This window comes from Streptomyces sp. NPDC088124, assembly GCF_040685895.1.
Lineage (GTDB): Bacteria > Actinomycetota > Actinomycetes > Streptomycetales > Streptomycetaceae > Streptomyces.
Window position 1 is genome coordinate 1 of sequence record NZ_JBFBJB010000052.1, and the last position, 57,671, is coordinate 57,671.

The 57,671-nt window shown below is 69.8% G+C and carries 43 protein-coding genes, 1 tRNA gene and 4 pseudogenes (1 of these 48 running past the window's edge); 20 read left to right on the forward strand and 28 right to left on the reverse strand.

The window, feature by feature from the left end; all coding sequences use genetic code 11:
* Positions 1-165 precede the first annotated feature (165 nt).
* From AB0P17_RS32755 to AB0P17_RS32780, 6 genes are all read right to left on the reverse strand, one after another.
* Positions 166-891 (reverse strand): TIM barrel protein, encoded by a 726-nt coding sequence (locus tag AB0P17_RS32755; protein WP_365816757.1) that lies wholly within the window; start codon positions 889-891, stop codon positions 166-168.
* A gap of 267 nt (positions 892-1,158) precedes the next feature.
* Positions 1,159-4,620, reverse strand: coding sequence for a ThuA domain-containing protein (locus AB0P17_RS32760; RefSeq protein ID WP_365816661.1), 3,462 nt, complete (start codon positions 4,618-4,620; stop codon positions 1,159-1,161).
* Positions 4,621-4,826: 206 nt separating this feature from the next.
* The gene (locus AB0P17_RS32765; RefSeq protein ID WP_365816663.1) at positions 4,827-5,684 is read right to left on the reverse strand and encodes an aldo/keto reductase; all 858 of its coding nucleotides are present in this window, start codon (positions 5,682-5,684) and stop codon (positions 4,827-4,829) included.
* Between the two features lie 165 nt (positions 5,685-5,849).
* Complete coding sequence (locus AB0P17_RS32770; RefSeq protein ID WP_365816665.1) at positions 5,850-6,377, reverse strand: DUF664 domain-containing protein; 528 nt, start codon at positions 6,375-6,377, stop codon at positions 5,850-5,852.
* An 83-nt stretch (positions 6,378-6,460) separates the two neighbouring features.
* The gene (locus AB0P17_RS32775) at positions 6,461-7,360 is read right to left on the reverse strand and encodes a transketolase (RefSeq protein ID WP_365816667.1); all 900 of its coding nucleotides are present in this window, start codon (positions 7,358-7,360) and stop codon (positions 6,461-6,463) included.
* Between the two features lie 62 nt (positions 7,361-7,422).
* Entirely contained in the window at positions 7,423-8,070 is a 648-nt protein-coding gene (locus AB0P17_RS32780) for a transketolase (protein WP_365816759.1), read from the reverse strand.
* Between the two features lie 231 nt (positions 8,071-8,301).
* Here AB0P17_RS32780 and AB0P17_RS32785 point away from each other — a divergent pair.
* Both AB0P17_RS32785 and AB0P17_RS32790 read left to right on the forward strand, forming a co-directional pair.
* Positions 8,302-8,375, forward strand: a tRNA-Pro gene (locus AB0P17_RS32785).
* Between the two features lie 314 nt (positions 8,376-8,689).
* A pseudogene (locus AB0P17_RS32790) lies at positions 8,690-8,858 on the forward strand (IS1380 family transposase); the annotation flags it as partial.
* Between the two features lie 224 nt (positions 8,859-9,082).
* On the opposite strand, the pseudogene AB0P17_RS32795 reads toward AB0P17_RS32790, so the two are convergent.
* The 4 genes and pseudogenes from AB0P17_RS32795 to AB0P17_RS32810 all read right to left on the reverse strand — a co-directional run.
* A pseudogene (locus AB0P17_RS32795) lies at positions 9,083-9,414 on the reverse strand (hypothetical protein); the annotation flags it as partial.
* A gap of 61 nt (positions 9,415-9,475) precedes the next feature.
* The gene (locus AB0P17_RS32800; protein WP_365816669.1) at positions 9,476-10,378 is read right to left on the reverse strand and encodes an SMP-30/gluconolactonase/LRE family protein; all 903 of its coding nucleotides are present in this window, start codon (positions 10,376-10,378) and stop codon (positions 9,476-9,478) included.
* A 130-nt stretch (positions 10,379-10,508) separates the two neighbouring features.
* The gene (locus AB0P17_RS32805; protein WP_365816671.1) at positions 10,509-11,042 is read right to left on the reverse strand and encodes a PfkB family carbohydrate kinase; all 534 of its coding nucleotides are present in this window, start codon (positions 11,040-11,042) and stop codon (positions 10,509-10,511) included.
* Positions 11,043-11,278: 236 nt separating this feature from the next.
* Positions 11,279-12,055: an SDR family NAD(P)-dependent oxidoreductase gene (locus tag AB0P17_RS32810; protein ID WP_365816673.1), complete on the reverse strand. Its 777-nt coding sequence runs from the start codon at positions 12,053-12,055 to the stop codon at positions 11,279-11,281.
* Between the two features lie 334 nt (positions 12,056-12,389).
* Here AB0P17_RS32810 and AB0P17_RS32815 point away from each other — a divergent pair, with 334 nt between their 5' ends.
* Both AB0P17_RS32815 and AB0P17_RS32820 read left to right on the forward strand, forming a co-directional pair.
* Positions 12,390-14,771, forward strand: coding sequence for a beta-galactosidase (locus AB0P17_RS32815; protein ID WP_365816675.1), 2,382 nt, complete (start codon positions 12,390-12,392; stop codon positions 14,769-14,771).
* 134 nt (positions 14,772-14,905) lie between these two features.
* Positions 14,906-16,189, forward strand: a complete 1,284-nt coding sequence (locus AB0P17_RS32820; RefSeq protein ID WP_365816677.1) for a cellulase-like family protein — start codon at positions 14,906-14,908, stop codon at positions 16,187-16,189.
* A gap of 443 nt (positions 16,190-16,632) precedes the next feature.
* Here the strand turns inward: AB0P17_RS32820 and AB0P17_RS32825 are convergent, their stop codons facing one another.
* Both AB0P17_RS32825 and AB0P17_RS32830 read right to left on the reverse strand, forming a co-directional pair.
* On the reverse strand, positions 16,633-18,024 hold the full coding sequence (locus AB0P17_RS32825; RefSeq protein ID WP_365816679.1) for an MFS transporter: 1,392 nt from the start codon (positions 18,022-18,024) through the stop codon (positions 16,633-16,635).
* Between the two features lie 62 nt (positions 18,025-18,086).
* Positions 18,087-18,233, reverse strand: a complete 147-nt coding sequence (locus AB0P17_RS32830) for a hypothetical protein (RefSeq protein ID WP_365816681.1) — start codon at positions 18,231-18,233, stop codon at positions 18,087-18,089.
* Between the two features lie 82 nt (positions 18,234-18,315).
* On the opposite strand from AB0P17_RS32830, the gene AB0P17_RS32835 reads away from it, so the two are divergent.
* The 5 genes and pseudogenes from AB0P17_RS32835 (at position 18,316) to AB0P17_RS32855 (ending at position 22,801) form a co-directional block, all read left to right on the forward strand.
* Positions 18,316-19,326, forward strand: coding sequence for a LacI family DNA-binding transcriptional regulator (locus tag AB0P17_RS32835; RefSeq protein ID WP_365816683.1), 1,011 nt, complete (start codon positions 18,316-18,318; stop codon positions 19,324-19,326).
* Positions 19,327-19,469: 143 nt separating this feature from the next.
* Positions 19,470-20,594 (forward strand): annotated as a pseudogene (locus AB0P17_RS32840) (CoA transferase); the annotation flags it as partial.
* On the forward strand, positions 20,581-21,237 hold the full coding sequence (locus tag AB0P17_RS32845; RefSeq protein WP_365816685.1) for an enoyl-CoA hydratase/isomerase family protein: 657 nt from the start codon (positions 20,581-20,583) through the stop codon (positions 21,235-21,237). The pseudogene AB0P17_RS32840 and the gene AB0P17_RS32845, both read left to right, overlap by 14 nt.
* A 26-nt stretch (positions 21,238-21,263) precedes the next feature.
* Entirely contained in the window at positions 21,264-21,413 is a 150-nt protein-coding gene (locus tag AB0P17_RS32850) for a hypothetical protein (protein WP_365816687.1), read from the forward strand.
* Between the two features lie 14 nt (positions 21,414-21,427).
* Complete coding sequence (locus AB0P17_RS32855; RefSeq protein ID WP_365816689.1) at positions 21,428-22,801, forward strand: FAD-dependent oxidoreductase; 1,374 nt, start codon at positions 21,428-21,430, stop codon at positions 22,799-22,801.
* Positions 22,802-23,011: 210 nt separating this feature from the next.
* On the opposite strand, the gene AB0P17_RS32860 is transcribed toward AB0P17_RS32855, so the two are convergent.
* From AB0P17_RS32860 to AB0P17_RS32870, 3 genes are all read right to left on the reverse strand, one after another.
* Entirely contained in the window at positions 23,012-25,969 is a 2,958-nt protein-coding gene (locus AB0P17_RS32860; RefSeq protein ID WP_365816691.1) for a SpoIIE family protein phosphatase, read from the reverse strand.
* A 416-nt stretch (positions 25,970-26,385) separates the two neighbouring features.
* Positions 26,386-26,751 carry a DUF1801 domain-containing protein gene (locus AB0P17_RS32865; protein ID WP_365816693.1) on the reverse strand — a complete coding sequence of 122 codons (366 nt, stop codon included), beginning with the start codon at positions 26,749-26,751 and terminating at the stop codon, positions 26,386-26,388.
* Positions 26,752-26,856: 105 nt separating this feature from the next.
* Positions 26,857-27,240 (reverse strand): VOC family protein, encoded by a 384-nt coding sequence (locus AB0P17_RS32870; protein ID WP_365816695.1) that lies wholly within the window; start codon positions 27,238-27,240, stop codon positions 26,857-26,859.
* Between the two features lie 681 nt (positions 27,241-27,921).
* On the opposite strand from AB0P17_RS32870, the gene AB0P17_RS32875 reads away from it, so the two are divergent.
* The 3 genes from AB0P17_RS32875 to AB0P17_RS32885 all read left to right on the forward strand — a co-directional run bounded on the left by AB0P17_RS32875 (position 27,922) and on the right by AB0P17_RS32885 (position 31,292).
* Positions 27,922-28,929: a lytic polysaccharide monooxygenase gene (locus AB0P17_RS32875; protein WP_365816697.1), complete on the forward strand. Its 1,008-nt coding sequence runs from the start codon at positions 27,922-27,924 to the stop codon at positions 28,927-28,929.
* Positions 28,930-28,977: 48 nt separating this feature from the next.
* The gene (locus AB0P17_RS32880) at positions 28,978-30,225 is read left to right on the forward strand and encodes a histidinol-phosphate transaminase (RefSeq protein WP_365816699.1); all 1,248 of its coding nucleotides are present in this window, start codon (positions 28,978-28,980) and stop codon (positions 30,223-30,225) included.
* Between the two features lie 170 nt (positions 30,226-30,395).
* Entirely contained in the window at positions 30,396-31,292 is an 897-nt protein-coding gene (locus tag AB0P17_RS32885) for an LLM class F420-dependent oxidoreductase (RefSeq protein WP_365816701.1), read from the forward strand.
* Positions 31,293-31,374: 82 nt separating this feature from the next.
* Here the strand turns inward: AB0P17_RS32885 and AB0P17_RS32890 are convergent, their stop codons facing one another.
* From AB0P17_RS32890 to AB0P17_RS32900, 3 genes are all read right to left on the reverse strand, one after another.
* Positions 31,375-32,283 carry a YceI family protein gene (locus AB0P17_RS32890; RefSeq protein ID WP_365816703.1) on the reverse strand — a complete coding sequence of 303 codons (909 nt, stop codon included), beginning with the start codon at positions 32,281-32,283 and terminating at the stop codon, positions 31,375-31,377.
* Positions 32,284-32,630: 347 nt separating this feature from the next.
* Positions 32,631-33,056: a cation transporting ATPase C-terminal domain-containing protein gene (locus tag AB0P17_RS32895; RefSeq protein ID WP_365816705.1), complete on the reverse strand. Its 426-nt coding sequence runs from the start codon at positions 33,054-33,056 to the stop codon at positions 32,631-32,633.
* A 29-nt stretch (positions 33,057-33,085) separates the two neighbouring features.
* Positions 33,086-34,072, reverse strand: a complete 987-nt coding sequence (locus AB0P17_RS32900) for a polyphosphate kinase 2 family protein (RefSeq protein ID WP_365816707.1) — start codon at positions 34,070-34,072, stop codon at positions 33,086-33,088.
* A gap of 180 nt (positions 34,073-34,252) precedes the next feature.
* Between AB0P17_RS32900 and AB0P17_RS32905 the strand changes: the two genes are divergently transcribed.
* Positions 34,253-35,674 carry a DUF2252 domain-containing protein gene (locus AB0P17_RS32905; RefSeq protein ID WP_365816709.1) on the forward strand — a complete coding sequence of 474 codons (1,422 nt, stop codon included), beginning with the start codon at positions 34,253-34,255 and terminating at the stop codon, positions 35,672-35,674.
* Positions 35,675-35,764: 90 nt separating this feature from the next.
* Here AB0P17_RS32905 and AB0P17_RS32910 read toward each other — a convergent pair whose 3' ends face one another.
* From AB0P17_RS32910 to AB0P17_RS32930, 5 genes and pseudogenes are all read right to left on the reverse strand, one after another.
* Entirely contained in the window at positions 35,765-37,039 is a 1,275-nt protein-coding gene (locus AB0P17_RS32910) for a cation:proton antiporter (protein WP_365816711.1), read from the reverse strand.
* 177 nt (positions 37,040-37,216) lie between these two features.
* Positions 37,217-38,259: pseudogene (locus AB0P17_RS32915) on the reverse strand (LacI family DNA-binding transcriptional regulator).
* Between the two features lie 109 nt (positions 38,260-38,368).
* Positions 38,369-39,238, reverse strand: a complete 870-nt coding sequence (locus tag AB0P17_RS32920; protein ID WP_365816713.1) for a carbohydrate ABC transporter permease — start codon at positions 39,236-39,238, stop codon at positions 38,369-38,371.
* Positions 39,228-40,247: a sugar ABC transporter permease gene (locus tag AB0P17_RS32925; protein WP_365816715.1), complete on the reverse strand. Its 1,020-nt coding sequence runs from the start codon at positions 40,245-40,247 to the stop codon at positions 39,228-39,230. The genes AB0P17_RS32920 and AB0P17_RS32925 overlap by 11 nt, the downstream gene beginning before the upstream one ends.
* 1 nt (position 40,248) lies before the next feature.
* Entirely contained in the window at positions 40,249-41,535 is a 1,287-nt protein-coding gene (locus AB0P17_RS32930) for an extracellular solute-binding protein (RefSeq protein WP_365816717.1), read from the reverse strand.
* 580 nt (positions 41,536-42,115) lie between these two features.
* On the opposite strand from AB0P17_RS32930, the gene AB0P17_RS32935 reads away from it, so the two are divergent.
* Entirely contained in the window at positions 42,116-43,237 is a 1,122-nt protein-coding gene (locus AB0P17_RS32935; protein WP_365816719.1) for a peptidoglycan recognition family protein, read from the forward strand.
* A 119-nt stretch (positions 43,238-43,356) separates the two neighbouring features.
* Complete coding sequence (locus tag AB0P17_RS32940; protein WP_365816721.1) at positions 43,357-44,568, forward strand: cytochrome P450; 1,212 nt, start codon at positions 43,357-43,359, stop codon at positions 44,566-44,568.
* Between the two features lie 9 nt (positions 44,569-44,577).
* Here AB0P17_RS32940 and AB0P17_RS32945 read toward each other — a convergent pair whose 3' ends face one another.
* The 5 genes from AB0P17_RS32945 to AB0P17_RS32965 form a co-directional block, all read right to left on the reverse strand.
* Positions 44,578-46,893, reverse strand: a complete 2,316-nt coding sequence (locus AB0P17_RS32945) for an FdhF/YdeP family oxidoreductase (protein WP_365816723.1) — start codon at positions 46,891-46,893, stop codon at positions 44,578-44,580.
* Between the two features lie 44 nt (positions 46,894-46,937).
* Positions 46,938-47,450: an SRPBCC family protein gene (locus AB0P17_RS32950; RefSeq protein ID WP_365816725.1), complete on the reverse strand. Its 513-nt coding sequence runs from the start codon at positions 47,448-47,450 to the stop codon at positions 46,938-46,940.
* A 324-nt stretch (positions 47,451-47,774) separates the two neighbouring features.
* Positions 47,775-48,578 (reverse strand): ABC transporter ATP-binding protein, encoded by an 804-nt coding sequence (locus AB0P17_RS32955; RefSeq protein ID WP_365816727.1) that lies wholly within the window; start codon positions 48,576-48,578, stop codon positions 47,775-47,777.
* Positions 48,575-49,642, reverse strand: coding sequence for an iron chelate uptake ABC transporter family permease subunit (locus AB0P17_RS32960; protein WP_365816729.1), 1,068 nt, complete (start codon positions 49,640-49,642; stop codon positions 48,575-48,577). The genes AB0P17_RS32955 and AB0P17_RS32960 overlap by 4 nt, the downstream gene beginning before the upstream one ends.
* Positions 49,639-50,694: an iron chelate uptake ABC transporter family permease subunit gene (locus AB0P17_RS32965; RefSeq protein WP_365816731.1), complete on the reverse strand. Its 1,056-nt coding sequence runs from the start codon at positions 50,692-50,694 to the stop codon at positions 49,639-49,641. The genes AB0P17_RS32960 and AB0P17_RS32965 overlap by 4 nt, the downstream gene beginning before the upstream one ends.
* Before the next feature lie 136 nt (positions 50,695-50,830).
* Here AB0P17_RS32965 and AB0P17_RS32970 point away from each other — a divergent pair, with 136 nt between their 5' ends.
* The 5 genes from AB0P17_RS32970 to AB0P17_RS32990 all read left to right on the forward strand — a co-directional run.
* Positions 50,831-51,808, forward strand: coding sequence for an iron-siderophore ABC transporter substrate-binding protein (locus AB0P17_RS32970; RefSeq protein ID WP_365816733.1), 978 nt, complete (start codon positions 50,831-50,833; stop codon positions 51,806-51,808).
* 295 nt (positions 51,809-52,103) lie between these two features.
* The gene (sbnA, locus tag AB0P17_RS32975) at positions 52,104-53,096 is read left to right on the forward strand and encodes a 2,3-diaminopropionate biosynthesis protein SbnA (protein ID WP_365816735.1); all 993 of its coding nucleotides are present in this window, start codon (positions 52,104-52,106) and stop codon (positions 53,094-53,096) included.
* A gap of 99 nt (positions 53,097-53,195) precedes the next feature.
* Positions 53,196-54,998: an IucA/IucC family protein gene (locus AB0P17_RS32980; RefSeq protein WP_365816737.1), complete on the forward strand. Its 1,803-nt coding sequence runs from the start codon at positions 53,196-53,198 to the stop codon at positions 54,996-54,998.
* Complete coding sequence (locus AB0P17_RS32985) at positions 54,995-56,293, forward strand: MFS transporter (RefSeq protein ID WP_365816739.1); 1,299 nt, start codon at positions 54,995-54,997, stop codon at positions 56,291-56,293. The genes AB0P17_RS32980 and AB0P17_RS32985 overlap by 4 nt, the downstream gene beginning before the upstream one ends.
* A 41-nt stretch (positions 56,294-56,334) precedes the next feature.
* Positions 56,335-57,671 carry the 5' portion of an IucA/IucC family protein gene (locus tag AB0P17_RS32990; RefSeq protein ID WP_365816741.1) on the forward strand. The gene runs 394 nt beyond the window's last position, so 1,337 of the gene's 1,731 nt are visible here — the first part of the coding sequence; it begins with the start codon at positions 56,335-56,337; its stop codon lies beyond the right edge, outside the window.

A 57,671-nucleotide genomic window follows, 5' to 3' on the forward strand; every position in this document is an offset into this window, starting at 1 on the left:
CCCCTGCCCCCCGGCCCCCGGCGGGGGGGCGCGGGCCCGTCCCCCCGCACGGCCCCCGGCTCCCGCCGTGTTGAGCACCGCCCGTCGGGCCCTCGTCCCGCTGACCGGCCCCACACATGGGTGAGCCGCGCGCCCCGACCGGCGCGCGGCTCACCCCTGCGCGGCTCAGTAGCGCAGCCGCGCCAGATACCGGTAGCTGCGCAGCGCCGTCAGGAACGGGTCGGCCGGTGTGTCGTGCTCCACCAGCCACTGCCGTACGCCCCCGGACCGCGCCGTGTCGAACATCGCCGGGAAGTCCAGCACACCGGAGCCGACGTCCTCGAACCCGCCTTCCGGCGTCATGTCCTTGACGTGCAGCGCGGGGAACCGGCCGGGGTGGGTCACGAACAGCCGGCGTGGATCGTCACCGCCCTTCGACGCCCAGTACACGTCCAGTTCGAAACCCACCAGCTCCGGATCGGTCTCCTTGAGCAGGATGCCGTACAGGCTCTCCCCGTCGACGGTGGCGTGGTCGCCGTCGTGATTGTGGAAGAGCACCCGGAGCCCGGCGCGGCGCGCGAGCAGCCCCGCCGCGTTGAACTGCCGTGCCGCCTCGCGGTATCCGGCCGGTGAGTGCATCGTGGTGGGCAGGCTCGGCACCACGATCCACCGGCCGCCGAGCACCCGGACATCCTCGATCGCCTGCGGCAGGCCACTGCCGGTGACCGTGGGGTAGGCGACGTGTTCGAGCACCGCCCGCAGCCCGGTGGCGTCCAGCATCGCGCGGATGGCCGCCGCGCTGTGTCCGTGCCGGCCGCTGACCCCGACCGTGGCGTAGCCGATCCGGGACAGGCGCTCCAGCGTTCCGCCGAAGTCCGAGGCCAGCGGGGTGCGCATGGTGTACAGATGCATACCGATCGCGGACGGCGGGATCCGCCGGTGGAGCCGCCCGGGGCCGGTGGCGCTCGCGCTCCCCGCGCCGCTCAGCGCGACGGCCGTCCCCGCCGCCGCGCCGAGGAACGCCCGTCTGCCGGTGACGGCGCCGCCTATGGCGTCGTGGAGGCTCGTGCGACCCCCCTGACTTCCTTGGGTTCCCAGGCTCCCCTGGGTCGCGCGACTCCCACGGCTCCTGTGGCTCTCGCGGTTCCTGTGGCTCTCGTGGCTCATCCCACTCCCCTCTCAGCGTGCGTCGACACGGACCGCGCCCGTCGTCGTGTCGCCCCGGTCGTCGGTGACGGTCAGCCGCGCCGTGTACGCGCCCGCCCGGGCGTACGTGTGTGTCGCGCTCGGGCCCTCCGGACCGGCCGGCGTGGTGTTGTCGCCGTAGTCCCAGTGGTACGAGGCGATGGTGCGCCCGGCCAACGGCTTGACCTTCGAGATGAGTTGGAAGGCGCGCGGCGTCGATCCGTCCGCCGTCGCCCCGACCGTCACCTTCGTGGCCGGTTTCTTCTCGACACCGGTGCCGTTGAAGTGCAGCCAGTCCACCGCGAGCAGATCCGGACCCTGCTCGGTCCAGGCGGGGTTGGTGAAGGCGGCGTACAGCTTCACCGTGCGCCCGGGATCGACGAGATCGGTGGTGGGGGAGACGATATTGCCGTAGCCGCCGGTGACGGGGATGGTCACCTTGCCCAGCAGCGGGCCGGTGGGGGAGTCCGCGCGGAACTCGATGTCCCCGCCGATGCCGCCCGAGGAGGCGCCGACCGTCACCGAACCGATGCCCTTCAGCGATACCGGGTCGAAGGCGATCCAGTCGCCGTCCTCGATCTCACCGAGCCGCTTGCCGCCGGAGGAGTCGGCCCGGTCCACGGTCTGGGCCCCGCCGTGCGCGCCGCCGGTCGACGTGCGGTGCTCCGCCTCGCGGAAGGCGGTGCGCAGGGTCCCCGAGGCCGAACCGGTCAGGGCGGGCACGCCGTCCGCGCCGCCCTTGTCCTCGTAGCGCGCGGTGATCCCGTAGTACAGGTTCTGCCCGGGACCGTGACTGTCCCCGGCGTCGGTGACGATCTCCCCCGTGCAGCCGGTGTAGTTGTCCAGCGGATGGAGGTGGCTGTCGTGGCCGAGCTGGGACTGGACGACCACCCGTGAGCAGTCGATCCTGCCGCCCGGACCGGTCTTCCCGTCCTCCCGGTCCGTCACCTTCACGGTGAACGGGATGGTGTCACCGAAGCGGAAGATCCCGCCGTCCGGGGGCTGTTGGATCGTCACCACCGGACGTGTGTTGCCGACGGTGATCTCCTGGACCGAGAGCCCGGTCAGCCCGCCCGGTCCGGTGACGGTGAGCCGGGCGGTGAACCGGCCCTTCTCCCGGTAGACATGGGACGGGTTGGGCTCCGTCGAGTCGGTTGTCCCGTCACCGTCGAAGTCCCAGGCGTAGCGGACCGGCTGGTTGTCGGGCAGTCCGGAGCCCGCGCTGGAGAACGCGACGGTGAGCGGCGCGGCCCCGGTGTCCGGGGTCGCCGTGGTCTTGGCCTCGGGCAGCCGGTTGTCCCCGACATGGTCGATCCGGTAGATGCCGGAGCCCTCGTTGCTGCCGCCGCGGCCGGTGCCGCTGCCGAGCCCGAAGTCGATGACGTACAGGGCGCCGTCGGGTCCGAAGTCCGCGTCGAAGGGCTGGTTCCACGACATGTCGCCGAACACACCGTTGATGGACTGGAGGTCACCGGCCTTCACCGGTGGGAACCGCGGATCGGTGAACGTCTGGTCCTTCTCCTGGAACGAGAAGGTCTTGAACCACTTCCTGGTCAGCTCGTAGACCAGCCACTTCCCCTCGAAGTACTCCGGGAACTTGGACGGGTAGGCGTTGTCCGGGTCGTAGTCGTAGACCGGGCCGCTCATCGGCGCGCCGCCGCCCGTGCCCAGTTCGGGGAAGTCGGCCGAGGCCGAGTAGGCGTACCAGACCGTCGCCGGTACGGCGGGCGGCAGTTCGCGCAGGCCGGTGTTGTTCGGCGAGTCGTTGACCAGGTTCGCGCAGTCGAACTTCGCGCCCGGGGTGCCGGTGGCGAAGTCGTAGTCGTTGAACGGGGTGTTGGCGCCGACACAGTACGGCCAGCCGTAGTTCCCGGCCTTGGTGATCCGGTTGTACTCGACCGTGCCCTCGGGCCCCCGGTTGGCGACGGCGGCGCGCGCGTCGGGTCCGTAGTCGCCCACCAGCAGTGCCCCGCTCCGCGGGTCGGTGGTGATGCGGAACGGGTTGCGCAGGCCCATCGCGTAGATCTCGGGGCGGGTGAGTTCCGTACCCGGGGCGAAGAGGTTGCCTTCGGGAACGGTGTACGTTCCGTCGTCCCGCGGTGTGATCCGCAGGACCTTGCCGCGCAGGTCGTTGGTGTTGCCGGCCGTCCCCTGGGCGTCCCAGGCGCGGCGCCCCGCGCGCTCGTCGATCGGGGTGAACCCGTCGGAGGCGAACGGATCGGTGTTGTCGCCGGTCGCGATGTACAGGTCGCCGTTCTTGTCGAACGCGATCGACCCGGCCATGTGCGAGTTCGCCCGGCCCTCGCCGCGCAGCGTCGGGAACGTGAGCAGGCGTTTCTCGGAGGCGGGATCGACGGTGCCGCCCGTGACCGTGAAGCGCGACAGGTTGAGCTGTTTCTCGTTCTTGTCGGAGTGCAGCAGATAGAGCCATCGGTTCGTCGCGAAGTCCGGGTCGAGCGCGAGGCCGAGAAGTCCGTCGGACTGGCTCGTCATCTCCGGTGTGTACGCGAAGTCCAGCGCGGTCGAGACCTGGAGCGATTCCTGGTCGATCACCTTGAGCTTGCCGGTGCGCTCGATGAAGAAGACCCGGCGGTCGGGGGCCACGGCCAGCTCGAAGGGGTCGGCGAGGTCGCTGGTGACCAACGGGGTGCGCTGGTAGGCGCTCGTACGGTTGGCGGTGCAGTCACCGGGCGCGTTGCCCGCCGCCCACTGGATGCCGCCGAGCAGATGCGAGAGGAAGGCGTCCTCCTCGAACGAGGCCGCGTCATGCCCGCCGGCGGTGAACCAGGAGCGTCCGCCGTCGTAGTTCTGGCACCAGGACCACGGATGGTCGACGCCCTCGTCCAGGCCGTCGATCCCGTCGTTCACCTTGATCTGGGCGAGGGTGTGCACCTTCCCCGTCGGGTTGGTGCGCCAGTTGTACCACTCCTCGGTACGCTCCCAGAGCTGCGGAAGGTCACGGGTGGAGGGGTGCGTACGGTCGAGTACCTTCACCCGGCCCGTCTGGACGGCCGGGTGCTTGTCGAAGACCGCGCCGACCAGCCCCTCGTACCAGCTCCAGTCGCGCTCGCTGGCGGACGCGGAGTGCAGTCCGACCCAGCCGCCGCCCCCGCGCACGAACCCCTGGAGGGCGGTGCGTTGGGCGGCGTCGAGCAGATCTCCGCTCTCCGGTGTGGAGTTGGTGTTGTTGAAGACGATCGCCTGGAAGCGGGACAGATTCTCCTCGGTGAAGGCGGCGGCGTCGGACGTGGCCTCCACGTCGAAGCCGTTCTCGCTGCCGAGTCGCTCAACAGCCTTGATACCGGCGGGAATCGAGTCGTGCTCGAAGTTGGTGACCTTGGAGAAGACCAGAACGCGGAACGGCGCCGCCTCCGCCGGGGGCGGGACGGCCACCCCGGCACCGAGGACGAGCGCGAGCAACGCGATGATCACGAGATAGGGCGACTTGGCTCTCATAGGCGCTCCCGGTGCTGGTTGGGCCGACGGGTTAGAAAGCGCTTTCAGGAGTACGTCGCACAGCGTAGGTCCCCGTATCACGGAGAGGCAATGGGTCGGAAGGGCCTTCTGCGACAGGGGTGTCGGGACGGACCGGGCGCCGCCGCGGGCCTACGGCGCCGCCCGGACCCGTCCCGCCGCGTCGGGCGGCGTCCGGCTCCGCCGTGTCAGGCGGCGTCCAGCTCCGCCACCTCGGCCGGGGTGAGGACGAGCTCCGCCGCCGCCACCGAGTCGACGATCGTCCCGGGCCGGCTGGAGCCGGGGATCGGCACCACCGTGGGCGACTTGGCCAGCATCCAGGCCAGGCAGACCTGCTGCGGGCTGACCCCGTGCGCCTCCGCGATCCGGGCGAACGGGGCGTACGAGGAGCCGAGTTCAGCGGCGTTCTTGATGCCGCCGAACGGGCTCCACGGCAGGAACGCGATCCCCAGCTCCGCGCAGAGCTCCAGCTCCGGCTCGCTGGAACGGAAGGCGGGCGAGAACTGGTTCTGCACGGAGACCAGCCGCCCGCCGAGGATCTCGTTCGCCGAACGGATCTGTTCCGGATTCGCGTTGGAGATGCCCGCCTGCCGTATCTTGCCCTCGTCCAGCAGATCGCGCAGGGCGCCGATCGACTCCTCGTACGGCACCTTCGGGTCCGGGCGGTGGAACTGGTACAGCCCGATCGACTCCACCCCGAGCCGTCCCAGCGACGCCTCGCAGGCGCGCCTCAGGTGCTCGGGGGAGCCGTCCAGCGTCCATGAACCGTCGCCGGGACGCAGGTGGCCGCCCTTCGTGGCCACGAGAACCTCCGGCCCGCGCGGGTGGGAGGCGAGCGCCTTGGCGATCAGTGTCTCGTTGTGACCGACGTCGGTGGCGAGCAGGTGGTAGGCGTCGGCCGTGTCGATCAGTGTCACACCGGCGTCCAGCGCGGCGTGCAGAGTCGCGAGGGAGCGGGCCTCGTCGGGCCGGCCCTCGATGGACATGGGCATACCGCCGAGCCCGATCGCGCTGACGTCGACGGCTCCGATGCGGCGAGTCTTCATGGTGGGGGCACACCTTTCCTGCTGGGGACGTGCTGCCGGTTCCACCCCAGCCTCGCAAGTTGATCGGCTACGCGTCCAACAGAAGACGACAATTCCTCGTCGGAACATGTCGAAACATCGCCGCGCCCTGTCATCTCCCCCGGGGGGACCGGCCGGGTGCCCGGCTCAAGGCCGCTCCAGCCAGCCCCGGACGAAGGCCGCCTGGCCGGCGTGCTGGAGATCGTCGGAGACGACGCTGACCAGCCGCACCCCCAGGGTGACGGCCGGGGTCCACGCCTCGTCGACGATCCGCCCGAGATCCGCGTCCGCCAGCGCCCCGAGATACGCGACGGTCCGGTCATGGACGGCGTCGTGGTACTCGGACAGCAGCTCGGCCGTGACCCCGCCGAGCCTCGCCACGTCCTTGGCGGAGTGCCCGTAACCGGTGGCGCCCGGCCGGAACGGCAGCCCGAACCGCCCGTGCCAGCCCTGCGCCGTCCACACCTGCTCCGTACCGGCGGCATCCGCGATGTGGTCGTCCTGGATCCGGGTGAGGTGCCAGACGAGCCAGGCGATGGAGTTGGCCCCGTCGTCGATCCGCACCTCCAGCTCGTCGGGGGAGAGCCCGTCGACCGCGCCGTGGACCGTCTCCCGGATACGGCCGAAGGCGTCGACGAGCAGTTCCGCGCTCGCGGTGGTCGGGGTCACGGTCATGGCTGGCTCCCTCGGTGCTCCGGACTTCTCGGCCGCGCCACGGCGGCCCCGTGCGGACTCCAGGATCGCTCCCGCCGGAGAGGTCAGCGCGCCAGGAGCGCCGAGACGCGCTCGCGCAGCGCGGCCGGGTCCAGCCCGTGCGCCGCGACATGCTCGTCGAGCGTGCCGTAACGGCGCAGCTCACGGCGGTTCACCCCGAGCCCCAGCACCCGGTGCGGGACCGCCTCCAGCGCGTCGTTGGCGGCGGCCGTGGAGGTCCCGGCGAGATACGGCTCCACGATCACCACATCGGCCCGGTCCGCGCCCGCCACGGCACGGCGCAGCGCCGTGCCGTCGAAGGGCCGTACGGTCGCGGCGTACAGCACCGTCACGTCGAGGCCCTCCGTCGCCGCCAGCACGTTGTCCAGCAGGGGCCCGACGGCGACCACGACGCCGCCCCTTCCCTCGCGTACGGTGCCGAAGCCGGTCCCCGCCACCTCGTGCGCACGGCTGTTGCTCTGGAGCGACAGCCGTACGTAGACCCGGTCGTCCCCGGCGGCGGCGTGCCGCAGCAGGGCCTCGGCCTCGTCGGGGTGGCCGGGCACGTGCACCGTCCAGCCGTCGAGCGTGTCCAGCAGGGCGACATCCCCGGGCGCCATATGGGTGAAGCCGCCCGAGGGGTAGTCGTACGACGCCCCGGCGCTCACCAGCACCCCGCCCACTCCCTGGTGGCCGAAGTCCAGCTTGACCTGCTCGAAGGGGCGCTCGATCAGGAAGCTGGCGAAGGTGTGCACGATCGGGCGCAGCCCGGCGAGCGCCAGCCCGCCGCCCACGCCGACCAGGAGCTGCTCGCGGATCCCGACATTGATCACCCGGTCCGGATGGCGGCGCTGGGCCGCCATGAAGCCGTCGCCGCTGATCTCGGCGAGGACGACCGCGAGACGCGGGTCCTCGTCCAGCAGCCGGGAGGCGGTGGAGATGAAACGGTCACGCATGGTGTCCATGGAGATGTACCTCTCTCGGGTCTCGTGTCCCGTGTGCCGTACGGAGGCGATGGGGGGCGTGGTCAGTCCTTGGGCTCGACCCGGGCCACGACGGCGCGGGGCCGCCCGGCGTGCGGCGCGGTGAAGGCGGCGTACAGCGCCTCGTGGTCGCGGCCGTCGACGGTCTCGGCCGACCAGCCGGCCGCCTCGAACCGGGAGGCGATACCGCCGGGCCAGCCGTAGGTCGCGGAGCTGTTGTCGATCACGAGGGTGTGGAGCTGTTCGAGCCCGGCGGGACCGGCGAAGGCGAGCGCCTCGTGGTTGCTGCCCTCGTCCAGCTCCGCGTCACCGATCAGCACCCACACGTGCGGCTCCGTGAGCCCCCGCGCCCGCAGCCCGAGCACACTGCCCACGGCGAGCGGCAGCCCGTGCCCCAGCGAGCCGCTGCCGATCTCGACCCCCGGCAGCAGGGTCCGGTCGGGGTGGTGGCCGAGCGGTGAGCCGTACGAGCCGAAGCCGGGCAGCAGCTCCTCGGCGAGGAACCCCTTGGCGGCGAGGACCGCGTAGTACGCCATCGGCCCGTGCCCCTTGGAGAGCAGGAACCGGTCCCGCCCCGCGTCGTCGGCGCTCCCCGGCGTCACGCGCAGCACCCGGTCGTAGAGCACCCACAGGGCGTCCAGGGTGGAGGTCGCGGCGGGCCCGTGCTTCTCGTCGCCGGTCATCAGGGCCATGAGCCGGTGCAGCTCCCGCGCCGAGCCGGTGAGCGCGCCTTCGGTGCCTTCCGTACTGTTCGCGCGGGTCGTCTCTGTCGTCGTCATACGAGCCACGGTGCAACGTCAAGCGCGCTTGAGGTCAAGGCGCCCCGTCCGGTCCGCCCGGAAAGCGATTCGTGACCACCGGCCCGAGTGCGGTATTGTTCTCATGCGCGATCGGGCCGGGGAAACCCCAGGTCAGACGGGCATCGGGACGTGGCGCAGCTTGGTAGCGCACTTGACTGGGGGTCAAGGGGTCGCAGGTTCAAATCCTGTCGTCCCGACTTGTGTTTTCGCAGGTCGTAGGCGGTATCGGAGAATCCGGTACCGCCTTTCGGTTGTTCTTGGGGACCGGTTGGGGACCACGGGGTCCAGCGGCGTCGTGCCGCTGCCTGCTGGACGGCGAGGGTGAGGGGTGCGCGGACGGGGTTGAGGTGTGCGGTGAGGGCGTGGGCGGCGTTGGTGATCTGGGTCGTTTCGGGGTGGAGGTAGCGCTGGGTGGTGAGGAGGGAGCCGTGTCCGGCGATTTGCGGAGGCCGTGGGCGGGGACGCCGGCGTCGGCGATCCAGCCGTGGACGGTACGGTCGACGGCTCACCTGCTTTCGCCACCAACACCAAGGGCGGCCGGATCGCCGCCCTCGAACTGCGCCACCGACGGCGGCCCACTGCGAGGACCGCATCAGAAACGCCCGCACGACCGGTCTGCCAACCTGCCCCTGCACGACACCGCACAGAACCAGATCTGGCTGGAGATCGCCCAGATCGCAGTGACCTCTACTGGGACCCGGTCATGATTCCCGCACCCGGCGTGGGATGGGAAGTGGGCCAGCCCAATTTCGTCAGCAACACCACCCTGTTCGACTTCAACGGAAAGGCGCTGCCCGCCTTGAGCGCCTACCGCACCGCGTGATCCCGCCGGTGCCGCGCGTGGGCGACACCCCTCGCTGACGAGCCGATCCGGCAGCGAACACGAGGATCAACAATCCCTTGGCCCGTGCAGGGCCTGCGACGTGATCGCGGCGGCCAGGATCTGCGGCGGCATGCTCGGCCGCCCGTTCGCCGACGGGTACATGTCCGCGAACATCTCAGCCGGAAACAACTCGCCACGATGCTCGGCCAGGAACGCGAACACACTCCCGGCCGGAATCAGCTGCCGGCACGTCTCCCACACGTCCGGCCCGACCATCTCACCAACCCACTCACCCTTCGCCACATGACGAGTCTGGTCCTGCCGCTGACGCGGCAGGACCAGAACCCCGTGATCCTCACGAGTCTTCTAGGCCGGAATCTGCAAGCGTCGCCCTCAGCCGGCACCGAGACCATGGCAACGCCTGTCGCCCGGGCCCACCTGCAGGGCGAGGCGGGCCGACAAGTGAACGCACACTCAGACGGACGACTCGGCCAGTGAAGGATCGGTACTGAAGGCCACCGGAGCGGTGGCAGCGCAGGCGGCGCGAAGTACAGCCCCGTCCCACGGCCCCGGATCGGGCAGTCCGTACGAAGCGGTCGTCACGATCAGGTCCCGGCCGGTCAAGCAGACAGCTGTGGGCTGCTGAGCAGGCACGTCCACGCTCTGCAGCAGCTGTCCTTGAGGGCTGTAGCGGCGGATCCGGCCGCCACCCCAGATCGCCGACCAGATACACCCCTCGGCGTCGACCGTCATGCCGTCCGGGCTGCCCTCCTCCGGGTCGACGCGGAACACCAGCCGACGGTCGGACAGTTCGGCGGTGCGGGGGTCGACGGCGAACGCCTCCACGGTGCCGTGGGCAGAGTCGGCAAGGTAGAGGGTGTGGCCGTCCGGGCTGAAAGCCGGACCGTTGGGGATGGTCAGCCCGTCCAGTACGCAGGTGACCGAGCCGTCGGCGTCCCAGCGGTGCAGCGCGCCGGAGCCCTCGGCGGCATTGTAGGCCATGGTGCCTGCCCACATCCGCCCGGCGGAGTCACAGACGGCGTCGTTCATGCGCTGCGCGCCACCGGCCTGGTGCGACACCTCGGTACTGCGGATGGTCCGGCCGACGGCGTCCAGGACCGCAAAGGACACACCGGTGGCCGCGGCCCAGCCGTGACCGGCACCCAGAGGGGCCACGGCTCCCAAGGGCTCCGGCAGGTGCGCCAGTTCCGTGAGTGTGCCCGTCTCCTCATCGGGCAGGCGCAGCAGTCTGCCGGTGAGGATGTCGACGAGCACCACGGTGCCGTCTGCGAGGAGGCGCGGGCCCTCGCCGAGTTCCAGCCGGACGTTGGTGACAGGCGTGAATGCGCCGACCGGTTGGTGAGCGGGCAGAGGCATGGACGGCCTTTCGTTCCGAGAGGAGGGAAGGGGCGGGAGGCGAGAGCGCGCCGGGTGTGGTCAGCGCACGGCTCCGCCCGGTGTCGTATCGAGGAGGGGGAGTTCGTCCCGGCGCGGAAGCCCCTCCCAGTCACCGGCGCACGCGACCGCGAAGGCGGCTGTGCGGGTGGCCCTGTGCCGTCCAGCCGTGGCCTGCTGCGTACTCGGCCGCGGCCCGTACGGCGGTCTGAGGACCTGCACCCAGAGCGCAGGTGATGCCGGTCAGGTGCAGCAGACGGGATCCGGTGTCCAAAGCGCTCTTGAGGTGGTGTGGCTCCACCCAGGAGGCGGCCGATCCTGCGCGCCAGTACTGCACGCGGGCCGCGTCGGCGACCCTACGCTCACGCAGCAGGGCGCCAGTGGGGGCGGCTTCGTCGACTGTCGCATGCCGCACGTCGACGCCTTCGCCACGTAGCGTTCGCAGGACGATCCGCCCCGGCTCGTCGGCGCCGACCCGGCCGGCCCAGGCGACGTCGTGGCCCAGCCGGGCGAGCCCTATGGCGACGTTGGACTCGGCCCCTGCGACGGTTGTGCGGGCCTGGCCGCCCGTGGTCAGCGCTCCTTCCACCTGGAGGGAGAGCATCGTCTCGCCGAACGTCAAAACCTGCCGCGTCGACGCTGCCATGTGGTGACTCCCGTGGCGTACACAGCCAGGAAGGCGCGGGCCCGATCCCGCAGTTGCGTAAGGTCCCCGCCGCTGGGCGCATCGCCCAGCAGTGGCGAGCCCACCCCGACGTCGTCGGTCTCGATACGGCAGAACAGCCAGCGGGGAGGGACGGCAAAATTTTCGACCCGAGTGATCTTCAAAGAGGTGGCTCCCATGGGCAGGCATTGAGGTGAAGGAGTACTGAGGGCGCGCCTTCACGAGGAGTTCTTCAGCACGCTCCACCCGCCGTCGACGACGAGCGACGCTCCAGTCACGAACGACGCGTCGTCGCCGGCGAGAAAGGCGATGGCACCGGCGACCTCGTCCGGCCGGCCCAGTCGGCCCACCGCGGTCTCGGCGGCACTGGACTGGCGGTCCTTCTCGACGATGTCGTCCCAGGCCTGGGTCAGGACCGGACCGGGCAGCACACTGTTCACCCGGATCTGACCGCCGTACTCGACGGCCAACTGCCGGGCCAGGCCGGTGAGACCGGCCTTCGCGGCGGCGTACGCGGGTCGTCCGGGCAGACCCACCAGGGCATGCACGGAAGAGACGAGAACGACGCTGCCGGCGGTGGCGATGAGATCGTCCAGGCAGGCCCGCATGCCGAGGAACGAACCGTTCAGGGTCACGGAGAGCTGCTGGTTCCACTGGGCGGCGCTGGTCTCGTGAGCCGCTGCGACACGGACCGCATACGCGTTGTTCACCAGCACCTGTACCGGACCGAACGCATGGCGGGCAGCCCTGACGAGCTGGTCCCAGGACGACTCCTCAGCGACGTCGCAGTACTGGAAGAGCGCCTGACCGCCCCCGTCCCGGATGGAGACAGCCACGGTCTTTCCGGCTTCCTCGTCGATGTCGTCGACGATCACGCGGGCACCTTCAGCGGCGAGACGCCGGGCCGTGGCAGCTCCGATACCGGAAGCCGCGCCGGTAACCAGCGCGCACCGCCCGCTGAGGCGTTCCGTGAGAGGCACACGTGCGGGATGCATGAAACGACTCTTGTGGCGTGGGCAGCAACAACACCGGCTATTAATTATCCGTGGGTGCCAAGAGGTGGTGGACGCCTTGCCGGCGAGGTGCTCAAGGGCCGCCGCGGACGGCCCTTGAGGCTGGACTCGCACGGCGGGTGGTGGGTGCGGCACCGGGGTGGGGTGGCGGGTTGTGATGCGGGACGGCGGCGGTCGCGCGCCGCGGGAGACTTCCGGGGAGACCCTTCGTCGCGGGGTTCACTGACCAGAAATTATGAATTAATCTGCGGTTGTCGAGTGACGACACCGCCGGCCCGGCACAGCCTGGACTGGCACCGAGCCAGGAGGCCCGACCGTGCACACCCTGACCCTGCGCCCCACCACAACGCCGTTGAGCGGCCATCTGAGGATGGGGGAGACCGAGGGGCCAGACCGGATCCACGTGACCAACACCCACGTCATGCGGGGCGAGCGCCCGTGGTTCCCGGTCATGGGCGAGTTCCACTTCACCCGCTACCCCCGCGGCAGATGGCGCGAGCAGCTCCTGAGCATGCGCGCCGGAGGCATCGACGTCGTCGCCACCTACCTCTTCTGGCATCACCACGAAGAAGACCGTGGCACCTTCCGGTTCGACGGCAACCGGAACCTCCGCGCATTTCTGGAAGTGGCCGCCGAATGCGGCCTGGACGCCGTTGTGAGGATCGGCCCCTGGTCCCACGGGGAAGCGCGTTACGGTGGATTCCCCGAGTGGGTCCAGCACTCCGGCACCCAGGTCCGCACGGATGACCCCGCCTACCTCGAGTTCGTCCAGCCCTACTACGCGCGCGTCAGCGCCGAACTCGACGGCCTGTACCACGCCCAGGGCGGACCGATCATCGCCATCCAGATCGAGAACGAGCTCTACGACCAGCCCGAACACCTGCGCACCCTCAAGCAGATGGCCCATGACGCAGGGATCAACCCCCCTCTGTGGACCGCCACCGCATGGGGCATGGCGGATCTGCCCGCCGACGAGTTCCTCCCGCTCTATGCCGGCTACCCCGAATCCCCCTGGGACGACGCTCACCCAGGATGGGCTCGCCACAATCGCCGGCACTACTTCTTCACGCCGCTGCGCGACGACCACACCGTGGGCGCGGACCTGCGCCGTAAACCCACGGCGGGCCGAGGGCCGGACCTTGCCCGCTATCCCTACGCCACCTGCGAACTCGGCGGCGGCGTCCAGGTCACCTACCACCGCCGCCCCCGCATCGCCGCGGACGACGTCGCCGCCCTGGCCCTGACGAAGATCGGCTGTGGTTCGGCCCTGCAGGGGTACTACATGTACCAAGGCGGATCCCATGTCATGGACGCCGCGACGACGATGCAGGAATCGCTCGACACCGGCTACACGAACGACCTGCCGATCGTCAGTTACGACTTCCAGGCCCCCCTCGGCGAGTACGGGCAGGTCCGCCCCGTCTACGAGCTGCTGCGGCTGCAGCACCACCTGCTCGCCGCCGCAGGCGAGGCGCTGGCACCGATGCGGTTCGTCGCCCCGGACCAGAGCCCTGAGGGGCTCGACGACAGGGACACACTGAGGTGGGCCGTGCGCACCAACGGCACCTCCGGAATGCTGTTCGTCAATACCTACCAGCCCGGCGGCGAGGACCTCGCCGCACACAGCGGCGTCCGGTTCCGCCTCGACGGCCCGGCAGGCCCACTCGAACTGCCCACGCGAGCCGTGGACATTCCTTCTGGGACCTACTTCGCCTGGCCCTTCCGCTGGCCGCTGCCCGGTGCGGCCACCCTGGAATGGGCCACCGCCCAACTCGTCACCGTCCTGGACGACACGGTCGTGCTGACCCGCACCGCCGGCATTCCGGTCGAACTCGTGCTCAGCGGCATCGATGCGGCATCGGTCAAAGGCTCCCACACCACATCGGAGGACCTCGGCGACGGCCGGACCCTTGTGCGCGTTCCGGAGCCCGGCACCGGTGCGCTCGTCGAACTCGGCGCCCTGCGTCTGCTCGTACTCGATGAGCACACCGCTCGGAACACCGCCGTCGGTGACCTGTGGGGAGCGCGTCGCCTCGTCGCCGGCAACGATCTCCACGTCGTGCCCGACGGAGACCTCCTGCACATCGAGTGCGGACCGAACGGTGGTTCCGTGCTCGTCCACCCGGCGCCTACCGGCCGGATAGCGCTGCAGGACGACCAGAGCTCTCCCTGCCGGACCGCGCCGCTGCGCCTGCGCGATGCCGGCAGGAGAGGCTTCTTCGCGCGCTTCGAGATCGACGCACCCGCGGACGTTCCCAAGGCCGACCTGGTCGAGGTGGCCGCCGCCACCGGGCCCGCCCCTCAACGCGTCGGCGGGCCCTTGGACCGCGCCGCCGCGCCCACCGCCGAGGACTACGCCAGGGGCGCGGCAATCCGTGTCGACGTCGACCCCGGGGCTTTCACCCGTGCACACCGCCTCCTGCTCCAGATCGACTGGATCGGCGACGCCGCCCGCGCGGAACTGGACGGCACTCTCATCGCCGACCAGTTCTGGAACGGAGACCTGTGGGAAATCGACCTTGCGCGGCACCGTGACGCTCTGACGAACGGAGCCGAACTGGTCCTGCGGCTCCTGCCGTTCGATCCCACAGCCAAGATCCATGTCCCGGAGGACGTGCGGCCCACCGAGCAAGCTCTGCACATTTCGTCGAGCCGCCTCGTGCCCGTCTACCGCAGCGCTGTGACGGCCACCGTTTAGGCGCGCAATCCCCGCCAGGCCGCGCCGTCCGAACTTCCTCCGGCGCATGCTCCGTCGCACCACCGACCACCGGTCGGGTCCAACAGCGTCACCAACCGCTTCAGCTCCCTGAGCCACCGACCAAGAAGGACCTCATGGTATACAAACCGGTTCCTCTCCCGACGCACCTGCCCGACCGACTCACCATCACCCTGTGGGACTTCACCTGGTACACACGCACCGGCCCCGGTGAACCCTTCGAGGACCTCGACCGCGCGTTCACCGAAGCTGTCGAGCGCGGGTACAACACCATCCGGATCTGCGCCATGCCATTCCTGATCTTCGGATCCGGCCTGACGGGTGAGATCGAACTGGGCCCGCTGGGAGGTGAGTACGGCCAGGGCACCCGCTGGTACGACGTGCGTCACCGAACCCGGATCGACCCGAAGGCGCACCTGCTGGAGTTGCTGCGGGCCGCCCGGCGTCACGGCGTCGTAGTGATCGTCTCCAGCTGGGAATACCAGCAGAGCAGCTCCTTCGCCGGCGACCGCCGTTGGTTCGATGCCTTGATGAGCGTGCGCCCCGAGGACCGTCCCGTGCGGCTTGCCGAGGCATTGGCCGACCTCTGCGATCTGGCCGAGGCGGAGGGCCTGTCGGACGTGATCGCCTTCGTCGAGCTGCACAATGAAGTGCAAGGCGGTCATCTCACCGATGGGCTTCCGGGCAAGGAACCCCTCGTAGTGGAGCTGCGCGAGCGTCTCGAAGCGGGCCTGGACCGCTTCCACGAGCGCTGTCCCAGGATTCCCGCCACCGTCAACTACGCTCGCGTCCCGCTGGACGCCTTCCGCGGCATTCCACAGAACATCGACGTCGGCATCTTTCATCCCTACGTCTACGGTGTTCTCGACGAACTCGTCAGTGGATACGGATTGCGCTCGGTCGACGGCGGCTTCGACGAGGAGCGTGCCCGCACCGATCTGATGCGCCCGGGCGCGCCGGCTTTTGATCAGTGGCTCCCTCCGGCCGGAGAGGAATGGCGCCAGCAGGCCACGATCGTCGGAAAGCCCGAGATCTACGTACACGACTGGTGCGACGCCGAGGCATGGGATCGCATCCTCTACGAGCGGTACGGGGCTCACCGGCTAGCCATGCACATCACCCTGGACACCTGGATGACCGCGGCCGCGGACCTGTGCGCCGGCCGGGGCATCCCCCTGGTCTTCGGTGAGGGCTGGATCGGCTACACCCCGCTGCACGGCAACTTCGAGGAGGGCCCGGTCGGCGCCGAGTTCTGCCGGTATGCCGTTCGAGGCAGCGTCCAGGTCGGGGCCTGGGGCACGATCGTGTGCTCCAATGCCGCACCCCACCACCCGATGTGGAGCCAGACGGCCCTCCAGCGGGAGTGCAACGAACTCTTTCTCAGGGGGGCGGACGCATAACGGGCGGTACCTCGTCGTGGTGTCGCCGGTCCGTGACGGCACCGGTCCCTGGACTGGGTTTCGCGTGAAGGACAAGCCTCAACTCGGCGGCGGGGGAGTCGGCGTCACGGGCGTCGCCCTTGATGCCCTCGTGGCGCAGTAGTGACACCGCTGTGCCGAGCCGGCCAGGCGGGGGTTCGCCGGTCGACGGTGGCCGGGGAACCCGGTCTCGCCCTTCTTACGCTTCTGCTCATCTCGTAGCTGGTGCCGACAGGTCGTTCAACTGCAGCTCCGGCTTCCCGTGTCACCGGCGCGGCGCGCCCTTCCCATTACCTTTTCGGTGGTCCCGCAATGGGGCTTCTGGGCCCGGCATGACTTCCCTCCCTTGGTGACCATGATCCGGGGGCACCGGGCCTGGAGGCACCGACTCCATGGTGAAGCGAGACGACCAGCGACGTTCGCTTTCACGGCGAAAGGTCTTCCAGCACCTTGCCCTTGGTCTCGACCGCGAAAACCGTGACGATCACGGAGACTGCCAGGGCGATCACGCCGAAGACGACGAAGACCGTCGGCAGGCCGTACCCGACGAACGCGCCGATCACAATCGGCCCGACCATGGACGCGAGCCGCAGCCAGGCTGTGGCGGTGCCGACCCCGATCGCTCTGATCCTTGTCGGATACAGCTCCGGCGTGTACAGGTAGACGCCGATCGCGGCCGCCGCGGCGAAGAAGTAGGCTCCGCTCCCGAAGATCATGAGATCGGACGGCTGGTCGAGTCCGGACAGGGCAAGCAGGAACAGACAGATGGCCGATCCGCCGAGCGCGACCGCGAACCAGATGCGCCGTCCCACGAAGTCGATGGTGAGTGCGCAGAGGGCCGCACCTCCCAGACCGACGCAGTTGCTGACGAGACCGTATTGCAGGGAGACCTCGAGCGGGAGGTGGAAGACCGTGCGGTACGGGGACGGCAGCCAGGTGCTGATGCCGTAGTACACGAGGTAGGCGCCGATCCAGATCGTCCAGACGACGAGCGTCCGTCGCAGATAGGGCGGTCGGAACAACTCGGCCCAGGACGATCTGGTCTGTTGTGGGGGCGCTTGGTGGTGACTGACGGGTGGCAGCTCGCGGCCGGTCGCGTGTTCCACCTTGTCCTCGATCCGGGCCATCGCCGCGTCCACGTCGGACTCCCGCCCCACACCGGCCAGCCAGCGCGGCGACTCCGGCAGCCAGCGGAGCAGGACGGGGATGACGAGCAGCGGAAGGGCTCCGACGAGGAACATGACCTGCCAGCCGAGGTGCGGGACGAGCCAGAATCCGGCGAGGCCGGCCGCGACGACGCCCACGGAGAAGATCAGTTCGTACAGCAGGATGAATCGGCCGCGGCCGTGTGCCTTTGTGATCTCGCTGATGTACACGGCGGCAATGGGAACCTGACCGCCGAGGCCCAGTCCCTGCAGCGTGCGGAAGGCGAGGAGCGATTCGAAGTTCCAGGACAGTGCGCAGGCGATGCTCATGACCGTGAAGGTCGCGATCGCGAGGACCATCGCGAGGACGCGTCCCCGTCTTTCGGCGATCCAGGAGAACAGGAGCCCGCCGGCCAGCTGTCCGAGGTAGCCGACCGAGATCAGCACGCCGGCTTCGGCTCCGTTGAGGCCCCACAGGGGAGTCAGAACCGGCAGGACCTGGGCGATCGCCAACGCGTCGAAGGCGTCGAAGAACGTCGCGGTGCCGATGAGTACGCGTGCTTTGACCTGCCAGTTGGAGAAGGGCAGGCGTTCCATGCGGTTCGTGATGTCGGGGGCCGACCCTGCCGCTGGTGAACTGCTCCGCAGCAGGGCTCCTGTCGCATCGGACATGATTCAACTGCAGGGTGCGGGGGTGCTGGGTCGGGAGGGTGGGTCTGCCTCGGGAGATGAGTTCAGAACCGGCCGGTGCGCACTTCGAACTTGCTGGGCTTGCCGTGGAGCGGCTTGTCCGCCCGCACCCACTCGGCGACCCAGGTGACCATGGTGTTCAGGGGGACGGCGGGGTTCCCGAGCAGTTCGGCGGCCTTGCAGTGAAGCACGCCGTCGACCTATGCACAACCGGTTGTTCATTCTGAGCAACCGATTGTTCTCCGGAGTCGGCCTCCCTCTGGACTCACGGCCATGGCTTCGTTGCAGGAAGTGGCGCAGGAGGCGGGCGTCTCCAAGTCGGTGGCATCACGTGTGTTGACCGGGGACACGCGGGCGCGCGTCAGCGAGGCCACTCGCGAGCGTGTGCGCCGTGCCGCCGAGCGGTTGCAGTACGTACCCAGTCACCGCGCGCGAGCACTCCGTTTCGCGCGCTCCGGAGCGGTCGGCCTGATCGTGCCCGACGTCAACAACGCGGTGTTCGCCGAGATGCTCGGTGGGGTCCAGGACCGGGCGCGTGACGCGGGAATGTCGGTGCTCCTCAGCCAGATCGATCCGCCGCCGGCCGGGCGTGAGCAGTTGCGGGAGCTCGTTGCGGCCGGCCGGGTCGACGGGGTGCTGTTGCAGCGCCGTGAAGACTTCGACGACCCCATGCTCGAAGCCGTCCTCACCAAGGACATCCCCGCCGTGCTGATCAACTCGAAGCTGCCGGGTCGAACAGGATCGGTGGTACTGGACGATGTCGCGGGGGCCCTCACGGCCACCCGGCATCTGATCGATCTCGGCCACGAGCGCATCGGCCACCTCGCAGGGGTGGCGACACACGACACCGCGGTCCGCCGTCACCAGGGATTCCGCGACGCCATGGACGCCGCGGGTCTGCCGGTACGCCGGGCCTGGGTGCAGCACTGCGGCTGGGAGGCACCCGGCGGGGCAGCGGCCGTCCGACAGCTGATGACGGCGCGAACGCGGCCGACCGGCCTGGTGGTGTCGAGCGTGAACGCCGCGATCGGCGCGCTGTCGGCGCTGAGCCGGATGGGTGTCCGGGTCCCCGAGGACCTGTCGGTCATCACGATCAACGACACCTGGGTCGCCCAGTCCTGGACCCCGGCGCTGACCACGGTACGGATGCCTCTGCGCGCCTTGGGAGGGCAGGCGTGTTCCATGCTGCTGGACCATCTCGCCGGTGCACGGCTCCACGACACGGTCGTCACCGATCTCACGCCCGAGCTGGTGGTGCGCGGCTCCACTCGTGCCGTGCCGTGACGTGGCCGGGTGGTGACCTGCGGAGGGACCGGCCCGGTGTGCCGGTCAGGTCAGCGTGCGGGATTCCCGCCTGTCGACCCTCGACAGCCCGGAAACGGGCCGCTTAGCGTTCAGCTCGCGCCCTCGGGGCGCAAGGCCCATCGGCCAGTCAGATCCTGGCGGACCTGGGCGCCGATGTGATCAAGGTCGAACCACCACGTGGCGCGTTCGAGCGCACCTGGTCCGGCCCGGACGCCTACCTCGACGGCCTCTCGGTGTTCTTCCTGCTCGGCAACCGCAACGTCCGCAGCGTCGTCGTCGATCTGAAGAACGAGGAGGGCAAGGCTGTCCTGCGCCGCCTCGTCGACGACGCCGATGTGCTGATCGAGAGCTTCAGGCCGGGCGTGATGGACCGGATGGGCCTTGGATACGAGGAGCTGCGGGCCACCAACCCGCGGCTGGTCTACTGCTCGCTGTCCGGCTACGGCTCCGACGGCCCGTACAAGGAGCGTCCCGGCCAGGACGTGCTCATCCAGTCGCTGTCCGGGCTGACGGCCGCGACCGGCCCCGCCGCCGCGCCGCCGACCCCGGTCGGGGCGTCCCTGGTGGACCAGCACGGAGCGGTTCTCGGCGCCCTCGGCATCCTCGCCGCCCCGCACGGCCGGAAGCGTACGGGCGAGGGCACCCGGGTGGAGAGCAATCTGCTCAGCGCCGCCCTCGACCTGCAGATCGAGCCGCTGGCCTACCACCTCAACGGATTCCGCGGGGAGCGCAGCCCTTCCGGGATCTCCTCACGCTTCTACAAGGCCCCCTACGGCGTGTTCGCCACCGCCGACGGCCATCTCACCATCTCGTTGACCAGTACCGAGGCGCTGAGCAAGGTGCTGGAGGACCCCTGGTCCCGTGGCATCGAACCCGATCAGGAGTTCGCGATGCGCGAGGAGATCAACGCCCGGGTCGGGGAGCTGATCGCCGAGCACACCACCGAACACTGGACCGAGCGATTCGCCGAGTTCCGTATCTGGCACGCCCCGGTCTACGACTACGACGACGTCGTGTCCGACCCTCAGGTCCGGCACAACGAGACGGTCATGACATTCGATCACCCGTTGGCCGGGGAGGTCCGGGTGCTCGCCCACCCCATTCGCTACGACGGCGAGCGGCCGGGACTGCGGCGCCTGCCCCCGGCGCTGGGCGAACACACCGTCGAGGTCCTCGGCGAGGCCGCCTACTCCGCCGAGGAGATCGACGAACTGCTGGAGAGGGGTGCCGTCCGTGCCCGCAGCTGACCCCGCCACCGATCTCGTACTCGTCGAGCATCAGGGCCCTGTCGCGGTCGTCACGATCAACCGCCCGGCCAAGTACAACGCCATCAGCCCGGCCGTGGTCACCGCCCTCGACGCCGCGCTGGGCGCGCTCGGAGCTGATCCGCGTGTCCGCGCGATCATCCTGACGGGGGCGGGCAAGGCGTTCGCCGCCGGCGCCGACATCAGCTTCTACGCCCAGGCCGACCGCGAGGAGTTCACCGCGTTCACCGGGCGTTGCAACGCCCTGTGCGACCGCATCGCCACCTCACCGGTGCCGGTGGTGGCCGCTGTGCGCGGCCTGGCCCTCGGCGGGGGCTTCGAACTCGTCCTCAGTTGCGATGTCGTCGTCGCCGAGCAAGGAGCCGCCTTCGGCCTGCCCGAGGTGTCCCTCGGTCTGCTGCCCGGCTGGGGCGGTACACAGCGGCTCACCTGGCACGTCGGGCCGAACCGCGCCAAGTGGCTGATCATGTCGGGCGAACGCCTCGACGCCACGACCGCCGAAGCGCTGGGCATCGTCACCCACATCTGTGACACCGACGCCCTGCTCCCGGTCGCCCTGCGGGTCGCCGACGCGCTCGCGGCACAGTCCCCCCGCCGGCCGTCGCCGCGATTCGAGAGGCCGTGACCGAAGCCGTCCCGAACGCCCGATCGGTGTCCACCGGGCCCGGCTTCCGGTTCGAACGGGACAAACTCATCGCGCTGTTCGACTCCCCCGACGGGCGCGAGGGGATCAGCGCTTTCGTACAGAAGCGGCCCGCCCGCTTCACGGGGCGCCCTTACCCGGTGCGTGACGACTCATGAGGAGGGCGATACCGATGGCCGGAGACAAGGCTCATCCGTTTCCCGGCTGGCGGCTCGGTACCGGTGCCGCCGACGCCGACGGCCTGCCGGTCCTCGCCGACGTCGACGTGCTGGTGGTCGGCGGCGGTGCCGCCGGGGTCGCCGCGGCGACCGTCGCCGCCGAGGCGGGGTGCTCGGTCGTGCTCGTCGAGAAGTACGGCTTCTGCGGGGGCGCCGCCGTCGCCGGCCTGTCGGGCACCATCTGCGGCTCCTACCTCGCCCGTGAGAACGGCGGCCCCTCGGCCCGGGTCGTCGAGGGATTCACCGGCCGCTTCCGCGCCGAGCTCCTGCGGCGCGGAGGACTCACGGCCCCGCAGAAGTACGGCAAGACCTACACCGAGGCGCACGACCCCCTCATCTGGAAGGAAACCGCCGACGACCTGCTCACCACAGCAGGAGTGCGCCTCCTGCTGCACACCTCCGTAGTCGGCGTCCTCCTCGACGGTGACCGCCACCTCGGCGCCGTCCTGGAGTCCAACGCAGGCCGGTCGATCGTGCGTGCCGCCCGCACCATCGATGCCTCGGGGGATGATGCGGTCGCCGCCCGCGCCGGACTGGCCACGTACTTCGGGGACAACGGCGTGATCCAGAACCCCACCATGTTCTTCCGCATCGCAGGCGTGGACATGGACCGGTACCTCGGCTTCTACGGCACGGACACCATCTGCCCGCCCCATGTCACCACCGCCATCGAACGTGCTCGGGACGAGGGACTGGAGCTGCCCCGCTCCAAGATCTGGATCTTCCCGAGCACCCGGCCGGGCCAGCTTCTGGTCAACGCCACCCGGCTCAGCGGCCGGGACGGCCGGATGCTCAACGTCATCGACCCCGAGGACTTCACCGAGGCCGAAACCACCGGCCGCCGCCAGGTACGCGACTACGCCCGCTTCCTTCGCCGCCATGTCCCCGGGTGCGAGAACGCCTACGTCATCGACACCGGCACGGAGGCGGGCATCCGGCAGACCCGCAGCATCGTCGGCATCGAGACGCTCACCAACGACGACGTCCTCTCCTGCCGCAAGCGGCCTGACGGTGTGGTCCGCTCCCCCTGGCCCATCGAGCTGCACACCGGCGACCGGCCGAAGCTCCACTGGCTGCTCGACGACTCCTACGAGGTTCCCTACGGCGCGCTCGTCCCGACAGGCGGGGAACACATCATCGTGGCCGGCCGCTGCCTGTCGGCGGAGCACGAAGCTCTCGCCTCGGCACGCGTCACGGCACAGTGCTTCGAGTACGGTCACGCCGCCGCGGCAGCCACGCTCCTCTCGTTGGAGCAGGACGTCGCCTACCGCGCCATCGACGGTGCACTCGTCCGCGAGCCCATGCGCGACAACGGAAGCCTGCTCTGAGGCGTCCAGGAACCGGCACGGCCCACAGGCGCGTCGTGGACCGTGCCGGCTACGGCCCGCTCGTAGGCGCTGACGAGGGCCTTCTCATGGTCCGGCGGATCGGGTTCCAGCAGGACATTGCCGTCGAGGCCGATGCCCTCGCCCACGTTCTGCGGGAGGAGGGTGTCACCGGACAGCTTCGCCGTCCCGGAAGCGGCCCCGAAGCAGCCCTTACTGCTCCCCCTCCCTGAAGGAGGGCGCGTTCCGGTCCACGTCGAATCCGCCTGTTCTGTCGAATCCGTCCGTGCCCGGGAACATCAGCTCCAGGGCATCGGACGGCTGGCTCCCGCGGCCGTCCGGGCCGTGCAGGGCCTGCTCCGTCCAGATGCATTTTCCTTTCGCCGTGTAGCGGGTGCCCCAGCGTTGCGAGAGCACCGTGATCAGCTGCAGCCCGCGGCCGCCTTCGTCGGTGTCCGCGGCGCGGCGCATACGGGGCATCGTGAGGCTGCCGTCGAAAACCTCGCAGATCAGCTCGGCGCCGTGCAGCAGACGCAGGCTGACCGGGCCCTTGGCGTGACGTACGACGTTGCCCACCAGCTCGCTGGCCAGCAGTTCCGTGGTGGATGTCAGGTCCTCCAGGCCCCAGGCGGAGAGTTGCTCGCGAACATGCCGGCGGGCCAGGCTCGCCGCCTTCGGCTCCTCGGTGAGCGGCCAGGAAGCCATCCTGTCCGCGTTCAGGGCGTGGAGGCGGGCGACGAGGAGTGCCGCGTCGTCGGCCGCTTGGTGCTCGGCGGGGAGCAGGCCGGCCGTCAGCGTGTCGCAGAGGCGCTCCAAGTCCTCGTCGGTGCCGTCCTCATGGGCGGTGCGCAGGAGCCGGACCAGGTCCGCCATGCCCTCGTCGATGTCGCGTTTCGCCGACTCGACGAGGCCGTCGGTGTAGAGCACGACCAGGGTGCCTTCGGGCAGCGTAAACTCGACCGTTTCGAACGGCGGCTCGGCCGCCCCGAGGGGCGGGTCGGCGCCCAGTTCCGGGAACCACACGGTGCCGTCGGGGTGCGCCAGGGCCGGGGGCGGGTGCCCGGCGTGGGTGATGGAGCAGACCTGGGTGGTGGAGTCGTAGAGCGCGTACAGGCAGGTCACGTACGACTCCTCGCCCATGTCGCCGACGATGTCGTTGAGGTGCCCCATGATTTCGTCGGGGGGCAGTTCGAGGTCGGCCAGGGTGTGGACGGCCGTGCGCAGACGGCCCATGGTGGCCGCCTCGGGCAGGCCGTGGCCCATGACGTCGCCGACGACGAGGGCGACCTGGCCGCTGGAGAGCGGGATGACGTCGTACCAGTCACCGCCCACGTCCATGCCCTGCCCGGCGGGGAGGTAACGCGCGGCGGTCACGCAAGCGGGCAGGTCGGGCAGGCCGGTGGGAAGCAGGCTGCGCTGGAGTTCGCGGGACCGGATGCGCTCGGCGTCGTAGAGCCGGGCCCGCTCCAGGGCCTGTGCGACGAGGGCGCTGATCGTGGTCAGTAGCGAACGCTCGTCGTCGGTGAGCCGACGCGGGCGGTCGAAGGAGACGACACACACCCCGAACGTGTGACCGGACGCCGTCAGCGGCAGGAACGCCCACGCCTGCTTGTTGGCGATGCCGGGCAGGTCGGCGTGGGCAGGCGCGTACGCGACGTACTCCTCCGGCGAGGACAGGAATGCCGGTGCTCCGGACGAGATGACACTCCAGGACGGGCTGGTGCCGACCGCGGCTCGGGCGTTCACGAGGTCGAGGAAGTCGTCCGCGTAGCCGACGGACCCGACATTGAGGAGCCGGTTTCCTTCGATGGCCTGCACCATCAGTCCGACGGCGTCGAACGGCGGCAGCACCCGCTGCGCGACCGCGTCCACCACGTCCTGTGAGGTCATCGCCTTGGCGAGCGCCGCGGTCAGTTCCGTGATCTGGGCCGCTCGCTCGGACGCCGCACCCTCGGCCGCCCGGCGCTCCTCCTGCAGACGCAGTTTCTCGGTGACATCCGTCAGGTAGAGGGCGCAGCCCACGGGGCCCGGGACCAGCCGCAGCCGGTAACGACGTCCCGTGTCCGGCATGCTCACGTCGAAGCTGGTGGGTTTCCCCTCGGCGGCGGCCCTCTGGCAACGGCTCTCCAGGCCCTGGATCCGCTGTGCGGCGGGCAGGTCCCACAGCACACGCCCGAAAAGTTGCTCCTGGGAGAATCCCAGTACCTGTTCCGTTTCCAGGTTGGTGAAGATGATGCGCCATTCAGGGTCCACCGCCAGGAAACCGTCGCTCATCTGCCGAAGGGCCCGGCTGAGCGCGTCCCGTGCGGAAGGCGACTCGCTGCTCTCCCATCTCACGCCGACCATCCGAAGCGGCCGGCCCTGGTCGTCGTACGTCGGCATACCGCGGGCCCGTGACCAGCCGTACGTGCCGTCCAGACGCCGTACCCGGTACGCGGCCTCGTACACCGAGTGGTCACGGATCGCCCGCTGCGCCTCCGCCAGCGTCGGTGCCAGGTCGTCGGGGTGGAGAACGTGCATCCAGTCCTGGATCCTGCCGGTGAAGTCGGCCGGTCTGCTGCCGTAGAACTCCATGGCCATTGCGTCCCAGATCAGCTCGTCGGTCTGGAGGTTCCAGTCCCACCAGCCGACCCTGAGGCCCGGCACTTCCTGCCAGGGCTGGTCACCATCGGGCTCCTTCGGCGCGGAGTCGGACAGCTTCGGAGCCTGGGCCATGTGCTCTTCGGTCCAGGCCACGACGGCCCGGAGAAAATCCCACTGCTCCGGGGTGGGTTCGCCCCGGTCGCCTGTCAGAAGGGTGATGGTGCCTGCGATGCGGCCCCCGCCGGACACCGGCAGGGCGGCCAGGCCCGTGCCGGGCCCTGGGACGTCGGCGGCTTCGGTGCCGGCGGCTTCGGCGGGGAGCGGCGGCAGCCATACGGCAGTGCCCTGGCGCAGGGCACGCGCCGGGGCCAGCAGGCTTTCCTGATCGATGATCTCCCAGGAGCGGGTGAGGGCGGGTGGCAGACCAACCGCGGACGCCAGGCACAACGCGGACGTGGGACCACACAGATGGATCATTCCGCCCAGAGCGCACAGCTCACCTGACGCGTGCTGGAGCGCCAGCCGGAAGACTTCGCTTTCCGGGGCACCGGGTGCCACCGTACTGAGCAGAGTCAGTCGCGGATTCACACTGCAAATCCTACGCTCCGTGGCGGCGCCCGGACGTCCCCCGAGCCCCGGCCCACGGGCGGATCCGAGGGGTTGTTGCCACACGTGGTCCTGTTGATCAGGCCCATGAGCCACCGGACAGTGAAGCGCGGGCCGGTTCTCCGGTTGACCGGTGGTGGATAGAGTGGGAGCCCCACGAGACCGGAGAGCGATGCCATGACCGCCGAACTGTCCCGGATCACCACCGAGCCGCGCGAGCCGCTCGCCTCCTACTGTAGGGCCTGACGCCACGTGAGCGGCCGATGGCGTGGTCATCCGGCTCGGCGGTCCGTGCCCGCCACCACATCCCGTCGAAGACCTGCCGCCGGTCCCGGGGCTTGCACCCCGTCGCCGGCGGCCAGGGCAACACCGGTTCTGATGCGCCCACTGATCAGCCGTCAGCAGATCTTGCCCGGCGCAGCCGCAACAGCCCTCAGCAGGTCTCGCACCAAATCGAAATCGATGTCCCCTGGTTTACGGAACCGCAGGCAGCCCTTGCCCATGCCCTGCCCGGTCAGCCGCTCCTTGAACGCCTCCCGAACATCGCTCCTCATGAGGTAGAAGGAGATGTACTGCTTCTGACTCGCGAAGGCGATCTCGGCGGCGCCCTCCCGCGCGTAGGAGGGCATGCCGTACGCCATGGCCTCGTCGAACCCCTTGAGCTCGGCCTGGCACAACTGCCTCAGCCTGGTCAGGGCATCCCTGCGCCCCTCCGGCACCTCGGCCAGATACCCGTCGACGTTTTCCGCACTGCTCTGCACCATGCGGTGAGCCTATTCCAGCCCGCTGACGCCGAACTTTTCAAAAGGACTCCGCCTACGCCCGCCCCGGCCGAACTGCCTCGTGTGGTTCGCGCGAGGCTCGCTCAATCAGACGTTGTCCTGCGGGTACCAGCGGAGCTCGACAGTGTTGCCGTCCGGGTCCTTGACGTAGACGGACTGCGCCGTGCCGCGGGCGCCCCAGCGCGGGACGGGGCCCTCGACGACGTCGAAGGTTCCGGCGTCGATGACCTCCTGCCAGTCGAGCGGGTCCACGACCAGGCAGATGTGGTCGACGTTCGACTCGCCGCGCGGGCGCGAGAACAGGTCGATGACGGTGCTCTGGTCGATGCGTACGGACGGGAAGGGCACCTTGCCCGCCCGCCACTCTTCGATGCGCTCGGGGGTGAGGCCCAGGGGGCCGGTGTAGAAGTCGAGTGCCCTCTGAACGTCGGTCACGTTGAGGACGATGTGGTCGAAGGCTTTGACTCGCACAGTGGATTCTCCAGAGGTGTTGAACACTGAGGGGGAATATGGTCTTCGAGGGAGAGGATCCCACCGCTTCTCCGTGGGGCCCGTCGCCAGCTCAGGACCAGCGCGGTGGCGAGGGCCGGGCCGAGGGCTCCGCCCAGCAGGTAGCCGAGTGAGAACAATCCGACAGCGGAGGGGCGCTGGGCGGGCGGGACCGCGGAGCGGCCGTCCACGGCGCGAGGCCGTCGCCCTGATGCTGCACGGCTGATCCATGGCTTCCTGCTCGGCGTCTCCACGCAGGTGTGCGACGGCACGCCCGACCGCGACCTGCACGCCGCGGCGGACGCCGTCCTCGCCGCCCGGCGCGCGCCGGGACACGGGGCCCGACCGGCATACCGTACGGGGATGCCGGTCCTTCGAAGACCACCCGGGTGATCAATCATGGCGGAGCCATGTCGGCCCAGGGCGTACGTCCCGTATCAGAGCCCCCACCGGCCCACCCGGGCGGTCACCGAGGCGTCATGCCCGTCTGCCGCAGTGGAAGGTGGGCCGCCAATCAGACTCTGACCTGCGGACATAAGAGTCCTGTAGATATCTCCCGAAGATCGTTGGCATCTCGCTGAACAACCGGTGGGCCCCGGCCGTAATAGACAGCACGCTGCTGGGGCCAAGGCTGTCGGGGCCCGCCGAGGAGGTCTGTCAGGGATGTTCCGCCATCGCACCGCCGCCGTCGTCACCGGTGTCTTACCACTGCTGCTCGCGGTGCCGGCGGCGCTGACCGCGACTCCGGCGTACGCGCACGGCGCGCCGACCGACCCGCTGAGCCGTACCGCCGCGTGCGGCCCCGAGGGCGGTGCGGCGGCGTCGACCGCGGCCTGTCAGGCGGCCGTCGCCGCCAACGGCGGGCAGACGTTCGAGGCGTGGGACAACCTCCGTATCGCCGATGTCAACGGCAGGGACCAGCAGTTCGTGCCGGACGGGCGGCTCTGCAGCGGCGGCCTCGACGCGTACCGGGGTCTCGACCTCGCCCGCGCCGACTGGCCCGCCACACGGCTGACCCCCGGCGCCGGTCTCGATCTCACCTACCGCACGACGATCCCGCACACGGGAACGTTCAGCCTCTACCTCACCCGGGAGGGATACGACCCGACCACTCCGCTGCGCTGGTCCGATCTGGCCCCGCAGCCCTTCATGACGGTCACGGACCCGCCGGTCGTGAACGGCGCGTACCGCATGTCGGGCACGCTGCCGTCGAACCGTACCGGCCGGCACGTGCTCTACACGGTGTGGCGCAACACCAGCACCCCGGACACGTACTACTCGTGCTCCGACGTCGTCTTCCCCGAGGCCGCGGGCGGCTCCGGCGATTCCGGCGCGGCCGCCGGGACGGGCGCCTCCTCGGGCCGGGCCCTCCCCGGGCAGCCCACCGTCCCGACCGCGCCGGCGTCCCCCACCGCCGTCGCGGACCCGGTGCCCGCGACCTCCGCCGCACCGTCCTCCCCCGAGGCGGCGGCCGTACCGTCCCCGGACGCCTCCGCCGCTCCCTCCGCCGCCACTCCCCCCGCCGACCAGCCCGTGCCCGCGGCCGCCGCTCCCCAGGCCGTCCCCGTGTCCGCCGCATCTCCGTCCGAGTACCTGCCGGTGGCAGTGGGCGGGGTCATGGCGGTCGTGGGCATCGGAATCTTCGTGATGCTCAGGCGGCGTGCCCGCTGATCACCGCGCGCCTCCCTCGCAAGCACCGACCGTAAGGAGACCTCCTCCATGTCCCAGCCCCTCGAAACGGGCCTCCTGCGTGCCACCGCGCACAGTCCGTCCTGGGCCATGCTGAGCCGCCTGTCGCCGGACAACGGGCCGGCGGCCCCGTCAGGGCAGGAGCCCTATCGCAGGGCCGAGACGGCGCACGAGCAGCGCGTCGACTTCTGCATCCCGTGCAACCCCTACTTCCCCACGCCCGAGATGTTCGGCCGTATGCAGGGGTCCCTGGAGTCGATCCTCAAGTACTACCCGAGCGACGCGGACACCGTCACCGCCGAACTGTGCTCCGTGCTCGGCCTCAACCCGCAGACGGTCGCCATGGGCAACGGCTCGACCGAGCTCATCACCTGGATCGACCACCTGCTGGTCCGCGAGAGCCTCGCCATCCCGATCCCCACCTTCGGGCGCTGGACGGACCAGCCGCTGGAGACCGGCAAGCGCGTGGACATGTTCCCGCTCCAGGAGGAGCAGGACTTCACCCTCGACCTCCAGGAGTACGTACGGTTCATCCGCCAGCGGGGGTCGCGGGTCGCGGTGATCTGCAACCCCAACAACCCCGACGGCGGCTATCTGAAGCGGCACCAAGTGGTGTGGCTGCTCGACGAGTTGTCCGACCTCGACCTGGTGGTGGTCGACGAGTCGTTCATCGACTTCGTCGACGCGGAGCGCGCTCCGTCCGTCGCCGACGAGGCGTCGATCCGCTCCAACGTGATCGTGCTGAAGAGCCTCGGCAAGAACTTCGGGCTGCACGGCATCAGATTCGGCTATCTGGTGGCCAACCCGGCGCTCGCGGCGAAGGTGCGCAAGGCACTGCCCAAGTGGAACCTCAACTCCTTCGCCGAGAGCGTCGTCTTCATGCTCAAGGAGTACGGGGTGGAGTACCACCAGTCCCTCGCGCTGCTCTCCCGCGACCGGGCGAACATGGCGCAGACCCTCGCCGCCGTCCCCGATCTGGTGGTCTTCCTGTCCCAGGGGAACTTCCTGCTGGTCAAGTTGCCCGACGGGGTGGACGGGGCGGCGCTGCGGGACCGGATGCTCACCCAGTACGGCGTCTTCATCCGCGAGTGCGGCAACAAGCTGGGCAGCACCAGCCAGTTCCTGCGGCTGGTGGTCCGGCCGCAGGAGGACGTCCAGCGGCTGGTGGCCGCGCTCCAGGCCTGCCTGCCGTCGGGCCCCACCGGCATGGCCCGCCCCCAGGCGCACGCCGCGCCCGCGTCGGCCCCGTCCCTCCCGGCGCTGGCTCCGGCACGCTAGTGCCCCTCCCGGCACGCTTCGCCCCGGGCAAACATTGCCGGTCGCGGCACTAGCTAGAACCTCTCGGAACGGAGGGGCTCGCACCGTCCCGTACCGCCGGCAGGGGGCCGAACGGGTCAATTGTCGCCGGGGCCGGAATAGGACGGGCGCGGGCCCCCGTTGGGCGTCACATGACTTCCGACACCTCTGACCACACCGCCCGCTTCGGCCCGATCGGCATCTGGAGTTCCGCCCTGCACCGTCCCGCCCCGGGTGACACCGGAGGCGTCGCGGAGGCCGTGGCCGAGCTGGACGAACTCGGGTACGGCACGATCTGGGTCGGTGGGAGCCCCTCCGTCGAGGAGGCCGGGACCGTGGTCGCGGCGACCCGCCGGATCACCGTGGCGACCGGCATCCTCAGCGTCTGGCAGCACGAGGCGTCCGCGGTCGCGGAGCAGGTCGCCGCGGTCGAGCGGGCCTCGCCGGGACGCTTCGTCCTCGGGCTCGGGGTGAGCCACGACGCGCTGACCCCGCGGTACGCACGCCCGTACTCGACGATGGTGGCGTATCTCGACGCGCTGGACGCCGCCCCCGAGCCGGTGCCCGCCCGGAGCCGGGTGCTCGCCGCGCTGGGCCCGAAAATGCTGGCGCTGGCGAGCGACCGGTCGGTGGGCGCGCACCCGTACCTCGTCACGCCGGAGCACACCGCTCAGGCGAGGGCGGCGCTCGGTCCCGACGCCCTGCTGGCGCCCGAACTGGGCGTGGTCCTGGACACCGATGCCGACCGGGCCAGGACCACCGCGCGCGCCATGCTCTCCTTCTACCTCAAGCTGCCCAACTACACGAGCAATCTCGTGCGCCTCGGCTTCACCGACGACGACTTCGCGGACGGCGGGAGCGCCCGGCTGCTGGACGCGCTGTTCGCGCTCGGCGACACCGACGCGGTCCGCGCCCGCGTCGACGCCCACCGCGCGGCGGGCGCGGACCATGTCGCACTCCAGGTGCTGACGCACGACCAGGCCGGCGGCCTGCCGCGCGCCGAGTGGCGCGAACTGGCCGCCGCCCTCGCCCTTCCGCGCGCCACGTAGGAACCGCACGGACGGCACGGGGCCGGCCCGTCGGCCGACCCGCGTGGCGACGGCTGTCCGCCGAGGCGCCCCGCCCCGCCGGCTACTCCGGCGGGGTGGGCGTCTCGTCGCAGCGGAACATCACCTGGATGTCCAGTTCCAGCTGGATGGTCGGCCCCACGATCGCGATACCCCTGGCCAGCATGGAACTCCAGTTGAGGGTGTAATCCTCGCGGTGGAGTTCCGTCCGTGCCTTGGCGGCGCAGCGGAGTTCTTCTCCGTAACCGCCATTCACGGATCCGAGATAATCCGTCTCCAGACTGACCGTGCGGCTGATTCCGTGCAGCGTGAGGCTGCCGTGCACGGTCCACCTGTTGCCCGCATGACGCTGGAAGCGTTCGCTGACGAACTGGATGTACGGATAGTTCTCCACATCCAGGAAGTCCGCGGATCGGAGATGGGTGTCCCGCGTATTGTTTCCGGTCGTAATGCTCGCCGCGTCGATGGTGCACTCGGCGTAGGAGTCCTCCGGCCGTTCACCGACCCGCACTCCGCCGTCGAACCGGGTGAACCGGCCGTGCACATTGGCCATCCCGACATGGCGCGCGATGAACCGGACGGCCGTGTGCGGCGGGTCGAAGAGCCAGATACCCGGCTGCGGCGGCTCCAGGGGGCGCGAGTGCTCCAGCGTGACCCGGAAGTGGCTCTGCCGGCCCGCGTCGACGTCCACCGTGAGCTGCGTGGGGAGCAGCCCGTCCGCCATGACCAGGACGGAGTACCGTCCGGTGGGCAGGCCGACGGTGAAGGTGCCGTACGGATCGGTGCGGCCCTTCATCACCACGTGTCCGGTGTGGTTCGCCTTCACCTGGATTTCGGCGCCGTCCATCGGGTGACCGTTGGGCTGGCCGACCTCCAGGGCGAGCGCCCCGGCCGTCAGGGGTATCCGGGACAGCACATCCGTCGCTTTGCCGCCCGCTTTCGACTTCCCCCGTCGCAGTAACGAGAGGCCCATGTTGACACCCTTCTTCCAGACACTGATACGGAGAGCCGAGAAACTCTCCGGAGAAGCGGTGGGCTCCTTTTCCGAGAATATCGGCCGCTTTTCACCGCGCGACCACGCCACCGTTGCCCCGCCGAGTGTCCGGTCGCACGGGGGAAGAGGTGGCCCCGAGATAGTAGACCAGATCATCCACGCTTCAACGACCGGACTCCCGCACTATCCCAACTGTGCCTGTCGGGTGAAGATTTCCGTGGGCCGGAAACACTTTCCTCACAATGTGAGGGCGCTTGGTCAATGTATCCACGCGATGAATTCACCAAGCCGGAACATGCCGAACGGATCCGCCCCCGCCGCCCGCGTCACGTGGCTCTCGACCGTCGGGCCGGCAGCTTCCCCAGTTCCCACAGAAGCAGGAGCGCGAGGGCGGTGAACGCGATCGACCGACCGGTCCCGACGCTGTCGAAATGGGCCTGACCGAGCTTGATCAGTCCGAGCAGGACGACGGTGATCGCCAGCCCGCCGATTCCGACCGTGACCCGTACGGGCCGGGTGAGCACCGGCTCCCCTCGCGGACGCGGCCTGCGTCGCATGAGCCCCGGGCTCTCCCGGTCGAAGCCGAGCGCGAAGCCGAACGAGGCATTGACCACGAAGTGGATCCACAGCACCTGCGCCACGACATGGCCCTTCTTCTTGAGCGTGTCGGCGAGCAGCACCTTGTGCTCCGGCGCGACGCGCCCCACCACACCGATGCCGTCGATGCGGGCGGGCTGCTCGTCCTCGCTCATGGCGGCGAAGTCGGCGCGGTCCGAAAGCCCTAGCCGCGCTTCTTCTTCCGGGCTCCGCTCCCGGCGGCCCGCGTGGCCGACGGATGCCGATCGGCGTACGGATCGGCCGGGGCCCCGGAAGGGGCCTCCCGTTCCAGCTCCCCTTTGGTGACGAGCAGGTCCTTCCGCGCCTCTTCCGCCACCTCGGGGTAGTGAGGATCGATGTCCATCAGGGTGTGCGCGAGGACCGCCGCCGCGCAGATCCGCGCGAACCACTTCCGGTCCGCCGGCACGACGTACCACGGCGCCCACTTCGTACTCGTGGCCGACAGCGTCTCGGAGAACGCGTGCTGGTAGTCGTCCCACCGGCGCCGCTCCCGGACGTCGGCCGCGGAGAACTTCCAGTTCTTCTCCGGCAGGTCGATCCGCTTCAGGAAGCGGGTGCGCTGCTCCTCCTTGGAGAGGTTCAGGAAGACCTTCACCACCTTGAACCCGTTCTCCGTGAGGTAACGCTCCCAGTGGTTGATCTCCCGGTAGCGCCGCCGCCAGATCCCCGGCCCGCGCGTGCCGTCCGGCAGCTTCTGCCGGACCAGGTTCTCGGGGTGGACCCGCACCACGAGAACCTCCTCGTAGTGCGAGCGGTTGAAGATGGCGATCTCGCCGCGCGTGGGCAGCCGCTGGGCGTAACGCCACAGGTAGTCGTGGTCGAGTTCCTCGGCGGAGGGCACCTTGAAGCTGCTGACTCGTACGCCCTGGGGGTTGACGCCGCTCATCACATGGCGGATCGTCCCGTCCTTGCCACCGGCGTCGAGTGCCTGGAGACAGAACAGCACACCGTACGTGTCCTGCGCGGCCAGCCGCTCCTGGTACTCGGCCAGCAGCGACACCCCGGTCCGCAGCAGTTCGATCCCGTCCCGCTTCTTCATCCCGGCCTTGTAGCGAGGATCGAAGTCCCGGTCCAGGTGCACCTTCGACCCCGGTTTCACCCGTAGTGGCTTGATGAAATCCGCGACGCGTTCGGCTCTCTCGTCCGACATCAGGATCAGCCCTTCTGCCGCGACAGGATTCCTCGCACTCATTCTCTGCTCACCTGGACAAGATCGCCCGCTGAGGCCGGGGCCGGTCGTGGGGACCGGTGCGGAGGATGCCGGGTGAACCCGAAGCTGCGAGGCTTGAGGTACGGACCATCACGTGCCCCGTCCTCCAGGAGGCTTCCGATGACCGGCGAAGCGGTGACGAACATCCAGGGCGGACCATGGCTCTCTCCCCAGGAGAGCGCGGCGCTGGGCAGAGCGGCACGGGCCCGGGCGCCCCGCTCCGCCCATGAGGCGTTCGAGCCGGCTCCGCGCCGCACGGACCCGGTGAGCGTCGTCGAGGCGCAGTCGGCGACCCGCGTGCCCGAACTCGTACCGATCCGCTACGGCCGGATGACGGAGTCCCCGTTCCGCTTCTACCGCGGCGCGGCCGCGATCATGGCGAAGGATCTGGCCCGCACCCCCACCTCCGGGCTGCGGGCGCAGTTGTGCGGCGACGCGCACCTGCTGAATTTCCGCCTGCTGGCGTCGCCGGAGCGCAACCTCCTCTTCGACATCAACGACTTCGACGAGACGCTGCCCGGCCCCTGGGAGTGGGACGTCAAGAGGCTGGCGGCCAGCATGGTGATCGCGGGGCGGGAGAACGGCTACACGGCCGCGGAGCGCGCCGCGATCGTACGGGGTACGGTCCGGTCCTACCGCGAGGAGATGCGCCGCCTCGCGGGGCTGCCCCAACTCGCCGTCTGGTACGCGAAGGCCGACGCGGCGCAGTTGGAGGCCGTGGCCTCCGGCCGGTTGCGGCAGCGTGGCCGCAAGCAGGTGTCCAGGGCCCTGGCGAAGGCACGCACCCGGGACAGTCTCCAGGCCTTCGGGAAGCTGACGCGGGTGGTGGAGGGGCGGCGGCGGATCGTCGCCGTACCCCCGGTCGTCATGCCGATGACGGACCTGCTGCCGGACCTGCAGCGGGCCGAGCTCGAGGGGATGATGCGGGACCTCATCTCGCGGTACGGGAGGACCCTGCGGCCGGACCACCGGCATCTGCTCCAGCAGTTCGCCCTGGTCGACGTGGCGCGGAAGGTGGTCGGGGTCGGGAGCGTCGGCACCCGTTGCTGGATCATCCTGCTGGTGGGCCGGGACAGCGGGGACCCGCTGTTCCTCCAGGCGAAGGAGGCCGACGAGTCGGTGCTCGCCGCCTACGCCGGGAAGAGCGAGTTCAGCACGCAGGGCGAGCGGGTCGTGACCGGCCAGCGCCTGATGCAGGCGGCCAGTGACATCTTCCTCGGCTGGGAACACGTGCACGCGCCCGACGGCAAGGAACGGGACTTCTACGTACGGCAGTTGCGCGACTGGAAGGGCATCGCGGAACCGTCGAACATGGTGCCGCGCGGCATGGGCGTCTTCGGCGAACTGTGCGGCGCCACGCTCGCCCGTGCCCACGCGCGCTCCGGCGACCGGATCGCCATCGCCGCCTATCTGGGACGCGGGGACGTGTTCGACCGGGCGCTCGTGCGCTTCGCCGAGTCCTACGCCGACCAGAACGAGCGTGATCACCAGGCGCTCGTCGACGCCGTCGCCTCGGGCCGGGTCGCGGCGCAGGCCGCCTGATCCGGCGGGCGGCGCCCGGGCCGTCCGACGCGCGGGCCGGCACCTTCGCCGCCCGGCGGCCTCGTCCGGCGAGCGCGCCGCGGGCGTGTCTCACGCACCGGGGCGCGGGGCTCTCCCCGCCAGTCCCCTGACCGGCAGTTCGTCCGCGGGCGGTCGCCGGCCCGCCCCGGCGTCCGGGCGTACCGCCGATCCGTACCACCGGGCGAGCGGACCCGAGGTGAGGCCGTGCGCCACGACGCTGAGCAGAACGGTACAGACCACCACCGGCACCACCACCCGGGCGGCGGCGGGCGCGAGCTCCTCGACGGCCAGCAGCCCGAAGATGACGGACGCGAGCCCGCGTGGCCCGAACCAGCCGACGAACAGCACGGTCCTGCGGTCCAGCCCGCTGCCCAGCAGGGCCAGCGCCACCGGCACCATCCGGATCACCGTCAGGCTCAGTACCGCGTAGCAGACGGCCTGCCAGGTCAGATGCTCCAGCGCCGCCGGGAGCATGACGGCCCCGAACATGAGCCAGACCAGCAGGGACAGCACCGACGCCGACTGCTCGACGAACGCGAGCTGCCACTCCGGAGCGCCTTCTCCGTACGCCGTTCCGAACGCCAGCCCGGCGACGAAGGCCGCGACGAACCCGTTGCCGCCGACCACGATCGCCGAGGTGTAGCAGAGCAGGGCCAGCGCCAGCACGGCGGTTCCCGCGGAACTCTCCACCGTCCAGGACCGGCGCAGCGCGGAGCGCACCAGCAGGCCCGAGACCAGACCGATCGCCGCCCCGTACACCAGGCCGATGAGCAGTTCCACAAGGGCGCCGCCGGCCCCCTCATGCCCCGCGCCTCCCCCGGCGGCGGCCAGACCGGCGAGTGACAGGACGACGACGGGGGTGGCGATGCCGTCGTTGAGACCGCTCTCCACATTGATCGTCCGGCGGATCCGGGCGGGAACCGCCGGGTTGTTCATCATCGAGGCGCCGAGCGCCGCGTCCGTGGGAGCCAGCGCGGTTCCCAGGTAGAGCGCGGCCCAGCCGGACACACCGGGAACGAGACCGAGCGCCACCAGGGTGCCGAGTCCGATGCACAGCGGCAGTCCGATCAGCAGGAGGCGCGCGTACAGACCGAGGTCCGGACGCAGCGACCGGAGGGAGAGCCGTGCCGCGTCGGTGAAGAGCACCCAGGTGAGGGTGGTTTCCACCAGTGTCCTGACCGTCGCCGGCGACGGCGCGAGCTCGTCCGTGCCGAACCCGTGGTGCAGCAGGAATCCGGCGGCCACGAACACGACGGGGGCGGTGAGTTCGACGCGCGCCACCTTCTGTGCGCACACGCCCCACGCGAACAGCAGGAGCAGGATGAGGGAGAAGACGGCGTCCACCCGGCCGAGCGTACGGAGCCGCGCGCGCTTCGGGTGGAGGGCCGCGCCGGGGGCCGTCGCGTGTTCACCCCACCTCCGGCCCGCCGCGCGGCGTTCGGGGACGGGTGCCGGTCCCCACCCGGACGGGTCGTCGCGAGGCCCCGTCCGGGTGGGAGGCGCGGCTGCGGAACGACCCGGTCAGGCCGAGCCCCGGACCACCAGTTCCGGGCGGACCCAGGCGTCCGCGCCGCTCAGTGGCTCCTCGCCCGCGCGCAGCCGGGCCACCTGCTCGACGGCGAGCCGCCCGAGCTGCCGCTTGTCGAGGTGCAGGGTGGTCAGCGCGGGTTCCACCAGTTCGCCCAGGGAGAGCCCGTCGAACCCCATGACGGCGAGGTCGTCGGGTACGCGCCGGCCGTGCCGCCGGGCGGCGCGCATCGCTCCGACGGCGATCAGATCGTTGAAGCCGAAGACCGCGGTGATCTCGGGCCGTACCTCCAGCAGCCGTTCGAGACCCGCCTCGCCGCCCGCGACGCTGTGCTCGGGGCACAGCACGACCCAGCTCCGGTCGAGCGCCAGGCCGTGCCGGCGCGCCTCGGCCAGAAAGGCCTCCCGCCGGGGGCCGGGGGCGTCCGGCCGGTCGCCGTCCAGCATGCCGATCCTGCGGTGCCCCGCGCTGACCAGGTGGGCGACGCCCTGCGCCAGTCCGGCGGCCGCGTCGATGCCCACGGCGGCGAACCGGGTCTGCTGCGGGCCGCGCTCCAGCAGTACGAGCGGTACGCCGCCGAGGTGCCGGGCGAGGGCGTCGTCCTCGTTCTTGAAGTAGCCCACGACCGCGTCCGTCTGGTGGGACAGTACGTCGAGGGCCTCGCGCTCCCTGGCGTCGTCGGTGCGGGTGTCCCACACCACCACCTGCCAGCCGCGCTGCTCGGCGGCCTCCAGCACACCGGCGGCCACCTCGGGGAAGAACGGGTTCATCAGGTCCGGGATCACCAGACCCGCGGTCACCGCCCCTTTGCGGACGAGGCCCCGCGCGAACCGGCTCGGCCGGTAGTCCAGCAGGCGGGCCGTCTCCAGCACCCGTTCCTTCGTGGCCGGGTCGATTTCTCCCTTGTTGTTGACCGCCCGGGAGACCGTCTGTCGTGATACCCCGGCCAGTCGCGCGACATCGTGGATCGTGGCCCGGTGGTGAGGGCCGTCAGGCTCGTCGATCGTGGCTCCCGTTGCTGGTTGTCGGCCCACACGCTGTGCACTGTAGCCGGTCACAACGGCTCCGGCGCCAGGCATTTCGCGGAGTTCGCGGAGGGGGAACGGGAGCGATTCCACGTCCCCGCCGTCCGGTTCCACGGGCATTCACATCTTCGTCGCCCCCGCGGCGAGGTCCCGCAGGAAGTGCCGTGCCCCGATCAGGAAGACGACGATCAGCGGGACGACGCTCATCAGCGCCCCCGCCATCACCAGGGCGTAGTCGGTGTTGTAGGCCACGTTGAGGTTGGCGAGGGCGACCTGGAGGGTGAGCCGGTCGGGGTTGACCAGGACGACCAGCGGCCAGATGTAGTCGTTCCAGATCTGGATGAAGGTGAAGATGCCGAGGAACGCCAGCGCGGGCCGGAAGAGGGGCAGCGCGATCCGCGCGTACAGCCGGAAGAAGCCCGCGCCGTCGATCCGTCCGGCGTCGAGGAGTTCGTCGGGCAGCGAGTTCTGCGCGTACTGGCGCATCCAGAAGATGCCGAAGGCGTTGGCCGCGCCGGGAATGATCAGCGCCTTCAGCGTGCCGGCCCACCCGAACTCGGCCATGGTGACGAACTGCGGCACCAGCGACAGCTGCGCGGGGATCATGTACGTCGCCATGAGGGCGCCGAAGAGGAACTTCTTGGCCGGGAAGTCGTACTTGGCGAAGGCGAAGGCGGCCAGGGAGTCGAAGAACAGCACCAGGACCGTGCCCGTCACGGCGACCACCACGGTGTTGAACAGCGAGGTGAAGAAGTCGATGCGGTGGATCACCTCCTGCATGTTGTGCAGCAGTTGGGTGCCCGGCACCAGTGTGGGCGGATAGCTCAGGATGTCCTGGCTGGTGACCGAGGCCATCACCACCAGCCAGTAGAAGGGGAACATCGAGACCAGCACTCCGAGGAGCAGGGCCACACGGACCCAGATCCGGGCCGCCCTGCTGCCGGCGCCGATGGCGAGCCCCGCGTGCGAGGCCGTGGGGTCAGCGGCCATTGCGGGCCCCCTTGCGCAGGGTGAAGCCACGCCGGCCGTCACGGTCGGAGCCCGACACCAGCCGCCAGTTGATGACGGCGAAGAGCGCGATGATCGCGAACAGGAGCCAGCCCATCGCGGCCCCGTAACCGAACTGGAGGTCGTTGAAGGACCTCTGCCACAGATAGAGCACGATGGTCATACCTTCCTGGCCGGGACCGCCGGTGGATCCCGGGTCGTCCGAGTAGAAGAGCACTTGGGGCTCGGTGAAGATCTGCAGGCCGTTGATGGTGGACGTGATGACGGCGAACAGGATCACCGGCCGCAACTGCGGGACCACGACCCGGAAGAGGACCTGCCGGCTGTTCGCCCCGTCGACCCGGGCGGCCTCGAAGAGCTCGGTGGGAATGGCCTGGATACCGGCGAGGAAGATCAGGGCGTTGTAGCCGACCCACCGCCAGATGATCATGATCGAGACGGCCGCCTTGATGCCGAGGTCCGAGCTCAGCCATCCGACGCCATCCACCCCGACCGCCTTGAGCAACGAGTTGGCCAGGCCGGTCTGGGCGAAGACCGAGCCGAAGACGATGGTCATGGCGACCATCGACGTGACGTTGGGGATGAAGTACGCGACCCGGTAGGCGGCGGAGAAGCGCACCTGCGAATGGAGCAGGAAGGCGAGCCCCAGGGCCAGGAGGAGCATCGGCACCGTGGAGAAGAACCAGATCTCGAAGGTGTTGAGGATCGAGTGCCAGAACACCGGGTCGTGGAGCAGCCAGTCGTACTGCTGCAGCCCGACGAAGCGCATGTCGCCGATGCCGTCCCAGTCCTGGAAGGACAGGTAGAGCGAGAAGAACACGGGGAAGGCCCCGAAGACGGCGAAGAGCAGGTAGTACGGGGAGATGGCGAGGTACGGGGGCAGGTGGCGCCGCCACCGCCCGGGCGGCCCCCCGGCGCGGGCGGGCCGGGCGGCCGGTCCCTTGCCGCTGCGGGCAGCCGGGGCCTCGGGGGCTTCCGCTACGGTGGCCATGTCAGCTCACCCCCCGCTGGGACAGCGCGGTCTCGGCGGCGTTCATGGCGTCCCGCCAGGCCTTGTCGGGGTTCTTGCCGAGCGTTTCCACGTTGGTCAGCTCCTGGAAGACGGGGGTGTTGGCGGTCGCCTCGTAGGGGCTGGAGTAGATGACCGGGGCTTTCTCGGCGGCCGGGCCGAAGACGTCCACAGGGATCTGACCACCGAAGAAGGGATCGGGTGCGCGCATCGCCGACGTGGTGTACACGGACGGCGTCGTGGGGAACAGCGCCATCTCCTGATAGCTCTTCAGCTGGTTCTCGGGCCCGAGCATCCACCTGAGGAAGGCGAACGCCCCTTCCGGGTCGCGGCAGTAGCGCGTGACGCCCACGTACGAGCCGCCGTAGTTGGTCGGCCCGCCGGGCATCGCGGTCAGCCGCCAGGAACCGGAGGTCCTCGGCGCCACGTTCTTGAGGCCGTTGATCCCCCACACCGCGTTGAGCAGGGAGGCGACCCGGCCGCCGCTGACGGCCGCGTTGTAGTCGGGCTGGTTGTCCAGGAACCCGGCGCTGAGTCCCTGGCGGTGTGCTTCCACGGCCACGTCCCAGGCGTGTTTGACGTGCTCCTGGTCGCCGATGAAGCGGTCGTCGGCGTCGACGAACTGCCGCGGGCTCTGGTAGAGGACCATCCGGAAGACGTAGCTGATCTGCGAGACCAGGTACGGCTTCCCGGGCGCCCTGGCCTTGAGGGTCCGGCCCACCGAGAGGTACTTCTCCCAGGTGGAGGTGGCCTCGGCGACCTCTCCCGGCTCGGTGGGCAGTCCCGCCCTGCCGAAGAGGTCCGGGCGGTAGTAGAGCGCTGTCGGCCCCGCGTCGAGCGGGAAGCCGATCAGCCGGCCGGTCGGGCTGATGCCGCTCTTCCACTTCCATTCCAGGTACTGGTCCTCGACGGCCTCAGCGCCGAGGTCCCGCAGGTCCAGGAACTCCTGTTCGTCCGGGAAGAACTCGGAGATACCGGAGTTCACACAGGCCAGGTCCGGTACGTAGGCCTGTGCGGCCATGCTGGTGCGCAGCTTCGACTTGTAGTCGCCGGCGATCGGTGAACCCTTCACCTTCAGCCCGGGCACTCCGGGCACCGACCGCCCGGAGGCGGCGAGGAGTTTCTCGCTCAGCGCTCCGTTCCAGTACCAGATGCTGAGATGGTCGGTGCCCGCGGAGGCCGAGCCGTTGCCCGCCCCGCATCCCGGCAGCCCCAGCAGGGCGGCGCCCGCGCCCCCCAGGGAGGCCCCCAGCAGACGCCTGCGGGACATCGTTCGGTGTTCCATGGGCTCGCACTCGCTTTCCGGGCACGGCTCGGCCGGGGTGCGCCGGCCCGGCCCGCTGACGGGGTGGGGAAGATCGTGAACAGCGTCGACAACTCGCTACGCGACCACGCTGACAAAGCTGGCAACCCTGACAACGATGTCGGCGGGTGATTCCGGGGCTCTGGGCGACATCGTCGTGGGTCCGTGAACGTTCACGTGAACGTTGCCGTCGAGTATCGGCGCGGCCGAAAACCAGTGTCAAGAGACGTGCGCCGACTGGATCACCAACATGTTTCCGGTGGTGCGCTCCTCGTCGCGACGCGGCCCCGCCGGCCGTACCGCCGGGGCCGGGCGGGCAGCCACGGGGGCGACGGGGGCAACCGCGCGGGCCGCCACACGGGCGGTCGTGCGGGCCGTCGCGCGGCCACCGCGCGGGAGCAACTCCCCACCACCGCTTTGAGGTTAGGGTGTCGCCAGCGATCGACGAGGCGCGTGCGCGCTTCGCCGCCGGCCGCTTACGCCGAGCGGCCCCACCCGGCCGGAACGCCGGGTTCGCATGGTTGTCGACCATTCGAAAGGACCCAGCATGGCCCCTCCGTTCTCCTTGACGCGCCGCACCGTCTTCAGAGCGGCCGCCGTCGCGGCGGGCGTTGCCGCCGTGCCGACGCTCCTCCCGGCCGTGCCCGCCAAGGCCGCCCGTACGGTCCGCGTACCCGGCACCCGCGCGAAGGCCGTCGTCGGCGCCGCCGCCCGGGCCGTGGAAGCGGACTTCCCCATCCAGTACGTGGGCGTCACCTGGAGCGGGCCCCAGCGGGGCGCCGGCATCAGACTGCTGGGACAGGACGGCAACCGCGGGGCGTGGACGGCGCTCCGGCCGACGTGCGTGGCCGGCGCCGACGCGGACGGCCCCGCGTCGTCGGGGCGCGTCAGCGTGCTGGTTCCGGCCAACGGGGCGGCGGGGTACGAGCTGCGGTTCCCGGACGGGGCCACCGACACGCGCTCCACCGCCATCGACACGGTCGACGGACCGGCCGTCGAACGCGCCGTCACCAGCACGACGGGACAGTTCCTCGGCATCGACTACATCACCCGGGCGGGGTGGGGCGCCGACGAGTCCCTTCGTTTCAAGGCCGATGGCAGCGAGAACTCGCCGGGGACCTACTACCCGGCCCAGACCCTGACGGTGCACCACACGGCGGGCGCCAACGGCGATTCGGATCCGGCGGCCACCATCCGGGCGTATTACCACCTTCACGCGATCGAGAACGACTGGGGCGACATCGGCTACCACTTCCTGATCGACGAGGCGGGCCGTGTCTACGAGGGGCGCTACTCGGGCACGGACGGAATGCCCGCCCATGACGCCGACGGAAAGATGGTGACCGCCTTCCACGCCGCCGGCTTCAACTCCGGCAACCTCGGCATCGCGCTGCTGGGTACGTTCACCGACCAGTCGCCGACGCCCGAGACCCGGAAGTCGCTCACCAGGCTGCTGGCGGCGCTCTCCGAGTACCACGGCTTCGATCCGCAGGCCGCCGTCACCTTCGTCAACCCGGTCAACGGCGTGACGAAGGACGTCCAGATGATCAGCGGTCACCGTGACTGGCTCGTCACCGACTGCCCCGGCGCCACGCTGTACGACGGACTGCCCGCCCTGCGCGCGGACGTCGCCTCGGCGCGGTCGGAGAACCGGGCTCGCAAGCTCTGAGACCGGCAGCGCCGGTACCGGTGCCTCCCTCCAGCGGGGGGAGGCACCGGCCGGCGTCGCGGCGGCCGGTCCCCGGCTGCGCGCCGCGGTGCAGACTCCCGCTGTCTAGGGTGGAGGCCATGCCCAACTCAACTCCCGCTCCGCCGCCCCTCCTCGACCCCGAGGTGACCGCCCGGCTGACCGCCGACCCGTACTCCGCGTACGCGCGGCTCCGCGAGGCGGGGCCCGTCCACCGCGTCGCGGGGACGGACGGGCTGCCGGCCTGGCTGGTCACGCGCTACGACGACGTACGCCAGGCCCTCGCCGATCCGCGGCTCTCCCTGGACAAGCGCAACGCGGCACCGGGCGGCTACCAGGGGATGGCGCTGCCGCCGGCGCTGGACGCCAACCTGCTGAACATGGACCCGCCCGACCACACCCGGATCCGGCGTCTCGTGTCCCAGGCGTTCACCCCGCGGCGTATCGCCCTCCTGCGCGAACCCGTCAGGAAGACGGCCGACCTGCTGCTGGACGCCATCGCACCGCTCGGCCGCGCCGACCTGATCGCCTCGTACGCCGCGCCGCTGCCGATCACCGTGATCTGCGATCTGCTGGGCGTGGCCCCGCACGACCGGCAGGACTTCCGGTCCTGGACCGATGCCCTCGTGGCCCCGGACCCCGCGCGGCCGGACCTGGCCAAGGGAGCCGTCCGGTCCATGCTGGCCTTCTTCACCCGGCTCGTCGCCGACAAGCGGGCCGCCCCCGCCGACGACCTGGTCTCCGACCTGATCGCCGTACGCGACAACGAGGACCGGCTGAGCGAGGACGAGCTCATGTCCCTGGTCTTCCTCATCCTGTTCGCGGGGTACGAGAACACGGTCCATCTGATCGGCAACGCCACCCTGGCCCTGCTCAGCCACCCCGGCCAACTGGCCGCGCTCCGCGCCGACCCCGGCCGGCTGAGCGGCGCGGTCGAGGAGCTGGCCCGCTACGACGGGCCCGCGCCCCTGGCCATCCGCCGGTTCCCCACCGAGGACATCACCATCGGCGGCGTCGGCATTCCGGCCGGTGAGACCGTCCTGCTGTCGCTGGCCTCCGCGCACCGCGACCCGCACCGCTACACCGAGCCCGACCGCCTCGACATCGGCCGTGACGCCACCGGTCACCTCGCCCTCGGTCACGGCATCCACTACTGCCTCGGCGCGCCCCTGGCCCGCATGGAGACCGAGGTAGCCCTCGCCGCGCTCCTCGACCGCTTCCCCGGGCTCGCCCTCGGCACCCCGCCGGAGGGCCTGAAGTGGCGGCCGTCGCTGCGCGCCCGCGGCCTGCTCGCACTGCCGGTCAGCTACTGACGGCCCGTTTCATCGTCTGCGCGGCGCCACCGGCCCCCGTGGTTCCAGACGGACCACGATGCCTTTGGAGGTCGGTGTGTTGCTGGTGTCCGCCACGCTGTCCAGAGGTACGAGGACATTGGCCTCGGGGTAGTAGGCGGCGGCGCAGCCGGGGGGCGTGGGGTAGGAGACGAGCCGGAAGTCCTCGGCACGTCGTTCGGTGCCGTCCTGCGCGACACCGACCACGTCCACCTGGGCACCGTCCTTCAGCCCGAGGGCGCGCAGGTCCCCGGGGTGGACGAGCACGATCCGGCGGGATCCGTGGATGCCCCGGTACCGGTCGTCGGTCGTGTAGGGCACGGTGTTCCACTGGTCGTGGGAGCGGAGCGTCTGGAGCAGGAGGTGTCCTTCCGGGGCGCTCAGCGCCTCGAATGCGTTGCGGGTGAAGAGTGCTCTGCCGCTGGGGGTGGGGAAGACGCCCTCGTTCACGGGGTTCGGCAACGCGAAGCCGCCGGGCTTGCGCACCCGTGTGTTGAAGTTCTCGAAGCCGGGCACGACGCGCGCGATGCGGTCCCTGATGTTGCCGTAGTCCGCCTCGAAGTGTTCCCAGGGGACGGACACCTTGTCGCCGAGTGTGCGGCGGGCCAGCCTGCTGAGGATCGCGACCTCGCTGAGCAGGTGACTCGATGCCGGGGCCTGGCGGCCGGACGAGGCGTGCACCTGGCTCATGGAGTCCTCGACGGTGATGAACTGCTCTTCGCCGTTCTGACAGTCCCTTTCGCTGCGGCCGAGGGTCGGGAGGATCAGGGCGGTGTCGCCGCAGACGGTGTGGGAGCGGTTCAGTTTGGTGGAGATGTGCGCGGTGAGGCGGCACCTGCGCATCGCCTTCTCGGTGAGGTCGCTGTCGGGGGCGGCCCGTACGAAATTGCCCGCGAGACCGAGAAAGACCTTGGCCCGGCCCTCCAGCATCGCCCGGATGGAGGCAACCGTGTCCAGCCCGTGGTGGGCGGGCGGGGTGAAGGCGAATTCGCGGGCCAGCGCGTCCAGGAACTCCTTGGGCATCCGCTCCCAGATCCCCATGGTCCGGTCGCCCTGGACGTTGCTGTGTCCGCGTACGGGGCAGACGCCGGCGCCGGGCCGGCCGATGTTCCCCCGCAGGAGCTGGAAGTTCACCAGTTCGCGGATGGTGGGCACCCCGTGCTTCTGCTGGGTGAGTCCCATGGCCCAGCAGACGACGATCCGCTCGCTGGCCAGGACCCGGTCCCGCAGTTCCTCGATCTGCTCCCGCGTCAGACCGGTGGCCGCCAGGACGTCCGGCCAGGAGACGGTGGCACGAAGGTGGGCGGCGAACTCCTCGAACCCGCTGGTGTGCTGGTCGATGAACTCCCGGTTCAGCACCGTCCCCGGCGCGGTGTCCTCGGCCTCCAGCAGGAGCAGGTTCAGCGCCTGGAAGAGGGCGAGGTCGCCACCCAGCCGGATCTGGAGGAACTGGTCGGCGATGGTGGTACCCCGGCCGACCACCCCGCGCGGCTTCTGCGGGTTCTTGAAGCGGATGAGGCCCGCTTCGGGGAGTGGGTTGACGGCGACGATCTGCCCACCCCCGCGCTTGGTCTCCTCCAGTGCGGAGAGCATCCGGGGGTGGTTGCTTCCCGGGTTCTGTCCCACGGTGAGCACCAGGTCGGCGTGGTGGATGTCCAGCAGGCTCACATCGCCCTTGCCGATGCCCAGCGTCTCGTGCAGGGCCGCGCCGCTCGACTCGTGGCACATGTTGGAGCAGTCGGGGAGGTTGTTGGTCCCCAGGGCCCGGGCGAAGAGCTGGAGAACGAAGGCGGGCTCGTTGCCGGCCCGGCCCGAGGTGTAGAAGATCGCCTCGTCCGGGGAGTCCATGGCCCGCAGCTCGTCGGCGATCAGGCCCAGGGCGTCGTGCCAGTTGATCGGCTCGTAGTGATCCGCGCCCGGCCGTTTCACCATGGGCCGGGTGAGCCGGCCCTGCTGGTTCAGCCACCGGTCCGAGGCCCGCCCCAGTTCGGAGACCGAATGGCGCCGGAAGAACTCCGGAGTGACGCGCCGCGTGGTGGCCTCGTCGTTGGCGTGCTTGGCGCCGTTCTCGCAGTACTCGTTCCTGTGCCGTTCGCCCGGCGCGGGGTCCGGCCAGGCGCAGCCCGGGCAGTCGAAGCCCTCGGTCTGGTTGATGTCGAGCAGGTTCAGTGCCGTACGGCGGGCCGTTGTCTCCCCCAGGGAGTACTCGACCGCGTGCGCCACCGCCGGGACTCCGGCCGCCCACTTCTTCGGCGGGGTGATCTTCGCCTGCTCGCCGCCCGGGTCACCGTTCGATGATGCTCGCACCGTCACAACCTTCCGCTTCGGGTCTTCACGTCGTACGGGCTGCTTCAGCCGGTGGGCCAGTTCGGCACGTGCGGCGGCGGACGGTCCGAGTCCGGTTCCACCTGCCCACCGCTGATCGTTCCCCGCCACTGCCCGGTCTCCCGGCCCTGGCCCTCGATGTACTCCTTGAACCGCCGGAGATCCGCGCGCACCTGCCTGCGGACCAGGCCCAGGGCGTCCACGGCACGCTCGGCGGCGCCGTGCGGAGTGAAATCGATATGGAGGGTGACCCGGCAGCGGGTGTCGCCCAGTGACCGGAAACGCACCGAACCGGTCAGGCGGCGCGTGCCCACCGTGCGCCACTCCACCCGGTCGTCGGGGCGCTGCTCGGTGATCTCCGCGTCGAACGCGCGGGACACGCCGCCGTATCCGGTCACCCAGTGCGTCATGGAGGAGCTCGACCGGTCCACTCGGCGCACTCCGGTCATGAACTGGGGAAAACACTCGAATTGGGTCCACTGGTTGTAGGCCATCTGGACCGGCACGTCGATGTCGACCGCGCCTTCGATGACGCTCATGGTTGCCCTGCCTCTCCGCGACGGCACAGGTGCACACCACACCCGGCCGTGGTGCCACGCCACTGGTTGCCCGTTCCGCGCGATTTCAATCCGGGCGATGGGCGGAATGCCTCCCGTCACCGCGGCCGGCATGGCGGCCGGGAACGGCCCGGGAAGCACCTACGGCGGACAGGCGGGCCCGTGGCCGGGCACACGCATGAGCACACTCACCCAGGCACGCGATCGATCGGGATACTCGGCGCCGGAAAGACCGGAGCGGCCATCGTCCGCCGGGCGGCCCGCTTCGGCCCGCCACGGCGGTACGTGGCCCTCTCCTGCCGGTGGTCAGCCGCTGGGCTGAAGGGAGTTGAGGTGCGCACTGATGGGAACGACGAGTGGCATACCGGAGACCGGGTCCTCAAGGACCTTGGCCGACAACCCGAAGATGTCCTTCAGCCTGTCCTCCGTGAGCACCTGAGCCGGCGCTCCCTTCGCGAGGATCCGGCCCTCGCGCATGGCGACGATGGTCTCCGCGTAGCGTGCGGCGAGGTTGAGGTCGTGCAGCACCATCACCACGGTGGTGCCCCGCTCGATGTGCAGACGGTGGATCAGATCGAGCACCTCGACCTGATGGGCCAGGTCGAGGTAGGTGATCGGCTCGTCCAGGAGCAGGATGTTCGTTCCCTGGGCCAGGGTCATGGCAATCCAGGCCCGCTGACGCTGACCGCCTGAGAGTTCGTCGATGACCCGCCCCGCGTGCTCGTCCATGCCGGTGAGGGCGAGGGCGTCCTGGACGGCTTCGTCGTCGGCCGGGGACCATTGGCGGTACCAGTGCTGGTGGGGGTAGCGGCCTCTCGCCACCAGTTCCGCAACCGACAGCCCTTCGGGGGCGAGTGGGGTCTGAGGAAGGATCCCGACCCGCTGTGCCACTTCGCGGGAAGGCAGCTTCTCGATGTGTTTGCCGTCCAGCAGAACCCTGCCGCTGCTGGGGGTCAACAGCCGTGCCATGGACCGCAGCAGAGTGGATTTGCCGCATCCGTTGGGACCGATGATCGCGGTGACCGTGCCCTCGGGAACTTCCAGGTCGAGATTGTCGACTACGCGGCGTTCCCCGTAACCGAGTCGGACGCTCTCTGCTCGCAGGGTCACGCGGTTTCCTTTCGGCGGTTGCGGACGAACAAGAAGATCAGATACGGGGCGCCGAGGATGGCGGTCAGCACTCCCACCGGAAGATCTGTGGCCCCGGGCGCCACCCGTACGGCGAAGTCCGCGCTGACGGTGAGCAGCGCGCCGAGCACCAGGGAGCTGAGCAGTGGTGGCTGCGCGGCACGGACCAGTCGCAGGGCGATCTGCGGTGTGGCCAGCGCGACGAAGGTGATCGGCCCGGCCGCGGCCGTCGCCACCGATGCCAACAGCACGGCGAGCAGCAGGAGGATCCCCCTGGACGCGTCGACCCTGAGCCCGAGCCCGCGTGCTGTGTCGTCCCCGAACTGGAGCGTGCTCAACGTGCGGGAGCAGATGAGGGTGACCGGGACCAGTACGGCCAGCGCGGTCAGGACCGGACCGACGGACTCCCAGCCGACATCGCTGAGGTTACCCACGATCCAGGTAGTGGCACGAGTGGCGGAGTCGACGTCGCCGACGGTCAGGAGCCAGTAGACGATGTTGTATCCGACGGCGGAGATACCGATGCCGATCAGCACCATGCGGTAGCCGTCGATGCCTTTGCGCCAGGAGAGGAGGTAGAGCAGCGTACCGGCGGTCAGTCCGCCCACCAGTCCACCGAGCGGGACGCCCAGGGAGGCGAGGTTGCCGCCGATGACGATGGCGCTGACCGCGCCCACTCCCGCGCCCCAGGTGATGCCCAGAACATCGGGGCTGGCAAGGGGATTGCGGGCGATGGACTGGAAGACGGCCCCGGCGAGGCCGAGGGCCCCACCGACGAGAATTCCGCTGAGTGTGCGCGGGAGCCGGAGGTCGAAGATGATTCCCCGGGTCCGTGCGTCTCCTCCACCGGTCAGGGTGTCGAGTACGTCGGAAACGCTGATGTACGAGGACCCGAGACCGATGTTGAGCGAGGCCATGAGGACGAGCAGAGCGATCGCGATCACCGGCACGACCAGGGAGCGGAGACGGAAGCTCCAGCCGACCGGTCCTGACGCGATCGCCCGACGCCCTGGGATCGAGGACTTGCTCAAGGCGATGCGGCTCATATGCGGACGACTCCCTTGCGGTGCACCATGAACACGAAGACGGGGGCCCCGATGATCGCGATCATGATGCCTACCTCGAACGTGTCGCCGGAGATCACCCGGCTCAGTACATCGGCCGTGATGATCAGCACCGCACCGGTCAGAGCCGCGCACGGCACGAGCCACCGGTAGTCGGGCCCCGTGACCATGCGGGCCAGGTGCGGGGCGAGAAGTCCGAGGAAGGCGATCGGCCCGCAGGCTCCCACCGCGGCTCCGGTGAGCAACGTAATGGCGAGGATGCCGACTACGCGGGTGCGTCGGACATTCTGTCCGAGCGCCTTGGCGACATCGGTCCCCAGGGCAAGCGCGTTCATTCCGGAAGTGCTGGCGAGTGCCAGGACCAGGCCGACGACGATGAACGGCAGAACCTGGCCGAGGACCGCGTAGTCGCGACTGGCGATGGACCCGACGTGCCAGAAGCGGTAGGTCTCCATGCCTTGCCGGTTTCCCAGGACGATGGCCGCGATCAGGCCGTTGAGGAGGGCGCTCACCGCCGCGCCGGCCAGGGTCAGGGTGATCGGTGTGGAGCCGGAGCCGCCGATACTGCCGAGCGCGAAGACCACGCAGCTGGCGAGGAGGGCCCCGGCAAACCCGAACCAGATGTAGCCGTACAGGCTCTGGACGTCGAGGACGACGACGGCGGCGACGACGGCGAAGGCCGCCCCTTGGTTGACGCCGAGCAGGCCGGGGTCGGCGAGCGGGTTCCTGGTGTGAGCCTGGATGAGTGACCCCGCTACGCCCAGGGCCAGACCGACGCAGAGGCCCAACAGCGTACGCGGCAACCGCAAGGACCGGACGATGATGTGGTCCTCGACCGGCGCCGGGTCGGTGAGGGCCTGCCACACCGTTCCAGGGGCGATCGGCTTCGTACCCAGCATGATGCTGGCGGCGCAGACCAGAAGCAGAGCAAGGGCGAGCAGCCAGAGGGCTCGTCTGCGGCGCAGGCGACGCCGGCCGCTCTCACCGAGCGCCGCGGCGTGGGACTTACTGCCGTGCTCTGCGAGCGCGGTCACTTGGGTCTCCCCTCAACGTGCCGTACACCTCGACCAGTTGGAGCAGTCTGAAGAACATCTTAGGGTGTCTTAGGTAAGCCTCACTTTACAGACGGGATCACCGATGCCGCTCCCCGCCCTTACGCTCGGTCGACGCGTGTCCACCGTGTTCGTCTCCGCCTCCCTCCTGGCGCTCACGGCCTGCTCGGGAGGTGATGCCGGCGACAGTGAGAAGCAGGCGGACTCGAAGGCCGGAGGGTATCCGCGCACCATCACGCACGCGATGGGCAGGACGACCGTCGACAGCAAGCCGGAGACGGTGGCCGCGCTCGACTCCTCCTACGTGGACGCGGCCGTCGCCCTCGGGATCAAGGTCGTGGCCGCCACGCGTTACCCCGCGGCTTCCGAGCAGCTGCCGGACTATCTCCCCGCCGAGGACAAGAAGTTCGCCGCCGACGCGAAGATCGTCGGCGAGCTGGACTCGCCGGATGTCGAGAAGCTGTACGACGCCGAGCCCGACGTCATCGTCTCCGCGAAGATTCGGCACGAGAAGATCTACGACGAGCTCGGCAACGTCGCCCCTACGATCTTCAGCGAGTCGACCGGCCTCACCTGGAAGGACAACATCCGCCTCCTGGGCAGGGCCTTCGGCAAGGAGAAGGTGGCCGAGGACAAGATCAACGCCTATGAGCAGCGCGCCGCCGAGATCGGGGCCGCCATCAAGAAGAAGTACGGAGCCGATACGTCGGTCTCGCTCGCGCGCTTCACCGAGGGCGAGTCCACCGTGCGTCTCTACAGCAGCGCCTCGTTCCCCGGGACGGTCTTCTCCGACACCGGCCTGCGGCGCGCGAAGGGCCAGCCGGACGTCAAGGACTCCATCAAGATCGATCTCAGCCAGGAGGAGATCAGCAAGCTCGACGCCGACCGGATCTTCGTCGCGACGTACGCCGACCCCCGGGAGAACAAGGAGAACCCCAAGAAGCGGTTCCAGGCGAACCCTCTGTGGGGCTCTCTGAAGGGTGAGACCACCGACGTGGACGACACTTCCTGGATCACCTCGGTCAGCCTTCAGGGTGCGAACGTCATCCTGGACGACCTCGCCGAGCAGTTCGGCGTCGACCCGGCCCGCTCCTGACCACCGGAACGGCCGACGGGCGACCACACGGGCTCGAACCGTGCGGATTCCCGGCGACCCCTCGCGGGAAGTCTCCAGAGCCATGACGCTCACGCCGGTGCGGTGTCGGCCAATGTGGCGGGTTACCCCAGTTGGCCCAGCGGCCAGGTTAGGCTAACCTAACTACACCAATCGGCCGCTGTGGCCACGCAGTTCCTGTTCTCCAGTGAATGCCGCCCGTTTGCCGCGATCAACCGTGCAGCGCCGTCAATATCCTGACCAAGAGACGTCACCTCACCCGCAAGGATGATATCTTTTGCCCCCCACTGATTCCGCTGCCATCGAGGATGTCCGCAGTTCCATTCTGGATTGCGTCGGCAACACTCCTCTTGTTTCCCTCGACCGCCTGTTCCCGGATCCTGAGATCGAGGTCCTTGCCAAACTCGAACTCATGAACCCGGGTGGCAGCATGAAGGACCGCCCTGCGCAGTTCATCATGGAACGCGGACTCGCCGACGGCTCCATACCGGCCGACGCCCATATCATCGAGTCCAGTTCCGGCAACTTCGGAATCGCCCTGGCCATCGCGGCCCGGCTTTTCGGGCTCAGCTTCACCTGTGTCGTCGACCCGAAGACCACACAGGCCAACGTGCTGCTGCTGCGCAGCCTGGGCGCGAACGTGGAGATCGTCAACACGGTCGACGAGTCAGGGGGGTATCTGCACACGCGACTTCGCCGGGTGCGGGAACTCGTCGCTGCCACTCCGAACTCCATGTGGATCAACCAGTACGCGAATGAGCGGAACTGGCTTGCGCACTACCACGGTTCCGGAGCCGAGATATCGCGGCAGTTGATCCGGCCTCCGGACTATTTTTTTGCCGCCGTGAGTACGAGCGGGAGCATTCTCGGTTGCTCGCGGAAGCTGAGGGAGAGTTTTCCCTCGGTCCGCGTGATAGCCGTCGACGCGGTCGGCTCCGTTATTTTCGGCACCCCTCCGGGTCGGCGTGAGATCCCCGGCATCGGTTCCAGTCGGATACCGGAACTCCTGCAGAGGGACGAGATCGACGAAGTGGTGCACGTGAACGATGTGGACGCGGCGCTCGCCTGTCGCGAACTCCTCGCCACCGAGGGCATATTCGCCGGCGGTTCCACAGGGTCGGTGGTCGCCGCGATGCGCAAGCGGCTGAAGGACCAGCCGGGTCCCTGCCGTGCGGTGGCGCTCTTCCCCGACCGCGGTGACCGCTACATGGATCTCATCTACGACGACACCTGGCTGAACAAGCAGCGTGACCTGCGGTCCGGCCTCTGACCGGGTGGCAGGTCGGCACTTGCCCGTACCAGGAAGCCCCATTCGCACGGAGCCCCGGAGTTGTTGATGCAGTGGCGTCGGACCGCATCCGACCTCGTCATGCGTGACCTTGTCGATGCGTTGATCCAGGAGGAGTTGGCGGGATTCGACCGGCTGCGCTCCGCAACTCCTCCCGCCCCGCCGGCGGGGCGGGAGGAGTTGCGGAGCGGCGAGGACTGGTACCGCGCCGACGTGGGCTCGCTCCAGCTGTGGTTCCGCGGGCGGTCGGCCGCCGCCCTCCAGCCCGTGCGCCTCTCCCGGTCGCCCGTCTGGTGCCGGCGGGAGCAGGGCGAACCGGAGCCATTCACCGAGCCCGACCGGCTGCTCGACGTAATCCTGAACGCGCTCAAGGTGTCCGGCGACACACCACCCGCCGGGAGTTCGCGCACGATCGCGGATCTGCGGACGTCCGTCGAACACGCGGCGATCACCCTGCGGGTCCACCACGAGTCCGGGCGCCCCGCGCCGGCGCCGGGCGGGCTGCTGGCCGGTGAGCGTCTCGCGGCCACCCGCGATCGCCCCTTTCATCCCACTGCCCGGGCGAGCTCAGGCTGGACAGCGGCCGAGCACGCCGAGTTCGGGCCGATGCGCCAGGACCCGGTCACCGTACGTTGGATCGCTGTCCGCCGGGACCGCCTTCGTACGGGTACGGGCACCAGCTCCCGTCGACTGCACGAGAGGCTCCTCGATGCCGCCGGTCAGGAGCGACTGCTCGGCATGATGGAGCGGGCCGGAGTCCGTCCGGCGGACTATCAGCCGTTGCCCGTGCACCCGTGGCAGGCGGAACGCGTTCTGCCGGACCAGTTCTCGGAGGAGTTCGCGTCCGGTGAAGTGGTCGCCCTGGAAGGGGTGGCGGGGCAGTTCCTGCCCACGGCCTCCCTGCGCACTCTGCTCACCGTCCCCGAAACGGACATACATCTGAAGCTCCCCCTGGGAGTGAGCACGCTGGGTGCCGCAAGGCTGCTGCCTCCGCGCTATCTCGACAACAGCGACCGCGCCCAGCGGACCATGACACACGTGATCGAGGGTGACGCCGTACTCGGCCGCCTCGTACGAGTATGTGACGAAAGCAATTGGTCGGGGTGGCAACTTCCGGGTGGCGAGGACGAGTTCGACAACCGCCCGGGTCATCTCGCCGCCCAGCTCCGCCGGTTTCCCGAAAGTCTTCTGTCGGACCCCACACGGTTGGTCATGCCGATGGGCGCCCTGGCATCCCACGAGTGGGACGTCCTGGCCGGCTCCTTCACCGGGCTCGGCCTGGCCGACGGGGACCGGAAGGAGTGGGCGCCGGCCCTCTTCGCCGACATCGCGGGAGCCTTCTGCAGGATGGGGCTGTCCTTCCTGCGCTACGGGGTTCTGCCGGAGTTGCACGGGCAGAACGTCCTGGCCGTGTTCACCGCGAAAGGCACGGAAGGCTTTGTGCTGCGCGACCACGACGCACTGCGCCTGCACTCGGCGTCGATGGCCGCGGCCGGGGTCCCCGAGCCCGGCTACCGCCTCAAGCCCGGCGCCCCGCAGAGCCTCGACCTGCCCAGCCGCGAGGCGCTGCTCGGCTATCTCCAGACGCTGGGCTTCCAGGTGAACCTGTTCGGGATCGCGGACGCCCTCACCCGGTGGTCGGGTGTCCCCGAGGCCGCCTTCTGGTGTGCCCTCGGCGTCGGTGTGCGCACCGCCCTGGACGCGCTGGACCTGCCGACGCCCCTGGCCGAGACCGTCGAGCGCGAAGTGCTGCGCTCCAGGACCTGGCCCTCCCGGCACGTTCTGGGGCCGTTGCTCCGACAGGCACCGCGCGGCGATGTGAGCATGCCCGCGGGTTCCGGGCTGGTGCCGAACCCCCTCCGTAAGGCAGGGGGGTTCAGGTGACCGGCTCGGTGGCGGGCGCGGAGGAGAACCGCCGAGCCTTCGCCGTGCTGTGGTTCGGCCAGTTCGTCGCCGTGGGCGGCCTCACGACGGTGGTTCCGGTCCTTCCGTTCTTTCTCGCCGGTCTCGGCGTTCCGTCGGCGGCTGTGCCCTGGTGGACCAGCCTTGCCCTCGCGGCGCCCGCGGCGGCCCAGATCGTCAGCGGTCCTCTGTGGGGACGGATCGGGGACCGCTACGGGCGCAAGCCCATGGTCGTCCGCGCCCAGTTGGGACTTGCTGTGGCCCTGGCACTGATGGCGTGGGCCGAGACAGCCACCCAGTTCGTCGTGTTCCGCTTCGTCCAAGGCCTGTTCGGCGGAGTGGTGTCCGCCAACGCGGCCTTCGCCGGCACCATGGCGCGTGAGGAACATCAGGGCCGCACGTTCGGCGGACTGATGAGTGCCACGGCGGCCGGATCACTCGCCGGTCCGCTGGTAGGCAGCGCGGTGGCCGTGGGCTTCGGTTTCGATGTGCTCTTCGTCTGCGTGGCCACGCTCATGGCCCTGTCGGCGCTGCTTTCCCTGTTCGCCCTGCGCGAGGCCACCACAGTGAGCGGCAAGGGCGAGGCGGCCCCGACGGAAGACCTCTCCGTCCGGGGCGGTGCACGGCTTCTCTGGAAGGACCGTCACCTCAGGCGGATGCTTGTGGGCGGGCTGGCGACCCAGGCCGGTGTGTACGCCCTCGTCGTGATCTTCGCCCCGCGCATCGCGGACATCACCGGCTCGGTGCGTACCGCCACGCTGTGGGTGGGTGTTCTCCAGGCAGTCACCTGGGCCGCTACCCTCGTCGGCGGCGTGTGGTGGGGGCGTCGCAACGACCGCGGCAGCCCGCGGCGCAACTTCGCCTTCGCCGCGCTGGGTTGCGGACTGGCGGTCGCCTTGCAGTCCGTGCCCGGGGAGCCCGGGTGGCTGACTCCGCTCCGACTGCTGCAGGGCTTCTGCTTCGCCGCGCTCCTGCCGTCCGTCCAGCACCTGGTCAGCAAGGGCACCCCCTTGGCAGGCCGGGGCACCTGCCTCGCCCTGACGATGAGCGTGCTGGGCTTCGGCCAGGTCCTCGGCCCCCTTCTCGGGGCAGCGGTCGCCGGGCTCGGGCACTCCGTGTGGCAGTTCTGCGGCCTGGGCCTGCTCTTCGTCGGCGCGGCCGCGCTGGCCGCGGCGCGCCCCAGACCTTGGCGGGCCGCCCTCTCACCCATGCCGTCACGCAGCCACGGCACCCACGTCGGCTCGGAGCCCCAACCCGCCAGTCGATCCCACCCGTAGAAGAAGGACCACATGTCAGACCACGCGGGGAGAAGCATCCGATGACCCAGACCCGTACCCACGAGCCCTCCGTCGCCTCATCGATCCGGCCCGGCGCCCGGGACCGAGCCGAGGCGGGGTCCACGCGGCGTCTGCTCAACTCGTTTCTCTCCGAGACGGGGATACGCGACCCGAGAGTCGCCGGTGAGAAGGAGTTCCGCGTACTCCTGCCGACCTCCGGCCAGGTGCTGACCGGCAGCATCCTGCACTGGTCGCCCATGGGGCACCACGTCTTCGGAAGCGAACTCCGGCTCTCCGACGCGGAGGGGACCTCGACGCGTCCGGTGGACCACCGCCTTCTCGTCGGCATCCTCCTGGGTGAGCTGTCGGCCCGGCTCGGTGCCGACAGCGATACCGAGACAGAACTCTCCGCCCAGGTCGACAACAGCGTCGAGCGCACCGCGCGTTATTTGGAGCGCGGACGCGGGCCCCGGCCCACTCCCCACCAGCGGCACGCACTGACACGCCACGCGGAACAGTCCTTGCTCACGGGCCACCCGCTCCACCCCACACCGAAGAGCGCCGAGGGCTTCAATGACGCCGAACTAGCCGCCTATGCACCTGAGTTGGGTGCGGACTTCGCCCTCCACTACTTCGCCGTCGCCCCGCGGCTGCTCCGCTCCCGCCGAGTCGCCGACGGCCATTGGCTGCCGGCCGAGTCGACCGCTCGGGCACGGACGGCTTCGAGAGGCGGGACCGACGAAGCCACCCTGCTGCCCGCTCATCCGTGGCAGGCCGCCCACCTGCTGCGACAGCCCCGGTTCCGCGCACGGGTGGAGGCCGGCGACATCACCGACCTCGGCCCGCTCGGTCCGGCCGTCTACCCCACCTCTTCCGTACGCACCGTGTGCGACCCCGGCTTCACGACCGCGTGGAAGCTCCCCCTGCATGTCCGCATCACCAACTTCGTTCGGAACAACCCGACCGATCAGACACAACGTGCCCTCGACGCCAGTGCGTTGGTGAGCCGGTGCCGACCCGGGTGGAGCCACCCGGGTTTCCATGTGCTGGTCGAAACAGGGGCGCTGGGCCTCGCCGACGAGGAACTGGCCGCGGACACCACGGTCCTCTTCCGGGAGAACCCCTTCGCAACCAACGGCAAAGCACCCCAGGTCGTGGCCGGCCTGCTGGAAACAGGGCCGGACGGAGCCGAGCCCCATCTCATCGGCCACGTCCGTGAGGCCTGCGGGGTACCCACGGGAGCGCTGCCTTTCGTCGGCGTGGCCCAATGGTTGGCCCAGTACCTGGAGATTTCCCTCGTTCCACTGCTCGATGTCTTCGACACCACCGGCATCAGCTTCGAGGCGCACGTACAGAACTCCCTGGTCCACCTCGACCA

Bases quoted from the DNA above. Each gene is read 5' to 3' on its own strand.
- AB0P17_RS32755 (WP_365816757.1), bottom strand. From the start codon at position 891: ATGCATCTGTACACCATGCGCACCCCGCTGGCCTCGGACTTCGGCGGA.
- AB0P17_RS32760 (WP_365816661.1), bottom strand. From the start codon at position 4,620: ATGAGAGCCAAGTCGCCCTATCTCGTGATCATCGCGTTGCTCGCGCTC.
- AB0P17_RS32765 (WP_365816663.1), bottom strand. From the start codon at position 5,684: ATGAAGACTCGCCGCATCGGAGCCGTCGACGTCAGCGCGATCGGGCTC.
- AB0P17_RS32770 (WP_365816665.1), bottom strand. From the start codon at position 6,377: ATGACCGTGACCCCGACCACCGCGAGCGCGGAACTGCTCGTCGACGCC.
- AB0P17_RS32775 (WP_365816667.1), bottom strand. From the start codon at position 7,360: ATGGACACCATGCGTGACCGTTTCATCTCCACCGCCTCCCGGCTGCTG.
- AB0P17_RS32780 (WP_365816759.1), bottom strand. From the start codon at position 8,070: ATGGCCCTGATGACCGGCGACGAGAAGCACGGGCCCGCCGCGACCTCC.
- AB0P17_RS32800 (WP_365816669.1), bottom strand. From the start codon at position 10,378: ATGCCTCTGCCCGCTCACCAACCGGTCGGCGCATTCACGCCTGTCACC.
- AB0P17_RS32805 (WP_365816671.1), bottom strand. From the start codon at position 11,042: ATGGCAGCGTCGACGCGGCAGGTTTTGACGTTCGGCGAGACGATGCTC.
- AB0P17_RS32810 (WP_365816673.1), bottom strand. From the start codon at position 12,055: ATGCATCCCGCACGTGTGCCTCTCACGGAACGCCTCAGCGGGCGGTGC.
- AB0P17_RS32820 (WP_365816677.1), top strand. From the start codon at position 14,906: ATGGTATACAAACCGGTTCCTCTCCCGACGCACCTGCCCGACCGACTC.
- AB0P17_RS32825 (WP_365816679.1), bottom strand. From the start codon at position 18,024: ATGTCCGATGCGACAGGAGCCCTGCTGCGGAGCAGTTCACCAGCGGCA.
- AB0P17_RS32835 (WP_365816683.1), top strand. From the start codon at position 18,316: ATGGCTTCGTTGCAGGAAGTGGCGCAGGAGGCGGGCGTCTCCAAGTCG.
- AB0P17_RS32855 (WP_365816689.1), top strand. From the start codon at position 21,428: ATGGCCGGAGACAAGGCTCATCCGTTTCCCGGCTGGCGGCTCGGTACC.
- AB0P17_RS32865 (WP_365816693.1), bottom strand. From the start codon at position 26,751: ATGGTGCAGAGCAGTGCGGAAAACGTCGACGGGTATCTGGCCGAGGTG.
- AB0P17_RS32875 (WP_365816697.1), top strand. From the start codon at position 27,922: ATGTTCCGCCATCGCACCGCCGCCGTCGTCACCGGTGTCTTACCACTG.
- AB0P17_RS32880 (WP_365816699.1), top strand. From the start codon at position 28,978: ATGTCCCAGCCCCTCGAAACGGGCCTCCTGCGTGCCACCGCGCACAGT.
- AB0P17_RS32885 (WP_365816701.1), top strand. From the start codon at position 30,396: ATGACTTCCGACACCTCTGACCACACCGCCCGCTTCGGCCCGATCGGC.
- AB0P17_RS32890 (WP_365816703.1), bottom strand. From the start codon at position 32,283: ATGGGCCTCTCGTTACTGCGACGGGGGAAGTCGAAAGCGGGCGGCAAA.
- AB0P17_RS32895 (WP_365816705.1), bottom strand. From the start codon at position 33,056: ATGAGCGAGGACGAGCAGCCCGCCCGCATCGACGGCATCGGTGTGGTG.
- AB0P17_RS32900 (WP_365816707.1), bottom strand. From the start codon at position 34,072: ATGTCGGACGAGAGAGCCGAACGCGTCGCGGATTTCATCAAGCCACTA.
- AB0P17_RS32905 (WP_365816709.1), top strand. From the start codon at position 34,253: ATGACCGGCGAAGCGGTGACGAACATCCAGGGCGGACCATGGCTCTCT.
- AB0P17_RS32920 (WP_365816713.1), bottom strand. From the start codon at position 39,238: ATGGCCGCTGACCCCACGGCCTCGCACGCGGGGCTCGCCATCGGCGCC.
- AB0P17_RS32925 (WP_365816715.1), bottom strand. From the start codon at position 40,247: ATGGCCACCGTAGCGGAAGCCCCCGAGGCCCCGGCTGCCCGCAGCGGC.
- AB0P17_RS32930 (WP_365816717.1), bottom strand. From the start codon at position 41,535: ATGTCCCGCAGGCGTCTGCTGGGGGCCTCCCTGGGGGGCGCGGGCGCC.
- AB0P17_RS32935 (WP_365816719.1), top strand. From the start codon at position 42,116: ATGGCCCCTCCGTTCTCCTTGACGCGCCGCACCGTCTTCAGAGCGGCC.
- AB0P17_RS32940 (WP_365816721.1), top strand. From the start codon at position 43,357: ATGCCCAACTCAACTCCCGCTCCGCCGCCCCTCCTCGACCCCGAGGTG.
- AB0P17_RS32950 (WP_365816725.1), bottom strand. From the start codon at position 47,450: ATGAGCGTCATCGAAGGCGCGGTCGACATCGACGTGCCGGTCCAGATG.
- AB0P17_RS32960 (WP_365816729.1), bottom strand. From the start codon at position 49,642: ATGAGCCGCATCGCCTTGAGCAAGTCCTCGATCCCAGGGCGTCGGGCG.
- AB0P17_RS32980 (WP_365816737.1), top strand. From the start codon at position 53,196: ATGCGTGACCTTGTCGATGCGTTGATCCAGGAGGAGTTGGCGGGATTC.